This window comes from Acidiferrobacter sp. (assembly GCF_054609335.1).
The window spans coordinates 1-54938 of the sequence record NZ_JBTRWP010000011.1 but is presented as its reverse complement, the minus strand read 5'-3'; the positions used below and the strand labels follow the sequence as shown (position 1 = coordinate 54938).

At 64.2% G+C, this 54938-nt stretch carries 52 protein-coding genes, 2 tRNA genes and 5 pseudogenes (1 of these 59 running past the window's edge); 28 read left to right on the top strand and 31 right to left on the bottom strand.

Annotation, left to right across the window (positions count from 1 at the left end; all coding sequences use genetic code 11):
- The 7 genes from rsmG to ACYCTF_RS04485 all read right to left on the bottom strand — a co-directional run.
- Window positions 1–404: the 5' portion of a 16S rRNA (guanine(527)-N(7))-methyltransferase RsmG gene (gene rsmG / locus ACYCTF_RS04515; RefSeq protein ID WP_461282481.1), read on the bottom strand. Its footprint begins 259 nt before the window's first position; only the first 404 of its 663 coding nucleotides appear in the window; it begins with the start codon at window positions 402–404; its stop codon lies off the left edge, out of view.
- A gap of 1 nt (window position 405) precedes the next feature.
- A complete protein-coding gene (mnmG, locus tag ACYCTF_RS04510; RefSeq protein WP_461282480.1) occupies window positions 406–2265 on the bottom strand; it encodes a tRNA uridine-5-carboxymethylaminomethyl(34) synthesis enzyme MnmG in 1860 nt (619 codons plus the stop codon).
- A gap of 418 nt (window positions 2266–2683) precedes the next feature.
- The gene (locus ACYCTF_RS04505) at window positions 2684–4420 is read right to left on the bottom strand and encodes a hypothetical protein (RefSeq protein ID WP_461282479.1); all 1737 of its coding nucleotides are present in this window, start codon (window positions 4418–4420) and stop codon (window positions 2684–2686) included.
- 17 nt (window positions 4421–4437) lie between these two features.
- A complete protein-coding gene (locus ACYCTF_RS04500) occupies window positions 4438–5148 on the bottom strand; it encodes a PilW family protein (RefSeq protein ID WP_461282478.1) in 711 nt (236 codons plus the stop codon).
- Window positions 5129–5503, bottom strand: coding sequence for a PulJ/GspJ family protein (locus ACYCTF_RS04495; RefSeq protein ID WP_461282477.1), 375 nt, complete (start codon window positions 5501–5503; stop codon window positions 5129–5131). Before ACYCTF_RS04495 ends, ACYCTF_RS04500 begins: the two co-directional genes overlap by 20 nt.
- Complete coding sequence (locus ACYCTF_RS04490; protein ID WP_461282476.1) at window positions 5493–6071, bottom strand: pilus assembly FimT family protein; 579 nt, start codon at window positions 6069–6071, stop codon at window positions 5493–5495. Before ACYCTF_RS04490 ends, ACYCTF_RS04495 begins: the two co-directional genes overlap by 11 nt.
- A 1-nt stretch (window position 6072) precedes the next feature.
- The gene (locus tag ACYCTF_RS04485; protein ID WP_461282475.1) at window positions 6073–6549 is read right to left on the bottom strand and encodes a type IV pilin protein; all 477 of its coding nucleotides are present in this window, start codon (window positions 6547–6549) and stop codon (window positions 6073–6075) included.
- A 197-nt stretch (window positions 6550–6746) separates the two neighbouring features.
- Between ACYCTF_RS04485 and ACYCTF_RS04480 the strand changes: the two genes are divergently transcribed.
- From ACYCTF_RS04480 to ACYCTF_RS04470, 3 genes and pseudogenes are all read left to right on the top strand, one after another.
- Window positions 6747–7664, top strand: a complete 918-nt coding sequence (locus ACYCTF_RS04480) for an AAA family ATPase (protein WP_461282474.1) — start codon at window positions 6747–6749, stop codon at window positions 7662–7664.
- Entirely contained in the window at window positions 7661–8563 is a 903-nt protein-coding gene (locus ACYCTF_RS04475) for a DUF58 domain-containing protein (protein ID WP_461282473.1), read from the top strand. The genes ACYCTF_RS04480 and ACYCTF_RS04475 overlap by 4 nt, the downstream gene beginning before the upstream one ends.
- A pseudogene (locus ACYCTF_RS04470) lies at window positions 8553–10466 on the top strand (transglutaminase TgpA family protein); the annotation flags it as partial. The gene ACYCTF_RS04475 and the pseudogene ACYCTF_RS04470, both read left to right, overlap by 11 nt.
- 10 nt (window positions 10467–10476) lie before the next feature.
- On the opposite strand, the gene nhaA reads toward ACYCTF_RS04470, so the two are convergent.
- From nhaA to rpmH, 6 genes are all read right to left on the bottom strand, one after another.
- On the bottom strand, window positions 10477–11667 hold the full coding sequence (nhaA, locus tag ACYCTF_RS04465; RefSeq protein ID WP_461282472.1) for a Na+/H+ antiporter NhaA: 1191 nt from the start codon (window positions 11665–11667) through the stop codon (window positions 10477–10479).
- Between the two features lie 154 nt (window positions 11668–11821).
- Complete coding sequence (gene mnmE / locus ACYCTF_RS04460) at window positions 11822–13147, bottom strand: tRNA uridine-5-carboxymethylaminomethyl(34) synthesis GTPase MnmE (RefSeq protein WP_461284573.1); 1326 nt, start codon at window positions 13145–13147, stop codon at window positions 11822–11824.
- 6 nt (window positions 13148–13153) lie between these two features.
- The gene (yidC, locus tag ACYCTF_RS04455; protein ID WP_461282470.1) at window positions 13154–14779 is read right to left on the bottom strand and encodes a membrane protein insertase YidC; all 1626 of its coding nucleotides are present in this window, start codon (window positions 14777–14779) and stop codon (window positions 13154–13156) included.
- Between the two features lie 20 nt (window positions 14780–14799).
- Entirely contained in the window at window positions 14800–15012 is a 213-nt protein-coding gene (gene yidD / locus ACYCTF_RS04450; RefSeq protein ID WP_461282469.1) for a membrane protein insertion efficiency factor YidD, read from the bottom strand.
- Window positions 14997–15362, bottom strand: coding sequence for a ribonuclease P protein component (gene rnpA / locus ACYCTF_RS04445; RefSeq protein ID WP_461282468.1), 366 nt, complete (start codon window positions 15360–15362; stop codon window positions 14997–14999). The genes yidD and rnpA overlap by 16 nt, the downstream gene beginning before the upstream one ends.
- A 6-nt stretch (window positions 15363–15368) precedes the next feature.
- On the bottom strand, window positions 15369–15503 hold the full coding sequence (gene rpmH, locus ACYCTF_RS04440) for a 50S ribosomal protein L34 (RefSeq protein WP_298134337.1): 135 nt from the start codon (window positions 15501–15503) through the stop codon (window positions 15369–15371).
- 164 nt (window positions 15504–15667) lie between these two features.
- On the opposite strand from rpmH, the gene dnaA reads away from it, so the two are divergent.
- From dnaA to ACYCTF_RS04415, 5 genes are all read left to right on the top strand, one after another.
- Entirely contained in the window at window positions 15668–16999 is a 1332-nt protein-coding gene (dnaA, locus tag ACYCTF_RS04435; protein ID WP_461282467.1) for a chromosomal replication initiator protein DnaA, read from the top strand.
- A gap of 241 nt (window positions 17000–17240) precedes the next feature.
- A complete protein-coding gene (gene dnaN / locus ACYCTF_RS04430) occupies window positions 17241–18344 on the top strand; it encodes a DNA polymerase III subunit beta (protein WP_461282466.1) in 1104 nt (367 codons plus the stop codon).
- 30 nt (window positions 18345–18374) lie between these two features.
- Complete coding sequence (gene recF, locus ACYCTF_RS04425) at window positions 18375–19424, top strand: DNA replication/repair protein RecF (RefSeq protein ID WP_461282465.1); 1050 nt, start codon at window positions 18375–18377, stop codon at window positions 19422–19424.
- 47 nt (window positions 19425–19471) lie between these two features.
- On the top strand, window positions 19472–21889 hold the full coding sequence (gyrB, locus tag ACYCTF_RS04420; protein ID WP_461282464.1) for a DNA topoisomerase (ATP-hydrolyzing) subunit B: 2418 nt from the start codon (window positions 19472–19474) through the stop codon (window positions 21887–21889).
- Window positions 21890–21898: 9 nt separating this feature from the next.
- Window positions 21899–22144, top strand: coding sequence for a transcriptional antiterminator, Rof (locus tag ACYCTF_RS04415; protein WP_461282463.1), 246 nt, complete (start codon window positions 21899–21901; stop codon window positions 22142–22144).
- Window positions 22145–22162: 18 nt separating this feature from the next.
- On the opposite strand, the gene trmB is transcribed toward ACYCTF_RS04415, so the two are convergent.
- Genes trmB through thiS form a run of 3 tightly spaced genes read right to left on the bottom strand, consistent with a single transcriptional unit; the run spans window position 22163 to window position 23804 of the window.
- Window positions 22163–22816 carry a tRNA (guanosine(46)-N7)-methyltransferase TrmB gene (gene trmB / locus ACYCTF_RS04410; protein WP_461282462.1) on the bottom strand — a complete coding sequence of 218 codons (654 nt, stop codon included), beginning with the start codon at window positions 22814–22816 and terminating at the stop codon, window positions 22163–22165.
- Complete coding sequence (locus ACYCTF_RS04405; protein ID WP_461282461.1) at window positions 22813–23604, bottom strand: thiazole synthase; 792 nt, start codon at window positions 23602–23604, stop codon at window positions 22813–22815. Before ACYCTF_RS04405 ends, trmB begins: the two co-directional genes overlap by 4 nt.
- Complete coding sequence (gene thiS / locus ACYCTF_RS04400) at window positions 23604–23804, bottom strand: sulfur carrier protein ThiS (RefSeq protein ID WP_461282460.1); 201 nt, start codon at window positions 23802–23804, stop codon at window positions 23604–23606. Before thiS ends, ACYCTF_RS04405 begins: the two co-directional genes overlap by 1 nt.
- Window positions 23805–23866: 62 nt before the next feature.
- Between thiS and ACYCTF_RS04395 the strand changes: the two genes are divergently transcribed.
- Together ACYCTF_RS04395 and ACYCTF_RS04390 are read left to right on the top strand one after the other, a co-directional pair.
- Window positions 23867–23940: transfer RNA gene (locus tag ACYCTF_RS04395), tRNA-Gly, on the top strand.
- Window positions 23941–24183: 243 nt separating this feature from the next.
- Window positions 24184–25282 (top strand): annotated as a pseudogene (locus ACYCTF_RS04390) (type II toxin-antitoxin system HipA family toxin); the annotation flags it as partial.
- A gap of 477 nt (window positions 25283–25759) precedes the next feature.
- On the opposite strand, the gene ACYCTF_RS04385 reads toward ACYCTF_RS04390, so the two are convergent.
- Complete coding sequence (locus ACYCTF_RS04385; RefSeq protein ID WP_461282459.1) at window positions 25760–26674, bottom strand: nucleotidyl transferase AbiEii/AbiGii toxin family protein; 915 nt, start codon at window positions 26672–26674, stop codon at window positions 25760–25762.
- Entirely contained in the window at window positions 26667–27425 is a 759-nt protein-coding gene (locus tag ACYCTF_RS04380; protein ID WP_461282458.1) for a type IV toxin-antitoxin system AbiEi family antitoxin domain-containing protein, read from the bottom strand. Before ACYCTF_RS04380 ends, ACYCTF_RS04385 begins: the two co-directional genes overlap by 8 nt.
- Window positions 27426–27567: 142 nt before the next feature.
- On the opposite strand from ACYCTF_RS04380, the pseudogene ACYCTF_RS04375 reads away from it, so the two are divergent.
- The 4 genes and pseudogenes from ACYCTF_RS04375 to ACYCTF_RS04360 all read left to right on the top strand — a co-directional run.
- Window positions 27568–27788 (top strand): annotated as a pseudogene (locus ACYCTF_RS04375) (tyrosine-type recombinase/integrase); the annotation flags it as partial.
- Window positions 27789–27979: 191 nt separating this feature from the next.
- A complete protein-coding gene (locus ACYCTF_RS04370) occupies window positions 27980–29866 on the top strand; it encodes an AsmA family protein (RefSeq protein WP_461284572.1) in 1887 nt (628 codons plus the stop codon).
- Between the two features lie 4 nt (window positions 29867–29870).
- Window positions 29871–30884, top strand: coding sequence for an A/G-specific adenine glycosylase (mutY, locus tag ACYCTF_RS04365; RefSeq protein ID WP_461282456.1), 1014 nt, complete (start codon window positions 29871–29873; stop codon window positions 30882–30884).
- The gene (locus tag ACYCTF_RS04360; RefSeq protein WP_461282455.1) at window positions 30881–31156 is read left to right on the top strand and encodes an oxidative damage protection protein; all 276 of its coding nucleotides are present in this window, start codon (window positions 30881–30883) and stop codon (window positions 31154–31156) included. Before mutY ends, ACYCTF_RS04360 begins: the two co-directional genes overlap by 4 nt.
- Window positions 31157–31166: 10 nt before the next feature.
- Here ACYCTF_RS04360 and ACYCTF_RS04355 read toward each other — a convergent pair whose 3' ends face one another.
- Window positions 31167–31892, bottom strand: a complete 726-nt coding sequence (locus tag ACYCTF_RS04355; protein ID WP_461282454.1) for a dienelactone hydrolase family protein — start codon at window positions 31890–31892, stop codon at window positions 31167–31169.
- 32 nt (window positions 31893–31924) lie between these two features.
- Window positions 31925–33295 (bottom strand): CUAEP/CCAEP-tail radical SAM (seleno)protein, encoded by a 1371-nt coding sequence (locus ACYCTF_RS04350; protein WP_461282453.1) that lies wholly within the window; start codon window positions 33293–33295, stop codon window positions 31925–31927.
- A 171-nt stretch (window positions 33296–33466) separates the two neighbouring features.
- On the opposite strand from ACYCTF_RS04350, the gene ACYCTF_RS04345 reads away from it, so the two are divergent.
- Window positions 33467–33542: transfer RNA gene (locus ACYCTF_RS04345), tRNA-Phe, on the top strand.
- 270 nt (window positions 33543–33812) lie between these two features.
- On the opposite strand, the gene ACYCTF_RS04340 is transcribed toward ACYCTF_RS04345, so the two are convergent.
- On the bottom strand, window positions 33813–34088 hold the full coding sequence (locus ACYCTF_RS04340; RefSeq protein ID WP_461282452.1) for a HigA family addiction module antitoxin: 276 nt from the start codon (window positions 34086–34088) through the stop codon (window positions 33813–33815).
- 11 nt (window positions 34089–34099) lie between these two features.
- A complete protein-coding gene (locus ACYCTF_RS04335) occupies window positions 34100–34378 on the bottom strand; it encodes a type II toxin-antitoxin system RelE/ParE family toxin (RefSeq protein WP_461282451.1) in 279 nt (92 codons plus the stop codon).
- Window positions 34379–34761: 383 nt separating this feature from the next.
- Here ACYCTF_RS04335 and ACYCTF_RS04330 point away from each other — a divergent pair, with 383 nt between their 5' ends.
- Entirely contained in the window at window positions 34762–35178 is a 417-nt protein-coding gene (locus tag ACYCTF_RS04330; protein WP_461282497.1) for a hypothetical protein, read from the top strand.
- 62 nt (window positions 35179–35240) lie between these two features.
- On the opposite strand, the pseudogene ACYCTF_RS04325 reads toward ACYCTF_RS04330, so the two are convergent.
- Together ACYCTF_RS04325 and ACYCTF_RS04320 are read right to left on the bottom strand one after the other, a co-directional pair.
- Window positions 35241–35345 (bottom strand): annotated as a pseudogene (locus ACYCTF_RS04325) (hypothetical protein); the annotation flags it as partial.
- Window positions 35345–35596, bottom strand: a complete 252-nt coding sequence (locus ACYCTF_RS04320) for an AAA family ATPase (protein WP_461282450.1) — start codon at window positions 35594–35596, stop codon at window positions 35345–35347. The pseudogene ACYCTF_RS04325 and the gene ACYCTF_RS04320, both read right to left, overlap by 1 nt.
- Window positions 35597–36130: 534 nt before the next feature.
- Here ACYCTF_RS04320 and ACYCTF_RS04315 point away from each other — a divergent pair.
- Together ACYCTF_RS04315 and ACYCTF_RS04310 are read left to right on the top strand one after the other, a co-directional pair.
- The gene (locus ACYCTF_RS04315; RefSeq protein ID WP_461282449.1) at window positions 36131–36862 is read left to right on the top strand and encodes a glycerophosphodiester phosphodiesterase family protein; all 732 of its coding nucleotides are present in this window, start codon (window positions 36131–36133) and stop codon (window positions 36860–36862) included.
- The gene (locus ACYCTF_RS04310; RefSeq protein ID WP_461282448.1) at window positions 36859–38022 is read left to right on the top strand and encodes a glycerol-3-phosphate dehydrogenase/oxidase; all 1164 of its coding nucleotides are present in this window, start codon (window positions 36859–36861) and stop codon (window positions 38020–38022) included. The genes ACYCTF_RS04315 and ACYCTF_RS04310 overlap by 4 nt, the downstream gene beginning before the upstream one ends.
- On the opposite strand, the gene ACYCTF_RS04305 is transcribed toward ACYCTF_RS04310, so the two are convergent.
- Together ACYCTF_RS04305 and ACYCTF_RS04300 are read right to left on the bottom strand one after the other, a co-directional pair.
- Complete coding sequence (locus ACYCTF_RS04305; protein ID WP_461282447.1) at window positions 38008–39438, bottom strand: FGGY family carbohydrate kinase; 1431 nt, start codon at window positions 39436–39438, stop codon at window positions 38008–38010. The two genes, ACYCTF_RS04310 and ACYCTF_RS04305, sit on opposite strands and share 15 nt — an antisense overlap.
- Before the next feature lie 53 nt (window positions 39439–39491).
- A complete protein-coding gene (locus tag ACYCTF_RS04300) occupies window positions 39492–39905 on the bottom strand; it encodes an HIT family protein (protein ID WP_461282446.1) in 414 nt (137 codons plus the stop codon).
- 83 nt (window positions 39906–39988) lie between these two features.
- Between ACYCTF_RS04300 and yrfG the strand changes: the two genes are divergently transcribed.
- The 7 genes and pseudogenes from yrfG to ACYCTF_RS04265 all read left to right on the top strand — a co-directional run bounded on the left by yrfG (window position 39989) and on the right by ACYCTF_RS04265 (window position 48019).
- Entirely contained in the window at window positions 39989–40645 is a 657-nt protein-coding gene (gene yrfG, locus ACYCTF_RS04295; RefSeq protein WP_461282445.1) for a GMP/IMP nucleotidase, read from the top strand.
- A gap of 16 nt (window positions 40646–40661) precedes the next feature.
- Window positions 40662–41999 carry a TolC family protein gene (locus ACYCTF_RS04290; RefSeq protein ID WP_461282444.1) on the top strand — a complete coding sequence of 446 codons (1338 nt, stop codon included), beginning with the start codon at window positions 40662–40664 and terminating at the stop codon, window positions 41997–41999.
- On the top strand, window positions 41996–42973 hold the full coding sequence (locus tag ACYCTF_RS04285; RefSeq protein WP_461282443.1) for an efflux RND transporter periplasmic adaptor subunit: 978 nt from the start codon (window positions 41996–41998) through the stop codon (window positions 42971–42973). The genes ACYCTF_RS04290 and ACYCTF_RS04285 overlap by 4 nt, the downstream gene beginning before the upstream one ends.
- Window positions 42970–46008 carry an efflux RND transporter permease subunit gene (locus ACYCTF_RS04280; RefSeq protein WP_461284571.1) on the top strand — a complete coding sequence of 1013 codons (3039 nt, stop codon included), beginning with the start codon at window positions 42970–42972 and terminating at the stop codon, window positions 46006–46008. Before ACYCTF_RS04285 ends, ACYCTF_RS04280 begins: the two co-directional genes overlap by 4 nt.
- Window positions 46009–46380: 372 nt before the next feature.
- A complete protein-coding gene (locus ACYCTF_RS04275; protein WP_461282441.1) occupies window positions 46381–46809 on the top strand; it encodes a helix-turn-helix transcriptional regulator in 429 nt (142 codons plus the stop codon).
- 77 nt (window positions 46810–46886) lie between these two features.
- Window positions 46887–47318: pseudogene (locus tag ACYCTF_RS04270) on the top strand (HipA N-terminal domain-containing protein); the annotation flags it as partial.
- Between the two features lie 14 nt (window positions 47319–47332).
- Window positions 47333–48019, top strand: coding sequence for a HipA domain-containing protein (locus ACYCTF_RS04265; protein ID WP_461282440.1), 687 nt, complete (start codon window positions 47333–47335; stop codon window positions 48017–48019).
- A gap of 241 nt (window positions 48020–48260) precedes the next feature.
- Here the strand turns inward: ACYCTF_RS04265 and ACYCTF_RS04260 are convergent, their stop codons facing one another.
- The 3 genes from ACYCTF_RS04260 to thiC all read right to left on the bottom strand — a co-directional run bounded on the left by ACYCTF_RS04260 (window position 48261) and on the right by thiC (window position 51149).
- On the bottom strand, window positions 48261–48716 hold the full coding sequence (locus tag ACYCTF_RS04260; RefSeq protein ID WP_461282439.1) for an SRPBCC family protein: 456 nt from the start codon (window positions 48714–48716) through the stop codon (window positions 48261–48263).
- Between the two features lie 103 nt (window positions 48717–48819).
- A complete protein-coding gene (locus ACYCTF_RS04255) occupies window positions 48820–49215 on the bottom strand; it encodes a YkgJ family cysteine cluster protein (RefSeq protein WP_461282438.1) in 396 nt (131 codons plus the stop codon).
- A gap of 107 nt (window positions 49216–49322) precedes the next feature.
- The gene (thiC, locus tag ACYCTF_RS04250; protein WP_461282437.1) at window positions 49323–51149 is read right to left on the bottom strand and encodes a phosphomethylpyrimidine synthase ThiC; all 1827 of its coding nucleotides are present in this window, start codon (window positions 51147–51149) and stop codon (window positions 49323–49325) included.
- A 181-nt stretch (window positions 51150–51330) separates the two neighbouring features.
- Here thiC and ACYCTF_RS04245 point away from each other — a divergent pair, with 181 nt between their 5' ends.
- Genes ACYCTF_RS04245 through ACYCTF_RS04235 form a run of 3 tightly spaced genes read left to right on the top strand, consistent with a single transcriptional unit; the run spans window position 51331 to window position 52893 of the window.
- Window positions 51331–51996 carry a protein-L-isoaspartate O-methyltransferase family protein gene (locus ACYCTF_RS04245; RefSeq protein ID WP_461282436.1) on the top strand — a complete coding sequence of 222 codons (666 nt, stop codon included), beginning with the start codon at window positions 51331–51333 and terminating at the stop codon, window positions 51994–51996.
- Window positions 51997–52008: 12 nt separating this feature from the next.
- A complete protein-coding gene (locus tag ACYCTF_RS04240; RefSeq protein ID WP_461282435.1) occupies window positions 52009–52326 on the top strand; it encodes a rhodanese-like domain-containing protein in 318 nt (105 codons plus the stop codon).
- A 3-nt stretch (window positions 52327–52329) separates the two neighbouring features.
- Entirely contained in the window at window positions 52330–52893 is a 564-nt protein-coding gene (locus ACYCTF_RS04235; RefSeq protein ID WP_461282434.1) for a hydrolase, read from the top strand.
- On the opposite strand, the gene waaA is transcribed toward ACYCTF_RS04235, so the two are convergent.
- Complete coding sequence (waaA, locus tag ACYCTF_RS04230) at window positions 52868–54139, bottom strand: lipid IV(A) 3-deoxy-D-manno-octulosonic acid transferase (RefSeq protein WP_461282433.1); 1272 nt, start codon at window positions 54137–54139, stop codon at window positions 52868–52870. The genes ACYCTF_RS04235 and waaA overlap by 26 nt on opposite strands.
- Window positions 54136–54938, bottom strand: an 803-nt coding sequence (gene waaC / locus ACYCTF_RS04225) for a lipopolysaccharide heptosyltransferase I (RefSeq protein WP_461284570.1), incomplete at its 5' end; no start/stop codon positions are given. The genes waaC and waaA, both read right to left, overlap by 4 nt.

The window sequence follows — 54938 nt, the reverse complement described above, 5'->3', positions numbered from 1 at the left end:
CCCGCCAGCGTGACATTGGTAAGCGCGAGCCGCGCCACGACCTCGGTCAGGAAGTCGATGCGCTTATGAGACCGATCGAGCAAGGTCACCGCGCGCGTCGGCTGAAGCAAGGCGACGGGAATGCCGGGTAGCCCAGCGCCGCTCCCGACATCCAGCAAGGGGCCTGTCGGCAGATGCGGCAGAATGGCCAGGCTGTCCAGGATATGGCGCGCCACCATCTCCTCGGGGTCGCGCACCGCGGTGAGATTGAAGACCCGGTTCCAGCGCGCCAGAGTTTCGAGATAGGCCATCAGGCGCGCCTCGGTCTCGGCATCCAGGTCGATCCCAAGCGCCTGGACGCCGGATCGGAGGCGCACTCCCGCCTGCCTCCACTCCTCCCCCATCGCCCGCTCGGCGCTACTCATGTCAGGCCCGCAACCGCTTCAAATGGACGAGCAAGAGCGAAACCGCCGCCGGTGTCACGCCCGGCAGACGGGCGGCCTGCCCGAGCGTGGCGGGCCTGTGACGAGCCAGGCGTTGCCGGACCTCGGTCGATAGACCCCGTATCCCTTGATAATCCAGATCCTGCGGCAAGACCATTCCCTCGTGGTGGGCGCGACGCGCGATCTCGTCACCCTGGCGCGCGATATAACCCTCGTACTTGACCGAGACCTCGAGCTGCCGCCGCGCCTCGGGGTCGGCGAGCGCGCCCCCGGGGGGTGCAAGCCCGATGATGTCGTTATAGCCTACCCCAGGTCGCTTGAGGAGATCGAGCAGTGAGGTCTCACGCGCCAGGTCCTGGCCGAGTACCGCGCTCACGCTGGGGTCGCCAGGGCGCACGAAGCTGGCGCGTAGTCGCGCCTGTTCACGCCGCACCGCCTCTTCGCGATCGATGATCCGGCGGTAACGCTCCTCGTCTATGAGCCCAAGGCGGTGTGCGACCCCCGCCAGTCGCTCGTCGGCGTTGTCTTCGCGCAACAAAAGCCTATGCTCCGCCCGCGAGGTGAACATGCGATAGGGTTCGGTCAGGCCCTGGGTAATGAGATCATCGACCAGTACCCCGAGATAGGCCTCATCGCGCCGTGGCCACCAAACCTCTTGCTCGCGACAGACGAGTGCCGCGTTGATGCCCGCGAGCAAGCCCTGCGCAGCGGCCTCCTCATAGCCGGTCGTGCCATTAATCTGGCCGGCAAAGAAAAGCCCGTCCAGGGCCCGCGTCTCGAGCGAAGGCCTCAGATCGCGTGGATCGAAGTAATCGTATTCGATAGCGTAACCCGGGCGCGTGAGCACGGCCTTCTCAAGCCCCGGAATCGAGCGGACCAGCCGCCACTGGGCATCAAACGGCAGGCTCGTGGAGATCCCGTTTGGATAGACCTCCGACGTCTCCAGGCCCTCCGGCTCGAGAAAGATCTGGTGCGAGCCCCGGTCCGCGAAGCGCACAACCTTATCTTCGAGCGAAGGGCAATAGCGAGGGCCCGTGCCCTCGATCACCCCGGTGTAGAGCGGGGACCGGTCCAGGGCCGCGCGCACGATGGCGTGCGTTTCCTCCGTGGTCTGTGTGATATGGCAGGCGACTTGGCGGGGTCGCGGGGGCTGCGCCTGGGAAAAATACGGCGCCGGCTCGTCGCCGGCCTGCGCCTCCAGCGCCGCGAAGTCGATTGTGCGACCGTCGATCCGTGGCGGGGTGCCGGTCTTTAAGCGCCCCACCTGGAAGGGGAGGGCGCGCAGGCGCTCGGCGAGCGCGCGGGCGGGTGGCTCGCCGGCGCGGCCGCCGGCGTATCGGCTCTGGCCTACGTGAATGAGGCCCGCGAGGAAGGTCCCGGTGGTGAGCACCACGGTGCGCGCGCGAATGACGAGCCCCATCTGCGTGACGACGCCCACAACCGCGCGACCCTCAACCACAAGGTCATCGACGGCCTGTTGAAAGATATGGAGGTTCGGCTGGCGCTCCAGAACGTGGCGGATGGCGGCTTTGTAGAGGGCCCGATCCGCCTGCACGCGCGTGGCCCGCACCGCTGGGCCCTTGCGGGCATTCAGCGTGCGGCATTGGATGGCGGCGACGTCCGCGCAATAGCCCATGGCCCCGCCCAAGGCGTCGATCTCGCGCACCAAGTGCCCCTTGCCGATCCCACCGATTGCCGGGTTGCAGGACATCTGCCCCAGGGTCTCGATGTTGTGGGTAAGCAGCAAGGTCCTGCGTCCCATGCGCGCCGAGGCGAGCGCAGCCTCGGTCCCGGCGTGACCGCCGCCCACCACCATGACCTCGTAACGCTCTTCGTGTTCCACGAAAAAAGCCTCCCACGAAAGACGGATCATAGCATGAGCGTGATGCGATCTTCGCCGACGAGGCCCGGGGGCGTGAAACGCCCCCGGGGGCGCCCGCCATTTGGATGCGCGAGGATCTCGCGACACGCGACGCAGCGCCGGTCACAAACCACAACGGGTGGCCGCGCCCCGTCCGTTGGGGGCCGAACACTCGGACGCGGGGGCCGTTGCGCGCGCCACGATTACGCGGTGCGACGCCCACTTTGGACGCCGGGGGCGAAAACCGCTGCGGCCTTCCTGGGTCCCTCGCAAGTAATAGAATACCTGGGGCCTCGATGGCGCGCGCACGACAAAGGGCAGACGCCCGTCCTGAGGCGTGGGCACACGTTCGGGGCCAAACCTTAAGTCCGCCAGCCACTGTACCCGAAAGGCACCGCCATCAGTAAACGTAACGCTCCCACCGTGGCACGAAACCGACCATGGGTGTCTGGCCTCCGCCCCCGAAGTTGGTCGTGTTGGACACCCCCGGCGCATAATTGATGGTGATATGGCCCTGCAAACCGTTCAGGGATCCCGCCAGATTGCTGGTATTGACGGTATCTATCATGCCCGTGATCACACCCGTGCCGCGCATAATGACGGACTGTCCGGCCGCCACCACGCCGGTGAGATCGGTGTTGCCGTGCACGGTCACCAGACCGCCCGTTATGATGCCGGTCGGTGTGCCGCCCGCTGAGCAGGTCGTACCCGAACCCACCGGGCCCGCGCTGCTCGGGCAGAAATAGCCGGTCGCCGTGCCGCTGGGCAGGATCGTCGAGCTCGGCTGGCTCTGCGTCGAGCATCCGAGGAAAGGTGGCGCGAGCGTCGGCGATGGCGTGCACGAGGAGGTGGTGCCACCGTTCGTGCCGTTGAAGGTGCCGCCGGGCCCTGGGGTCGCATTGACGGTGCCGGAATAGGGGTAATTCACGCTCCCGCCGCTCAGGATAACTAGGTTCGCTACCGGACCCGTCCCCTCGCCGGGCGCTGTGTTGTTGACGCCACTTGGGCACTCGTTTGTGGGAAGGGGTCCAGGCGGGTTCGGGTTGCACACATTCGGCATCTGCCCGTAGCTCACGATATCCATATTGCCGCCGATCAGCACATCACCGGTGGCGATGATGCTCGCATAACCAGGCGTCTGGGTCGCGGCGGTCCCGATGGTCCCCCCGCCATCGACGACAACGTCGCCGTAGAAGAACAGGACCCCTGGGTTAGGTGTGCTCGTGAGCTCCCAGCCGTTATTGAAGGGGTATTTGATGCAGCGCGCACCGCCATTTACGCAAAGCGAATCATCTGTATTGGGGAGCGCGCTCAACAAGGTCGTACCCGCGGGGTAAAGCGCGGCGTTGTTCTGGAACGTCACTTGCGGCTGCCCCTGGGCATCGACTGACAGAATGGCGTTGGCCTCACCGGTCAAGTTATAGGCGTTGATGGTCGGCACCGGGATGCCGCTGGTCGCGACATGTGCCGTGCAGACGGAATTCGCGGTCTGGCACGAGTGCGTGCTGCTACCGTTTGTGGGAAAGGTGATGGTCCCCGTCGCACGGGCGGATCCGGTGAGCGTGTTGTGACCGCCTATGGTCAGATTGCCCCGCACCCCGACCGATCCGGAACCGGTGTTGATGGTGGTGCTGTCGGACAACTTCTGATCCCCGTTGACGAGCAGCGCGAATGGCGGCAGGGGGGGCGGCACCGTGTAAATGGTCGCGGCATGCAAATAGCTGCGAATCTCAGTGGAGCCCGTGGCTGTGCGCCCGATCGCGTCCACCTCGATGTCGCCATCAGTAGAAAAGGTGTTGTTCACGACGCGCGCGGTCATGGTATTCGTGCCGCTCGTTTGATTGAGCAACACAAGACCCGCCGGCACCGCGGTCGGACTCAGCGCGCCCGCGTTGCCGTTTAGACAGGCCGCCGACGGCGATCCGCAAAAGAGCTTGTTCAGGTATTCGGCGGATGCCGCCGTGGCATCCTGGGCGAGGGCGCGCGCCTCGGTGCGCGCACTGCCCGTGTCCTGGCTCTTGCCGCTCGCCGTCATGTGGCTGTAGGCGCCATAGAGACTAGCGGCCAGGGCCGCACCTATCGCCAAGATCATGATCAGCGTCGATACGCCACGCAGCTTTCTCGGTGAGTTTCGCATAGAGCTGTCCTCGTGCCTCAGGGCGGCAGGTTGCGCAAACAGACGGTGGTCGGTGCTAGGTCGGTGCCATGCGCGAAGAAGCCACCAGTCAGGGTCGTGGCGACGGGCAGCTGCAGCCGCACAAGCGGGTGCTGGACTGGCGACGAGAACTGGCCGCCACGCACATCGCAGTCCTGGGGCGCGCTGACCGTGACGGGGGCAATATTGCTCACAGCCACGCTCGGCACGATCGTCACCATGTCCCAGTTGGTCTTTGTGTTCATGGCAGCCGGCGTGCAACTGCCGCCGGCTGCCTCCAGAAAATACACCAGACGATCGTTGCCGCTGTTTCCATTCGCCCCCGCGACCACCTGCAGACCCGCGCAGCGAACGGTGCCGGCCGTAACAGGAGATAGCCAGTCCCAGAACATACCATTGCCCTGGGCCGTGCCATTGGTAGGGATAGCGACGGTCGCGTTGCCGCCCGGGCCCGAGCCCGACACCAGCACGACGTCGGTATTCGTTTGCGGTGTCTGGATACCATAGCCTGCGTTGGCCATGTTCATGACGTCAAAATCGTAATTAACCGCCTCGCTCAGGGTCTGCTGTCCGACGACGCCCTGGTCCACAAGGGACCGCGAGACCGGGATGTAGAGCACCATAGCTGCCAGAACGAGCAGCGCCCCGATCGTCATGGCAACCATGAGCTCGACGAGCGTGAAGCCCTTGTTAATCTTGGACAGTGACATGGCGCACGACGCCCAGGGTGGTCCAGGTGGCGGTGGCCGTGACCTGGGTTACGGGCACGGTCGTGGTCGGCTGGGGATAAGGCATGGGCACGTTATCGATGGAGCAGCTTATGGCGATCGTGAAAGCGACACCGGAGGCCGTGGTACCCGGTATAGTGCTCGGGCCCAAGCAAATCTGATTGGGGGCCTGGGCATCGAGGCGCGCCTGAGTCGCCGCCAACACATCCTGACGCTGACTGTCGAAGATGTTGTTGTTGACCGCGTGGTGGAGTCCGAGCCCCACGCCGACTGCGATCAGAAGAAAGATTACAAGCGAGGCCAGAACCTCGATCAAGGTGAAGCCTTTAGAAGACATAGCTGTCGCTCGCCGCGGCGCCTCCTGTGACGTTCGCCCCGAAGGTCCATTGGCCATTCACCGGGGCTGGCCAGTAGCAAGCCCCAGCCGAGGCGCCAGGCGGGTTCGTGGCAGCGAGCAAGGGTTGGCCAAGCGCGCTAAAGGCAAGGCAGGTTAGGGGTGACTGGTTGATGGTCATGTGGACCTGCGCCGCTATCCCGCTCACGCGCACCTGCACTGGGCCCATCGCGGGGTTCGTATTGCCGGCACACCCCCCGTGACTGCCTGTACAAACGTAGAGGTATTGCTTCCCCCCTTGGGTTACCAGCTGCAGCGACCAATTGTGATAGGGGGTCGCGGACGATGGCGGACTCGTCAAAGCGCTGGCCATGGCGACCTGCAAGGCGGTGCGCATACGAGCTTGGGCGACGTTGACGTTGTCCGTTCCAAGCCAGGTCAGGAGCCCGAGAAAACCCGCCCCCACCAGGATCGCGATGATCGCCAGCGTCACTACGAGCTCGACCAGCGTCAGCCCGCGAAAGGCGCGGGTCCCGGCGAGCGCGCGGCTTAGGTCTCTGCGGTTTGCCATATCACCACCCGATGACCAGAGTCCCGTTCGGGAGCTGTTCGCAGCGGTCGTTCAAGCTGTCGAGAAAGAAGGTTTCGCTGGTCGGCAATCCCGAGGCCGGCGTCGGCTTGGCGGTCAACTCGTAGCTCGGGCCCGCGGGCGTCGCGACATTGCACGCGCCCTGGTCCGGGTTCTGGATCGCGTAGGTGAACAGCGGGTTGGGGTTGTTGCCGGGATTCCAGCCCGGTATCGCGTTCGGTATGAGGCTCGGGTTGCTCGCCGGGTAGGCATTGTTGTTCTGGTAATAACGCTCCATGAGGGTGGAAAGCAGCACTAGGTTGCTCTCGGCGCGCCCGATCTTGGCGTCCTTTATGTAGTGCGAATAAATGGGGATCGCGATCGCGGCGATGATAGCGAGAATGGCGATGACGACCATCACCTCGACAAGCGTGAATCCTCGGCCCGTAGTCCGCTTTCCGGTTCTTCGTTTTGCCGCCATATCGTGCCCATACCCATAATAGACCCGCGCCCTGCACATCCCGGTGCCACCGTATGCGCGCTGAGCGATCAGATCAGTATAGGTCAATTTGGCGACAGGTGCGTTACGGACGAGTTCGTTTGCCTTGCCATCGTCGCGGCTAGTCGGCAGCGGCGCGGGAGATAGGCAAGCGCCCGCAGGCGCCCTATACTGGAGGTGTGGACGCCCCGATATCCCACCATGCGCTGATCGCGCCTGTCCTGGCCGCGCTCGAGAGGATCCTAGTCGGCAAGGCCGAGACCGTAAGGCTCGCCCTGTGCTGCGCACTGGCGGGCGGTCATCTGCTGCTAGAGGATGTCCCGGGGGTCGGTAAGACCACGCTTGCCTACGGCCTTACGTCCGTGCTCGGGCTCGAGTTCAAGCGCGTGCAGTTCACCGCCGACCTTTTGCCGGCCGACGTGGTCGGGGTCTCGATATTCGATGCCGAGACGCGCAGCTTCCACTTCCACAGGGGCCCGATCTTCACCCAGTTACTCCTGGCCGACGAGATCAACCGTGCCACCCCCAAGACCCAGAGCGCGCTGCTCGAGGCCTTGGCCGAGGGCCAGGTCACGGTGGACGGCACGCGCCATCACCTACCACAACCCTTCTTCGTGGTGGCCACCCAGAATCCGCACCATCAGATCGGCACCTTTCCGTTACCGGAGTCGCAGCTGGATCGCTTCCTGATGCGTTTGACGATCGGCTATCCCGATCGCGCCGCGGAACGCGAGATCCTGACCGGCGACGATCGCCAGGCGATGGCGCGCGAACAGCCCGCGTTGCTGGCGCCACCGGAGCTGCTGGCCTTGCGCACCAAGGCCCGCGAGACGCGCTGCTCGGGGGCCTTGGTGGATTACGTCCAGGACCTGCTCGCGGCAAGCCGCGCACGCCCGGATTGGGGTGGTGGTTTTTCGCCCAGGGCGGGTCTTGCACTCCGCGACGCCGCGCGCGCCTATGCTTTGCTTCAGGACCGTGACTACGCCCTGCCTGAGGACGTCCAGGCGGTGGCGGTGGCAGTCCTCGCCCACAGGCTCCCGATCGGCGACCCGGAGCGCGAGGTGCAGCGCCTGCTCGAGGTCGTGGCGGTCCCATGAGCCGCCCGGCCCAAACGCTCGGGCGGCGCTCCATCTATCTCCTCCCGACGCGCGAAGGCCTCTGGTTTGGCGCGATCGTCTTCGTCTTGTTACTCGCTGCCGTGAATTACGGCAATGGCCTAGCCTACGCCGTCACCTTTCTGTTGGCGGCCTTTGCCACCCTGTCATCGGCGATAGGCCAGCGCAACCTGCTTGGGCTCGTCATCCATGAGGGCCTGTCGCGCCCGGGATTCGCAGGCGCCTTCGTAGGATTCCGGGTGATCCTGGCGAACCCGACGGACACCGGGCGGTTTGGCGTCACTGTGTCGGCCCTCAAGGGGCCGTCGATCACCGTGGATCTGGCGCCCCGCGAACAACGTACGGTCGAAATCCCGTGGGCCACCGTGCGCCGCGGGTCGGTCCCGGCGCCAGCGATACGCATCAGCAGCCGCTACCCCTTCGGTCTGCTACGGGCCTTTTCCCGCCGCATAGCGCTTACGGATCCGGCGATCGCCTACCCCAACCCCCTCCCCTATGCCGCCTTGCCCCCCGGACGCGCGAACAGCGCATCGGATAATGAAGCCGCCGGGGTGGGGTCCGAGGGCGGTGGGGATTTCGCGGGGCTGGTCGCTTTCCGCGCCGGAGAGAACCCCCGACACATCCACTGGAAGGCGGTGGCGGCGGGCAAGGGTTTGCTGGTGAAGCGCTTCACCGGGCTTGCGGACCGGGAGATCTGGTTGGCGGCGGATCCCGCGGGGAGGATGGAAGAAGAACTCCGGCGGCTCTGCCGGCAAGCGCTCGATGCCGAAAAAAGCGGTTACCGTTATGGGCTGTCCCTGGGCGAGGACAGGGTCCCCGCCGGCGGCGGCGCTACCCACCTTGAGCGCTGCCTGAAGACCTTGGCCTTGCATGGCGAGTAAGGCCGCTGCCATTCCGCGGTTCCTGCCGCCACCCCTGATCGCGGGACTTATGGCAGCGGCCTGCGTCCCGCTCCTCACCCACCTGCCCTGGTGGACGGTAGCGATCAGCGCGATCTTCACAGTGTGGCGCTACGCCGAGGGTCGTTGGGCTGCGCGGCCGCCACGACTGCTGCTCTGGGTGTTGGTGCTGGCGGTGGGTTTGCTCGTCTATGGACGCTTTCACACCCTGGTGGGAGAGCATCCGGGCTTAAGCTTCCTCGTCATGCTGCTCGGCCTGAAGTGCCTGGAAGCGGAAACGCCGCGTGATGCCGTGGTGCTGGTGCTTTTGACTTACGTGGCCTTGCTCGGCGACCTCTTGTTCCGCCCGTCCATGGCCATGGGGGCATTTGCGCTCGCCTTCCTGATCGTCTCTTTCGTGGCGCTCTCCATGATCGCGCAACCCCATGGGCTCTCCTTCCGCCAGCGCCTCCGTCAGAGCACCATCGTCATGCTGCAGGCGATCCCGCTCGCAGCGCTCGCTTATGTCGTATTTCCGCGGATCGCGGGCGGGCTTTGGCGAAGCGCCCCGCGGCCAGTCGGACAAACGGGGCTCACGCCCGACCTGCGGCCCGGCTCCTTGAGCGCGCTGCTCTCGTCACGCGCAGTCGCGATGCGCGTGATTTTTCATGGACCACGACCGCGTCGCGACCTGCGCTATTTTCGCGCCTACGTACTGACCGCCACCAACGGCCGGGTGTGGCGCCCGGGCCCACCAGATGCCCCTGGAACCACCAAGGGGCGCCCCTACGCTCCCTACACGGTGCTTTTGAACCCGACGGAGAATCGGGTCCTGCCCGCCCTGGACTGGCCGATCGCCGCCCCGGCTCGGACACGACTGGAACCAGGCGGCGTGCTGCGCGCGCGCCACACGATCCGGCATTTGGTCCGCTACCGGCTCTCGAGCGCAAGCCGGCGCTATGGGAGGCTTACACCCGACGGGCGCCGCCAAGACCTGGCCCTACCCTCCGACCTGAGCCCCCGTATCCGGGTGCTTGCCGCGCGCCTAGGCCGAGGCGCACAAACGCCGCAGGCGCTGGCGCAGCGGGTGTTGGGGTATTTTGTGCGGCACCACTTCGTGTACACCCTGAATCCCCCGACCATGGGACGACATCCCATATCGCGCTTCCTGTTCCGAGTGCGGGCCGGCTATTGCGAAGATTACGCGGCCGCCTTCGCGACCTTAATGCGGGCCGCAGGGGTGCCGACCCGCGTCGTCGTGGGCTTCTATGGCGGAGAATTCAATCCCGATGGTGGTGACGTCATCGTGCGCAACTACGATGCCCACTCGTGGGATGAGATCTGGAGCGGCCATCGCTGGCTGCGCGTGGATCCAACCGCGGTGGTAGCACCAGGCGCACTGCAAGAGCGGTGGCCCACATTCCGGCGATTCTTGGAGCATGGCGGCACGCGCTTCACCACCGCGCGGCCATGGTGGAGCGCCCTGCGTCACCGGGTCCGCCTCTTACAGGACGCGGCCACCACCGAATGGGACAACTGGGTCGTGGACTACAGCAGCCGCCGACAAGCCGAGCTTTTGAGGCGTCTGGGCTGGCGGGACGCGGGCCCGCTTGCCCTAGGGCTCGTGACCATCGCGCTCGCGTTCGCGGCGCTGTCGCTCGTAAAGACCCTCGGGGGGCGCGTACGGCTAGCGCGGGACGCAGGACGCGTGGCCTACGACCGCTATTGCCGGCGCATGGCACGGATCGGCATAGCGCGCCGATCTGCGGAAGGTCCGGCGGCCTATAGCGCTCGGGCCGCGCGCGCCAGACCCGATTTGGGCGCGGAGATCGCGCGGATTACCCAGTGCTACCTGGAGGTGCGCTACGGCGGCCAGATCGCGGCGCTTCCTGATCTCAGGCGTCAGGTGAACCGTTTCAGGCCGCGGAGGCGGCCTCGCCGGAGGCCGGTGAGGGCTGAGGGGGAGACCACCAGAGCCAGGCGATCCCGAGGGCCGCGGCGAGCGGGGACGCGATCAGAACCGCGAGCTTGCCTGCGGCGCGGTCGGGGCCGGGGGCGAAGGCTAGGGTATTAACGAAGAGCGCCATGGTGAATCCGATGCCGCTCAGCCAAGCGGCGCCCAGCACGTGGCGCAGGGTGACGCCGGTCGGGAGATGGGCCCACCGCAGCCGCACGGCAAGCCACGATACGGCCCCGACACCACCGAACTTACCAAGAAGCAGGCCCAGCAACACACCCAGCAAGACCGGCTGCGCGCGCGTGAAATCGGCGAGACGGAAGGCCAGGCCCGCGTTGGCGAGCGCGAAAAGCGGCAGGATCCCGAAGTTGACCCAGGGCGATAGCCGTCGTTCAAGGCGCTCGCTCGCAACCTGCGGCCGCACCCCGACGGCCGGGTCGGGGTCGCTTGCCGGGAGCGCGGCGGCGAGCACGACGCCGGCCAGCGGCGGATCGATCCCGGCGCGCCACAGGGCCAGCCACAAGGCCGCGCCGAGCAGCGCGTAGGCGCCGAAACCGCGCACCGCGCGGCGGTTTAAGACGATGAGGGCCACCGTCACCAAAAGGGCCCCGAGCAAGGCGGTGGCCCGAAAATGGCTCGTGTAGTAAATCGCGATGACCAGGATCGCGCCCAGATCGTCGACTATGGCCAAGGCGAGCAGAAAGATGAGGAGGTTGCGCGGCACGCGCCGCCCGAGCAGGGTCAAGGCGCCGACCGCAAAGGCGATGTCGGTGCTCATGGGAACACCCCAACCGGCCACGGTCGGTCCATCGGGATTGAAGGCGTGGTAAATGAGGGCGGGCAGGACCATGCCGCCGAAGGCCGCCGCGAGCGGCAGGACCATGGTCCGCGGATGACGCAGGGCGCCGTGCAGGATCTCGCGTTTGAGCGCCAAGCCCACGACCAGAAAAAACACCGTCATAAGGCCCTGGTCGACGATGTCCTGGATCGTGAATCTTACGTCCCCGATGTCATGGGTGGCGTGCCAGAAGGCGCGAAATGAGGGCCCATAAGAGGAGTTTGCGCCTATGAGCGCGACTGCGGCCGCCAGGAAAAGCGCGAGCGGGCCGGCTATGGCGCGGCGACCTTTTGTTTCATGGGTGGGCGCCACGGCGTCTCCGGGGAACGTAGGTCTGGGTCTGGGCGTTCGGGAAGTATACGGGATACGCGGCCGACTTGGGACGCGGTCGAGGGATGTGCGCCGCTTTGCGGCCCCGCAGGGCGCGAGGGGAAAAGAAGCCCGCCTGCTTGGGCGGGTGACCGTGTCACTTGCCGATACAAAAGTCGGAAAAGATGCGGCCGAGTAGCTCGTCGCTGGTCATGCGTCCGGTCACTTCACCGAGGGCCTCGTGCGCGAGACGCAACTCCTCGGCCACGAGTTCGGCGCTGCCCACCCGCTTGTGATCCAAGGCGCGGGCGAGCGCTTGTTCCGCTCTCTCCAGCGCCACCACGTGCCGGCGACGGGCAGTGAACACGCCTTCCCCGCCGACATCGGCCTCGCCACCCAGAAGTCGGGCGCGGAGACCCTGTCGCAGTTCGGCGATGCCCGCGCCGCTTGGCGCGCAAACCGCGAAGCCCTCGGCGCACGCCCCCGACGGCCGTTGGGTCTGGTCGATCTTGGTAAAGACGGTGATGGCCCCCGGCGGCGGGGTTTGCGCTGGCGCGGGGCCGGGGGCCGTGTCGTCGATCAGCCAGAGTACGCAATCCGCCTCAGCGAGCGCCGCTTCGGCGCGGCGTATTCCCTCGCGTTCCACAGGATCGTCCGTGGGGCGCAGGCCGGCGCTATCGATAAGGTCTAGGGCCAGCCCTTCCAGCACGACACGTTCGCGCACGAGATCACGGGTGGTGCCGGGAAAAGGGCTCACGATAGCCGCGTCGTGGCCGACGAGGACGTTCAGGAGGGTGGACTTGCCGGCGTTCGGGGCGCCGGCGATGGCGACGCGCGCGCCCTCCTGGAGGATGCGCCCTTCTCGCCCACGGCGCATGGCCTCGGCTAGGTTCCGGCTTAGGTCTTCGAGGCCGGCGGTGAGGGCGCCGTCATCGGCGATATCGAGGGCCTCGTCGGGAAAATCGAGGGCCGCTTCGACGTGGATGCGCAACCCCACGAGCCGCTCCTCCAGCGCCCGCAGCATCTCAGAGAAGGCCCCGCGCAGGGTATTCATGGCGGCGCGCGCCGCGCCCTCATGCGCGCTTTCTATGAGATCGGCGACCGCCTCGGCCTGCACGAGGTCCATCTTGCCATTCAAGAAGGCGCGTTCGGTGAACTCGCCTGGACGCGCCAGACGCGCACCCAGGGCAACGAGGGTCTTAATGAGGCGATCGAGGACGACGGGGCTGCCGTGTCCCTGGAGTTCCAGGACATCCTCCCCCGTGAACGAGCCCGGGGCGGGGAAGAATAGTGCAATTCCCTGGTCGAGCGCCCGCCCCTGTTCATCCCGAAAGGTCGACAGGGTCGCGACCCGTGGGGCCGGAGCGCAGCGCAATACTGCCTGGGCGAGCCTTGGGACCAGCGGGCCGGAGATTCGCACTACCCCTATACCCCCCATACCGGGGGGTGTGGCGATAGCACAAATCGTCTCGGCCGCGCTCACATCCCCTCAGGCCTTATCCACGCGTGCCATGACCCATTGCTGCTGGAGGATGGAAAGGACGTTGTTTGTGACCCAGTACAGGACGAGGCCCGCCGGAAAGAAGAGGAAGAAGCCCGTGAAGATCACGGGCATCACCATCATGACCTTGCGCTGAGTCGGGTCCATCATGGCTGGGTTCAGCATCTGCTGGGCCAGCATTGATAAGCCCATGAGGATGGGCAGCACGAAATAGGGGTCGGGGGCGGCCAGGTTATGGATCCATAGGAGGAAGGGCGCGTCGCGCAAAGCCACGCTATCGAGCAGCACCCAATACAAGGCTATGAAGACCGGGATCTGGACGATCATCGGGAGACAGCCGCCGAGCGGATTCATTTTCTCGGTCTTGTACATCTCCATCATGGCCTGTTGCAGCGCGGCCTTATCGGCCCCGTGGCGCTCCTTTAAGGCCGCCATGCGCGGTTGCAGTTTGCGCATCTTCGCCATGGATTTGAAGCTCGCCGCCGAAAGCGGGAAGAAAATCACCTTGATCAGGACCGTGAGCAAGATAATGGAGATGCCCCAATTACCGACCACAGCTTCGATGTGCGCAAGCACCCAATAGAGGGGCTGCGAAAGGACCGTAAGCCAGCCGTAGTCGACCGTCAGGTTGAGGCCGGGGGCGACCGCCTTCAGGATCGAAGGGGTCTTGGGTCCCAAAAAGAGCCGGGTCGTGAGCACTCCCGTTTGGCCGGGGGCGATCACCAGGGGCCGGGCCGTCTTGTAACCAACCACATAGCGGGGGCCGGCCAACACGGAGCTGTAAAAGATGGCAGGCGACTTGGCGCCCGGTATCGCCGCGCCAAGAAAATAATGTTGCGAGACCGCCACCCAGCCGCCGGTTGCGGCCACATGGAGGGGGTGTTTCAGCATCTGCGGAAACGGGGCCTTCTGGTATTTGGCCTGCGGCGTGTAATAAGCCGCACCGATATAGATGGGCGCCGAATGGAAGAGATGTGTCTTCGGGGGCGGACTGTGCAGAAATTGGTTGTACAGGTAGACCGTGATCGGTTTGGGTCCGGCATTATGGACCGCGTATTGAACGGGTACCGTATAGCCGTCGGCCGTGAAGGTGTAGGTCTTCACGACACTTATGGCACCGTTATGCCAACGGAAATGAACGGCGAGCGGTTTACCGTGGACCGGGACGCTGTAGTCGCCCCCACGAGTCTGATAAACGCTCGTGTGGTTGGGCAGATTCACCCGCCCGAGCAAGCCGTTCTCGTTCGAGAAGAGGCTATGGCCCGAGGGCTTCAATAAGGCATAGGGTCGTTTGCCGTGGCTCTTGTCCGCGGAATAGCGTCGCAAGAGGAGGTCCGTGATATCGGCCCCCTGGGCGCTTAGGGTCGCGGTGAGGACCGCGGTCTTCACGACCACCGAGGGCGCCACGGCCTGTGTGACAAGCGGCTGCGCGACGGTGGGCGCGGCTGTGGCGGCCGTAGGCGCACTCGGGGCACTGATGCCCGGCGCGGCCGGTAGGGCGCTGGCTGCAGGGGCGGGTCCCGAAACCGGGGGACGCCAATGTTGCCAATCCGTCCAGATGGTAAAGAGAATGACGGCGAGCAGGACGTACAGCACTGGACGATAGTTGTTCATGGTCGGGATTTCAGACTACCTCAGCGAGGAACAGGGTCATGCCCGCCGGCGTGCCAAGGGTGGCAGCGGCTTACGCGTCTTACCGCAAGCCAAACGCCGCGCAGCGCACCGTGGCGCTCGATCGCCTCAAGCGCGTAGGCGGAACAGCTCGGATAATAACGGCAACGGGAACCAAGCCAGGGGCTTAGAAAATAGCGATAGCCACGAATCAGGAGCATCAGGGCTTTGCGCATATTCGGCATATCTTGTGCGAAAGGGTGGCTAGGGCCTCAGTAAACGCCTTCGAGTCGGCACCCGCGGCATCCGGGTAAGCGATCACGACGAAATCCAGGGCACAGAGGCCTTCGCGCTCGCGGCGAAAGTATTCCCGGACTCTCCGCTTGATGCGATTACGAACGACAGCCTTACGGGAGACCTTACGCGATACCGCAAGACCCAGGCGCGCATAATCCAGGCCGCTTGGGTGAGCAATAATCCCGAGAAGCGGGTGCCGCGCCTTCTTGCCGGTCCTAAAAACCTCCTGGTAACGCTTGGGGTCTTTGAGCCTCGCGTGCCGTGGAAAGCTTTCGGCGCCCCGAGTCACCGCTCTTTAGGCGCTGAGGCGAGCACGCCCTTTGGCGCGCCGCGCGTTAATGACCGCCCGGCCGCCAGGCGTACTCATGCGCGCACGAAAACCGTGGGTGCGCTTACGCTTTAAAACGCTAGGCTGAAATGTTCTTTTCATGGCAAGCCCTTAATGTCGGTGAGTCTCAAAAGGGCGGAACACTACGAGGTCCACGCCGGTTTGTCAACGGCGAGTGAAGGTGTGGTCACGGTATTCGGCGCTTGTGGATAACTTGGGGTCGCCCTAGACTATCCGCCCTACCCCTCCCATCGGGTCTTAGCGCCGTGAGTCAGCCGAGCATTTGGAAGAAGTGTCTAGACCGGCTCGAAGAGGAGCTTTCCGCACAACAGTTCAACACCTGGATTCGACCGCTGCAGGCCGAATGGGAGAAGGATTGTTTAAGGCTGCTTGCACCGAATCGTTTCGTGACGGAATGGGTGAAGGACCGCTTCGCGGAACGTATCGCGGAATTGGTTGCCCAGTACCGCGGTGGCACGGGCGCCATCAGCGTCATCGTGCAAGTCGGGAGTACATCCGCCAAGAACCCGACAGTACCCAAAATGACGAGTGCTGCGACCAGGCGCGAGGCGCCCCATAGTTCGCGCTTGAACCCGGATTTCACGTTTGAGACGCACATCGAAGGGAAATCCAACCAACTCGCGCGAGCGGCTGCGAGACAGGTCGGGGAAAATCCCGGCGGCGCTTATAACCCTCTTTTCATATATGGTGGTGTGGGGTTAGGAAAGACTCACTTAATGCAAGCCGCTGGGAATCTCCTGATGACCCATAAGCGCGAGGCCCGGGTGTCGTATGTGCACTCCGAACGCTTCGTCGCTGATATGGTGAAAGCCCTTCAGCATAACGCCATCAATGACTTTAAGAAGTATTACCGATCTTTGGACGCCCTATTGATCGACGATATCCAGTTTTTTGCGGGGAAAGAGCGTTCGCAGGAGGAATTTTTTCACACCTTCAATGCCCTTCTTGAAGGACAAAAACAGGTCATCATCACTGCCGATCGCTTCCCGAAGGAGTTTGTGGGCGTCGAGGAACGTTTGGTTTCGCGATTCGGTTCGGGCTTGACAGTGTCCATAGAACCACCGGAATTAGAGACCCGGGTCGCGATCTTGATCAAGAAGGCACAACAAGAAGGTCTGCCTTTGCGAGACGAGGTAGCTTTCTTTATCGCCAAACGAGTGCGCTCGAACGTGCGTGAGCTTGAGGGAGCGCTCCGAAGAGTTATGGCAAGCGCGAATTTCACCGGGCGCCCTATCGACCTAGCCCTGGCGGCGGAGAGTTTAAAGGATCTGTTGGCCTTCCAGGAACGTCTAGTGACGATCACGAACATCCAGAAGATCGTAGCGGAATACTTTAAGATTCGCGTTTCCGACTTAAGCGCTAAGAGCCGTTCCCGGCAAATCACCCGTCCTCGACAGATCGCCATGGCGCTTGCCAAAGAACTTACGCACCATAGTCTTCCTGAGATTGGGAAGGAATTTGGAGGACGCGATCACTCCACCGTTATCCATGCCTGCCGCAAAGTCAGTGAGCTCGTCGAGGAGGATCCGCGTATAAAGGAAGACTACGCGAATCTGACGAGGATATTAACGACATAGAGTGTGGATAAAAAAGAATAAAACCGACCTTTTGGAGGATCGCGTTTTTTATGCACATCTATCCACAAGCTTACCCACAACAGCCGAGCGTGGTTATACCGGGTTTATCCGAGCTCGGGGAGGCCGGAAACAGAGGGTTTCGAGGGGTTTATTCACAGCTTAGGGCAACGTAATAATAACTACTACTAAGTAAAGATATTTAAAATCTAGTAAAAGCTAAAGGCGGGGATAAAGGGATAATATGCGGCTGACGATCGGGCGAGACGAACTACTGAAGGTTCTGAATGTCGTGGGCAGTGTCGTCGAACGACGTCAGACGAAACCGATATTGACTCACATCCTGATGAAGGCCGGTGATGGAGAACTGACCTTGACGGGGACCGACCTTGAGATTGAGGTAGTGGCAAGGTGTGTAGCCGAGGTGCAGGAGGCGGGGGCCGTGACCGTACCTGGGCGGAAGTTCCTGGACATTGTGCGGACTTTGCCGGGTGGAAGCGTTTTGCGCTGTGAAATGGATGGAACACGGTTTCGCGTCGCCATGGGTAAGAGTCGTTTCCAACTGGCGACCTTACCGGTGGAGGATTATCCAAACCTGATGGATGTGCAGTGGGACGTGCGTTTTGATGTCCCGCGCGTGGATTTGAAGCGCATCATCGAAAAAACGCAGTTTTGTATGGCGCAGCAGGATGTTCGCTACTACTTGAACGGGGTGATGCTGGAGTTTAGTGGGAAGTCTTTACGGGCGGTAGCGGCGGATGGTCATAGGTTGGCCTTGTGTGCGGCGGAACTGACAGCGGAGGTTGGTTCCGAGCGACAGGTCATCATTCCGCGCAAGGCGGTCGGAGAGATGGTGCGTTTCCTCGGGAATGAGAGCGCGGCAGTGGAATTAAGTATATCGACGAACCATCTGCGCGTCGTTCAGGACGGTCTGGTGTTTGTAACGAAACTCGTGGATGGTCGCTTCCCGGATTACCATCGCGTTATTCCGCAGAGCGTGAAGGAGGAGTTGAGCTTACCCCGCGCAAGTGTTCTCGAGATGTTGGGGCGCGTAGGGGTTGTGTCCACAGAAAAGTTTCGGGGAATGAGATTGCGCTTTCAGGGAACGGTGCTCGCGGCGAGCGCTACGAATACCGATCGGGATGAGGCGTGGGAGGAATTAGAGATTGGGACGACCGTACCGGAATGGGAGACGGGCTTTAACGTGACGTATTTGGTCGAAGCCATAGGGGCCTTGGAGGGAGATGAGGTGCTGTTTGGCTGGAATAATAGCGATGGTGGTGTGCGAATTAAAGGGAAGGTAGGGAATGAGGAGCAGGTGTACGTGGTGATGCCGGTGCGTTTGTAAGCTTAGAGGCGTCAGCCGAGGGGTCGCGACATGGACATTACGGCCCTGGATTTCAAAGATGTCCGCTGCTTGCAAAGTATAGAGTGGAGCCCCTCGCCAGGGATGAATCTGATCGTGGGCGCGAATGGGGCGGGCAAGACGAGTTTGCTTGAGGGGATAAGTCTGGCCGGCACGGGCAAGACCTTGCGGTCAGGAAGCGTGAGGGCGGCGATAGCTCATGGTAGAGAGAGACTGAGCGCAAGGCTCAGTTTTGGAGAAGGATTGGCGGCCGGGAAACTGCGTTACGAGCGCGGCACATCAGAGAAGATCTGGGTGCTCGATGACTCGGCGGTGAAATCGGCGGCCGAGGTCTACGAAAGACTGCCCCTGATGATATTCAGCCCTGAATCCCATTACGCGATGTTGCAAGAGGCGAACGCCCGTCGGGAAGTCGTGTATTGGTTGATGTTCCACGTGGAACCTTTTTTCCTCGACACTTGGCGTCGTTACCAACGCCTGCTTCGCCAGCGCAATGCGGCACTTCGGATGCGTGACCGGAACTATCGCGCCTTTGATCCCGGGCTGGTTCAATTGAGTGCAGTCCTGGCAGATATGTGGCAGAGGGCGGCGCAGGCTTTGGAAGCGCCCTTCGCGGAGTTGGTGGAGCGACAGCGCCTCGGGGGAGAAGCCCAGCTTGTTCTGCGTCCCGGTTGGCAAGGCGATAGTCTGGCGGCCGCCCTGGAGGTTAATCGGGAAACGGATGAGCGTCTCGGCTACACGCTAGCCGGGCCGCACCGAGCCGATGTGGGTTTTAAGCTTAATGGCCGGCCTATCCAAGAGGTCGCCTCGCACGGCCAGCAAAAGATTCTCATGAGCGCGTGGCGGCTTGCGGTGGTTATGGTGGTTGTAGCAGCCGGAAAGCATCCGGTGCTTTTACTCGATGACTTGGCGGCAGAACTTGATGCCGAGCGACGGGCATCATTTTTTGGCACCCTGACGGATATCGGTCTGCAAACGTTCGTCACGGCTATCGACCAGGCGTCCTTCCCCTCCCCTGCCACAGTGTTCCACGTGGAACATGGATGTCTGCGCGGGCCTTAAATCCGAGCTTGTGTTAAGATCGACCGATTCAGTAGGAGTCCGTGCGCATGGAAACCCGTCCCTCTTATGACCAGGACAGCATCCAGGTACTCAAAGGTCTGGACGCTGTCCGCAAACGTCCCGGAATGTACATTGGCGATACCGAGGACGGAACGGGCCTTCATCACATGGTCTTCGAAGCCGTCGACAACGCCATCGATGAAGTCCTTGCCGGTTATTGCTCCGAGGTGCGCGTCACCATCCACACCGATGAATCGGTAAGCGTCGAGGATAACGGCCGCGGTATACCCACAGGTGTTATCGCCTCCGAAGGCCGATCGGCCGCGGAAGTCATTATGACCGTCCTGCATGCGGGCGGTAAGTTCGACCAAAACTCCTATAAAGTTTCCGGTGGCCTACACGGCGTAGGCATCTCCGTCGTGAACGCCCTCTCCGAATTCCTGGACCTCACCATCTACCGTGACGGCCTCAAACATACCCAGCGCTACCAGATGGGCGAGCCCACAGCCCCGCTTGCCGTCCTCGGGCCCGCGGAGCGCACTGGCACTATTGTTCGTTTCAAGCCCAATCCGAAAATCTTCTCGGATTGCACTATGCATTACGACCTGCTCGCCAAACGCCTGCGCGAGTTGTCCTTTCTGAATTCCGGGGCGCGCATCATTCTCTTCGACGAACGCACCAATAAAGAGGATGTGTTCGAATACCAAGGTGGTATAGCCGCCTTCGTAGTCGACTTGAACCGTAATAAGGACCCTCTCCATCCTCAGGTTATCGGTTTCCAAGCCGAGCGTGATCGGGTCTATGTGGATCTCGCACTCCAATGGAACGACTCCTACCAAGAAAACGTTTTTTGTTACACGAATAACATCCCCCAAAGGGATGGCGGCACGCATTTAGCGGGCTTTCGCGCGGGACTCACACGGACCTTGAATCACTACATCGAGGAATCCGGTCTTGCCAAGCGCGCCAAGGTTAGTGTTATAGGGGATGATGCGCGCGAAGGGCTCACGGCGGTCCTTTCCGTCAAGGTCGCCGACCCCAAGTTTTCGTCTCAGACCAAGGACAAATTGGTCTCCTCGGAGGTTAAAGCGGCGGTTGAGTCCATCGTCAACGACTCCTTGGGCTGTTACCTACAGGAGAACCCCGCCGTTGCCCGCGCCATAGCCGACAAAGTGGTCGAGGCGGCCCGGGCCCGCGAGGCGGCGCGCAAAGCGCGTGAAATGACGCGTCGCAAGGGTGCGCTCGATATCGCGGGCTTGCCTGGGAAACTTGCCGACTGCCAGGAGCGCGACCCGGCCTTGTGTGAGCTGTACCTCGTGGAGGGAGATTCCGCCGGTGGGTCGGCCAAACAGGCGCGCGACCGCCGTTTCCAGGCCATCCTGCCATTGAAGGGTAAGATCCTGAACGTGGAGCGCGCCCGTTTCGACAAAATGCTCTCCTCCGCGGAGGTCGGCACCCTCATCACCGCCCTGGGGACCGGTATAGGCCGCGAGGATTTCAACGCCGACAAGCTGCGCTACCACCGCATCATCATCATGACCGACGCCGACGTGGATGGGTCCCATATCCGCACGCTCTTACTGACGTTCTTCTATCGTCAAATGCCCGAATTGCTGGCCCGTGGCCATATCTATATTGCGCAACCCCCTCTGTATAAGGTCAAACACGGCAAGGTCGAGCGCTATGTCAAGGATGATGCGGAACTCACCGCCTACCTCGCCGAGAACGCCTTGGATGGCGCGAGCCTCCTTTGTGGCGTGGGAACGCAGGCTCTAGTGGGCGGCGCCTTGGCCGAGATATTCAACGCCTATATCAAAGGCGACCTCCATTTGCGTAGGCTCGCGCGTCGCTATGACAAGGCGGCGCTGAAAGAACTCATGTATATGCCGGCGCTGACCGCCGAGACCCTAAAGGATGCGGGGCAAGCTCTTGCCTTTGCCCGTGCCTTATCGGAGCGTCTAGCCGGTTTGCGCGAAGCCACCATCCGTTATGAGGTGAGTTCCGTCCACAACCCGCAACTCGACAGCCACGAAATCCTGCTCGTAAAGACCGAGCATGGGGGTGTGCGTACCTCGCACTTCGACGGCGCTTTCGTGCAAACCGCCGAATACAGAGGCCTGCGCGTCTTAGGAGAGAAGCTCGCCGGCCTCATTAAGGAAGGTGGACTTGTCGAGCGCCAGGGCCGCTCGCAGCCCGTCACGAGCTTTGAGCAGGCCTATGAGTGGCTGCTTGCCGAGGCCCGGCGCGGCCATGGGATCCAGCGTTACAAGGGTCTCGGGGAAATGAATCCCGACCAGCTCTGGGAGACCACCATGGATCCTACGGTCCGCAGGCTTCTCAAGGTCAATGTCGAAGACGGGGTGGCCGCCGACCTGATCTTCACGACACTCATGGGCGACCAGGTCGAGCCGCGTCGCGATTTCATCGAACGAAATGCCCTACAGGTCTCCAATCTCGATATCTAAGCTCCCTGGGTGGACGACGCCTACCGACCCATAGCCTGCGCCCTCCAGGACCGTTTCGAGCGCGCGGCCATCACCGGAACCGCCCTTACTGTGGCGTGGCGTGATGGTGCCCGGTACATCCAGGACCAGGTGCGCGTCCTGGATCTGGAAACGAGCCGGGGCGCCGAGTATCTTCACTTCCGGGATAGTCGCGGGGCGCACCACAGGATCCGTCTCGATTACGTCACCATTCTGGACGAGATGTCCGGTGGTTAAGGGGCCACCCCCCGCCGTTCACGGGGTCTTACGGAAGCGCAGGTCCCGCACCTCGTGGCCCAGCCTTAAGCCCCGGCGCTCGAAGCGTGTGCACGGCCGGGCACCGCGCTCCTCGTCTTCCGGCGCCAGCGATGGGAATGCGCGCACCGCATCGAGGGCGGCTTCCGCATAGGGCGCCCAGTCCGTTGCCATATGAAACAGGCCGCCGGTGCGCAGGACGCGCACCACCTCCTTCAAAAACCGCTCCTGCACGAGTCTGCGTTTATGATGGCGAGTCTTCGGCCAGGGGTCCGGGAAGAAGACCTGGATAGCCGCGATGCATCTGTCGCCTATCTTGCCCAAGAACTCGTGCACATCGGCCTCGATCAGCCGCACATTCGCAAGCCCCTGCGCCTCGACCCCCCGCATGACCTTGATGATCCCGGTCCGGTAGACCTCAATACCCACATAGTCCCGCCCCGGATCCCCCGCGGCCATGGTGAGTAAAGACTCGCCATCTCCGAAGCCGATATCCAATACCACATCGCGCGGCCCTTCGCCGAGGTGCGCCCACTGCGCCTCCGGAAGCGAAAGCCGTTCCCCCAGGCGCTCATGGGTGGCAAGCGCCGCCTGACCCAGGGGTCGTTCGCGACGCGTGAAGCTGCGAACCTCCCGGCGGCCCGCCAGGTTCATGTCACAAGGCCCGCGAGCGGCGACGAAGGATCGGCCGCTGTCTTTCTCGGCATGCGCCCGGCGCGATAGGCCTCGCGGCCCGCCTCGACGCCTTTGCGCATGGCTTGCGCCATCATTACCGGGTCGCGCGCGGCGGCGATGGCGGTGTTCATGAGTACTCCATCACAGCCAAGCTCCATGGCCACCGCCGCGTCGGACGCGGTGCCTACGCCTGCATCGACCAAGATAGGCACGCGGGCGTTTTCCACGATGAGGCGAATATTGAAAGGGTTGCGTATGCCGAGCCCCGAGCCTATGGGCGCTGCGAGCGGCATGACCGCGACACAACCGAGCGCCTCGAGGCGCTTTGCGGCCACCGGATCATCCGTCGTATAGACCATGACCTCGAACCCCTCGGCCACAAGGATCTCGGCGGCCTTGATCGTCTCGATCATGTCGGGAAACAGGCTGCCCTTGTCGCCTATGACCTCCAGCTTCACGAGCCTGTGATCGTCCAGCAGTTCACGGGCGAGCCTGCACGTACGCACCGCCTCTTCGGCGGTATAGCATCCGGCGGTGTTGGGCAGGATGGTGAACCGATCTGGAGGCAAGACGTCGAGAAGGTTGGGCTCACCAGGGTTCTGTCCGAGGTTGCTCCGGCGCACCGCCACCGTGACGATCTCGGCGCCACTTGCCACCACTGCCCGCTCGGTCTCGGCCAGGTCTTTGTACTTTCCTGTTCCCACCAACAGGCGCGAACGAAACGTCCGTCCCCCGAGCCGCCAGCTATCTTCGCCCGCCTCTCTCATCAACCGCCTCCAATGGCCTGAACGATCTCAATCCGATCCCCGTCGCGTAGTGCTCGGCCCTGATGTTGCGCGCGCGGCACGATCTCCCGGTTGATCTCCACCGCGACACGTTTTCCGGCAAGCCCCATCTCGGTAAGCAATGTTTCGAGGCCCGCGGCCTCGGGGAGCGCGCGCATGTGTCCGTTGACATAAATCTGCATAGGCAATGGTGCAAATCTCCAGATCGCGGTATATTGTATTGCCTTGCCGCACGTTCTGCTATGCGGGTGTAGTTCAATGGTAGAACTTCAGCTTCCCAAGCTGATAGCGAGGGTTCGATTCCCTTCACCCGCTCCACTCCAACTTTCCCGATAACGAAGATGGCATCCGACTCGGATTTCAGGAGTTGGCCACATGCGCGCCGACCCGACGTTCCGGCGGGCTAGGGCCAGCGCAAACCATACACCCCCACCGATTTCGATGGTCTTCCCCTCTTCGCATAGGCCAACGGCGCCAAGGCCTGGCACCTCCATTACACCGGGATGGGCCAACGCGCCCGCGCCCACCCTCCGTAAGCCCCCCGAGCTGTCGCTACGCGACGTGTCGCCACACGATTCCGTGTTTCATGGTGCGATTGCCGATACTGCGTCGGATGCCTGGGGCCGGCGCATCTTTGCCCGTGACCACGCGAGGCGCCGGAGGGACGATCCGCAACTGCCGGCCCTCACCGAACTGGACTACCTGCTGGCGGTCGATGACTTTAGCCGTGTTGGGGGCCCTGCGCCTGCGCGATGCTGATGGATCTTGGCACGGGACGGTTGCGCAAGGCCGGCGTAACACGCCGCCCTTGATCGAGCTGGCAAACGTCTACCAAGCCAGCCGTGCCGTCGAGCGCGGGCAGGAATCCACCGAAGACTTGCGCTACCTGCAAGGCCGGGGCACGTCGCTTGGTGGCATGCGCCCCAAGTGCACGATAGCGGATGAGGACGGCGGGCTCGCCATCGGCAAGTTTCCGAGCATAGGCGACACCCGCGCCGTTACCCGCGGCGAGGTGCTGGCCTTGAAGCTGGCGGCGCAGGCGGGGATCGATGCTGCGTCCGCGCGCATCGTCTTGCTGGGTGACGGGGGCAACGAGGTGCCGGTCGCGGTCATTCGCCGGTTCGACCGCGACCGCGATGGCGGCCGCATGGCCTACCAGTCGGCCGCATCGCTGCTGCAGGCCTCACGCGAAGAGGATCGTAGCTACACAGAGATCGCAGACGCCATCCGCTCCCACGGCCACGCGCCCACCGAGGGTGTGCGCCAGCTCTGGCGCCGCCTGGTGTTCAACCTGCTGATCACCAACGTGGACGATCACCTGCAGAACCACGGATTTCTGCACGTGGGGCGCGGGTTGTGGCGGCTTGCGCCAGCCTTTGACCTCAACCCTTTCCCGGACAAGGACAGGGAGTCCAAGACCTGGCTGAGCGAGCAGGATGGGCCGATCACCGATGTGCCGATGTTGTTGGCCCGCGCATCGTACTTTGCGCTGGACACGGCCCAGGCCTTGGCCGTGCTGGGTGAGGTGCATACCGCAGTATCGAGTTGGCGCCAGATCGCGCAAAGCCCCGAGATCGGTTTGCGCGCGGTCGAACTGGATGACTTCGCGCCCGCCTTCGAGCATGGACAGATGAACGCGGCCGCTGCGTTGATCCGCTAGCCCCCTCGGCGCCCATGTCGCCAGAAAACCCCTTTAAGGCCAAGGAGGTCTTATCTGTTCATCGCCATCAACGGTCGGCGTCGCGTACCCAACGGAACAAATTGAGGTGTGAGACAGGAATCTCCCGTGTACGACTCACAGGGGTCTCTATGCGGAAAAAGCCTTTTCTTGGACGCTCGTCGGCCGCGTTACGGCCGATCGGCAGGCCAGCTGCGGTCGGCGATCCCCCACGATACAATCCCTGCTTAAGACAGCTTGCGCGTCTTGGCGGCATTCTCGACTGCGTGCGTGATCCTCCGCCGGGCCACATCGCCGCTCTGGCGGTGCATGTCCCGGCTGTCGGATATCGCGTTGGACCCCCAGCTTGGTGCGCAAATTTTGGGTAATTGAAAGGTTAACGGAGCGGTTACGCTTCGCGGGAGCCACGATGAATGCGGCACGGGGTAATCTCAGCAAGGGGGTGCGGCAGGATATTCGTCAGCTCTGGCCCAGGCCGGTGTCGAGGGCGGCAGCTTGCGCTGCGAAATCGTTGGGACGGCGCTTGCGGAAGGTCTCGAGATTGCTCAGCTTCCAGCGTAGTGCTGGCAGCTGAGCGGCATGCGGGCATCGCACCAGCGACCAGTCCGGTTCTGCGCGCACCAGCCCACTCAGGAACCGCCTGTGCGCGGTGCTAAGTCGCCGTGGCAGCTCGCACCGCAGCTTGGTGCGAACATCGAGCAGTATCTCCAGAGAGCAGCCTACTTCGGTCATGCCGACAAAGCCCCGCTCGTACTCGCCCGCGATGTCCTTGTCGTTGCCGAACAGCACTTCGTGGGGCGGCCGATTGTGGCCCGCCAGATAGATCACGAAGCACTCGACCATGCCCTCGCTGATATTGCCTGCTTCGTAGAGCTGCCACACATCGAACAGGTCGCGGGGGTGTTGCCTATCCAGTGCTGCCACCAGCTTGCCGGCGTACAGCTCGTCCGGCGCCAGAACCGGCAGTTCGAACTCGATGCCGAATAGATCGCTGGTCTTGGTGCTCAGCGGCCGCCGTTTGACGGGCAGCACGCTGCCTCGGAACACGACGTTGACCTCGATTTTCACCTGGTTGGCGTCATTTTCGACGATCAGCTTAATGTCCCCCAGGTCCTTGGCGCGAACCAGGCGTCCCTTCAGTGGTGCAACGCGCTTGGCAATGGCGGCCAGCTCCTGGTTGATGGTTTGCAGCGCCTCGTCGCGCGGCGTCTGCCATGGGAGGTACACCACGTCGATGTCCACCGACAGGCGCGGCATGTCCCGCACGAAGAGGTTGATGGCCGTGCCGCCCTTCATGGCAAAGATATCGTTGGCGAACACATCGGGCGCGACGTCTAGCAGCAGGCGAACGGTGTCCATGTAGGCTTTATCCATGAGGTTTCAGGCTCAGCAAGGTGCCGTCATCGAGCCGGCTCATCCAGCGCGCGTTGCTGCCGGTGCGAACCTGGTACTGCTCCAGCAGGGCGTCGACCTCCACGAGGCTGGTCTCGCGCGCCCAGGTCAGGAACAGGCGCACGGCCTTCACGCTGACGCAGCAGGACAGCAGTTGCCCAAGCAAGCCCTTGCGGGGGGAACGCAGGCCCTCAAAGATGTTGCGGGCCTCTTCGAGGCTCTGCTTGACGCCGACTTCGTACAACATCTCCAGAACGGCACGCTCGGAGGCAGCCACCCGCAGGTCCCCGGGCAGGCCAGGCGGTATGGTCACGGTCTTGCTAGCCAGCGCCGTATCCGGCCAGTCGAATAGGCGAGCGTGGACGTAGCGGGTTGGGAAGCGCAAAGTGAACCAAGCCGGCAATGCGAAACGACCGTCGCCCCACAGTACCAGCGTCTCCCGGCTGCCCAGGTTGTGCCGCACGCCCTGTAGGGCCAGGGCGCTCTTGCCGCCAATGTGCAGGCCGGGCACGCGCTGCTGCAGGAACTTCAGCGCGCCGTAGACTCCGAACTCGTCGTTCGGGAAGGCATAGACGCCGTGGGCCAGGCGCACGAGCCACCCGCCGCCGACATAGTGGGCGGCGAGCTGGGGCGATACCCCGAACTGGCTCAGGGTGGCAAGGTCGAACGGCGCCCCGCGGGGGAGCCCCGCCTGTAACCGCTTGATTACTTGGTGCCTAAACTTTCCACTCATGCTTTAAAAATATCACCAAATCCAATCCATCGCTAGAGATGTTGCAAGAACCCGCGAGGAAAGTAACAAGACATTTTATTTCTAATGACGAATCTAATATACCTGCGGCCCAAGCCGACCCAGCTCGGGCCGCGGCCTATAGGTGCTGACCGGCGCACGAACCGGAGAGCGGCGACAGGTGCTGCCGGATCAATTCGACCTGGACCGTGGATCATTCCGCCCTACGTCGCGCCGTTGTCGATTCAAGCCATGAAGATCGTCCCGCACCCGCTGGATGAGATCAGGCCGTGTTGGCGATCACCAAGATCCGACCCTTCAGTTCCCAATCGTGTCCATTCCGTCACGCCTGAATCGGAAAATACGTTCGTAATAGACGAGTGAGCGACCGGGGTGTTGCTCCCTTTCCTCATTCCATTCGTTCCTCCGCGAAATCATAGCAACGTGTCCCGCCGGGATCTTGGTCAGCACAGGCCTTGCCACCTCCACGCGGCTCTGGCCCACGGCGGCCTCGCAGCTTAGACTAGGACCTCTCGACTGAAGGAAAGAGCGGTTTTGTGAAGAAGCGCACGCGTCTCATCGCCATCGCGGCGGGTCTCTTAGTCGTTGCGGCCGCAGTCGCCGTGGCCCTCCTCCCCGGCATTCTTGCGCTGAACCAAGTGAAGACCCGTGTCGCCCAGATCTTGAGCCAGACCACGGGCCGCCCGGTCACTATCGGCAAGCTCAGTGTCACGCTCTTCCCATGGTTGGGTGTGCGTGTGAATGGTGCCACCTTGGGCAATGCCCCAGGCTTCGGGGCGCGCCCCCTGGCCCGCGTCGCCCGTGTCGATATCGAGGTCCGTGTGTTGCCCTTGTTCCGCCGCCAGATTGTCCTGCGGCGCGTCATCCTGACCGGCCTGTACCTGAATCTCGATGAGAACCGGGCCGGGGCCACGAACTGGGCCACACTGATTCATAGCCCCGCGGTCAAGCCGCGCTCCCCCGCCGCCGCCCGCGCTGAGCGCCACGAGGCCCCGGCCTTCGTGCTCTTGCACGCCGCCGGGCTCAGCCTGCGCGACGCGCTCATCCGCTACCGCGATGCCCGCACCGGCAGCGCCGACACCTTATCGGGTCTCCATCTGCGCGTGGGCGCGATCACGCCAGGTCAGCCCGTCGCAGTTGGGCTTCACGGTCTCTTAAAGATTGCCGGCCACCCGGCGTTTCCTTTCCGTCTCTCGACCAAGGCCCGCTACCAGGCACCTCGGCTCACGCTTTCGTCCCTGCGTTTTTCGATCGCGACCTTAAAAGTCCTCGGGCGCGTGCACATCCAGGACACGCACGGCGCCCCGCGCGCCCGCGGTCATTTGACGGTCCCGCCCTTCGCCCCGCGCCCGCTGCTCGCCGCGCTCGGATTCCCTTATCAGCCGCGTGCCGCCACCGTGTTGAAACAGGCCTCGGCTGCCGTGAGCTTTCACTGGAGCCCCGCCGCGCTGCGCTTGGCCCCTCTGCGTCTTACGCTCGACCGCACCACGATCACGGGGCGCGTCACGCGCATGGCGCGACCGCTTTCGTATCAGGCCCAGCTCGCTATCGACCGCCTGCGGCCCCTACCCTATCTGCCGGCCCCATCGACCCCTGCGGCCCCGCCGCCGTCGCCAAGCCCCGGCCCGACCGCCCCTGCGCACGGTGCGGCCTTTAACGCCCCGCTCACCGCGACCCTTAGCTGCGGACGTTTGCGGGCACACGGCCTTTTGGCCACGAATCTGCACGCGGTCCTGCAGGCAGCCGGCGGGCAAGTGAGCTTGAAGCCCATGACCATGGACCTTTATCAGGGCCATTTCGCCGGGGCAGTCGAGGCAAACCTCCGCCCATCGCCCGCGACCTGGCGGCTGCAGGCCCAGCTCGTTCATGTGGAGGTAAGCCAGGTGCTGAGCGCCCTGCATGTCTTTCCCGCGTTCTCCGGGGCCTTGGACGCCCGCGCGCATCTGCATGGTTCGGGGGTGACGCTTGCCGCTGCCAAACAGACGCTCTCGGGGCGCCTCACCGCAGCCATCCCGAACGGCATGCTACGCGGCGTCGATCTCGACCTTATCGCCAAGGACCCCAAGGCCCTGGCCGGCGCCCACAAGGCCCACGCCGCCCGAGGCACACGTTTTTCGGGGCTGCATGCGAGTGCCACGGTCGGCCACGGCGTGGTGCATATGAACGCCCTTACACTCCACACCACGCGCGCCGTCATCCACGGTCATGGCGACTTTGTGCTTGCCACGGATAGCGTGAACTCCCTGCTCGAGGTCGCCCTGCCAAGCGGGTTTGTCATCCCGGTACGCGTCGCAGGCCCGCCCGGCCACATTCGCTTCAACATCTCCTTGAACCGCCTCTTCAGCGACTCCTCCCCCAATAACGTGGGCTCGACCCTGAAGACCCTGGGAGGAGCCCTGAAGCACGCCTTCGGTTTGCACTGATCCCATGGATGGATTCAGCGCCAAGGTCCTCGCTTGGTACCGCCACCACGGGCGGCACGACCTGCCCTGGCAGGTGGCCGACCCCTATGCTCGCTGGCTGGCCGAGGTCATGCTGCAGCAGACCACCGTGACGGCCGTGGTGCCCTACTACGAACGCTTTATGCGCCGCTTCCCGTCCGTGCAGGCCCTTGCGCAGGCGTCCTTGGATGATGTCCTGGCCCTCTGGTCCGGGCTTGGCTACTACGCGCGGGCGCGTAACCTCCATGCTGCCGCGCGCCTTTTGATGGACCGTCACTCCGGCGTCTTCCCGCGGACCGCGGATGAATGGGCGGCGCTGCCCGGCATAGGCCCCTCCACCGCGGCGGCTATTGTCGCCTTCGCCTTCAATATCCCGGCGGCCATCCTGGACGCCAATGTCCGTCGCGTCTTATCCCGCTACCACGGTGTCAGAGGCCGCGATGCGCCGACCGAGCGTCTCCTCTGGTCCCACGCGCGCACCCATACACCCACGCGCCGCGTGGCGGACTATACGCAGGCGATCATGGACCTGGGGGCGCTCGTGTGCCGCAAGACACCCGATTGCCCCGCTTGCCCGCTTGCCGATGACTGCGCGTTCGACGGTGAGGAGGTGCCATTCCGGAGGCCCGCTAAACCGGAGCGCACGGTGTACATGGCGGTTATCGCCGCGCCCGATCAGGGTATCCTGCTCGTGCGCCGACCCCCGCGTGGGATTTGGGGTGGCCTCTGGAGCCTGCCGGAGAGCGCGGCACTGGCCGCCTTGCCTGCCGCCATCCGGGACCTGGGCTTCGAGGGCGAGATGGGGGACCCCTATCCTCCCATCTGGCACGTCTTCACGCACTTCAGGCTCTCCATAAACCCCGTGCGTGTGCTAGGCGCTTCGCGCCGGGCAGCCGTGGCCGAAGGGTGCGACGCAATGTGGTATAAAGGGGCCCTACCGGGGCCCGGGATGCCCGCGCCCGTCCGCCGCCTGATCAACCAATTTTTGGAGACGTCATGAGCCGAACTGTTACGTGCGTGAAACTGAAGAAGGAGGCCGAAGGCCTGGCTTACCCGACCTACCCGGGGGAGCTTGGCAAGCGCATATACGAGAGTGTCTCGAAAGAGGCCTGGGCGCTTTGGCTCGGCCACCAGACCATGCTCATCAACGAGTATCGTCTAAGCCCCATGGACCCCAAGGCCCGCAAATTTCTCGAGAAGGAGATGGAGTCCTACTTCTTCGGTGAGGGCTCCACGATCCCTGAGGGCTACAAGCCGCCGGGGAGCAAGTAGGCGCCCCCCGTTAGGACTTCTCTATCAAAGTGCCGGTCAGGAAGTTTCGCGCCATGCGCCAGCCGATCTCGGTGGCGCGCTCCTCGGCGCCGCCGGCCTTGTCCATGAAGGCATGCCCTACGTCGGGGAACACGCTCAGCGTATAGCGTTTGTTGGCGCTGCCCAAAGCCTCGGCGATGCGCGCGTGCTCGTCGGGCCGGATCGACGGGTCCTGAGCTCCGTAGCAGAGCAGTAAGGGGGCCTCGAGGCGCGGTACGCCCCCCAGCACCGAGCTGCGTCCGAGCCTGTCCTGCGGGTTGTCTATTCCGCCACCATAGAAGCAGACCGCTGCGCCGATATCATGGGGGTGGCGCGTGGCGGCCAGGAAGGCAAGCCGGCCCCCATTGCAAAAGCCGATGACCCCGAGCCTGTCTGTCACCACGTCCTTGCGGGTCTTAAAGAAGCCCATCGCGCGCGCCAGGGCGTCCATGATGGCCTCGTCGCCCAGCGATTTGAGTTTCGCGGCCGCCGGCTCAAACCCGGCGCGCGGATCGAATACCACACCGTCGTAGAAATCGAGCGCAAAGGCCGCGAACCCAAAGCCCGCGAGCTTTTCGCACACGAGGCGCATGTGATCGTTCACACCCCAGATTTCCATGAAGACAATCACAAGCGGCGCGGGCCCGCCGCCGGGTTTTGCGAAGTAGCCGCGCACGCCCGACTCATCTATTGGTGTCCCAAAAAGCTTTTCTGTCACATTGCCTCCCCGTCGTTGATGGATGTCATTCTTTAAGCCCCAACCGCGCAACGCGCGAGCTGAGACGTTGTGGGTTCCGCGCAGCAATACCACGGCTCCGACAGGCGTGGGATGTGAGGACCCGCGCAATCCGCGGCAAGCAACGGGGCCTTGCGTCCAGCGGCCTCATGCGCCAGGCGCCAGAGACCCGCAAAAGCCGAAAGCCGATCCAGTCCTTCGCCTTCGGCGCGCTCCACCCAGGATTGCAGACGCGCTTGTAGGACGTCAACCTGTGGGTCGGGGTTTGCCCAGGGGTAACCCAGGATGGCGTCGGTAAAGGGTTGGAGGCGATCCTGGAAACCCGGTATGCGCAGCAGGTAGGAACCCTGTGGGACGAGCAGGCGGATCACCAGTTGAATGGGGCTCACGCTATTGATGAGTCCCAGGTCACGCACGCGCGTCAGGAGATCGATATAGCCCTCGAGCGTGGTCCACGGCGTGAACGGAACGAAGGTCGGTGCGATGGCGATGCCCGCTTGGCGGGCCAGTGCCACGGCCTGATCGATGTCTAGACCCGTATGCCCCTTGTCGAGGAAGCCCAGGATCACGTCATCGAAGGACTCGGCCGCGGTCGTTATGAAAAGACAGCCATACTCCCGCAGACGGGGAAGCAGATCCCTGTGGGTGAGGATGTGGGAGATCTTGATCGTGGCGTCGAAGGTCACGTGCGGCCAGCGCTCGTGGAACGCTTCGAGCACGCGCAGGGCATGGGTGGGCCCATTCAGGAAATCCGGGTCACCGAACGACAGGTGCATGGCGCCCTCCGCTATCTGCTGTTCGGCATCGGCGATCACAAGTTCGCGCGGAATGGCGCGGAAGCGTCCTTCATACACGGGCACGAGCGGGCAATGGCGGCAGAGGTATTTGCAGCCCCTCGAGGCCTCGATGAAGCCCACCGTTTTGCGCCCACCACCTGGTAACTGCAGGTGCGCGTAGCGGGCGAGCCCCGGGAGGCCCTTGCGGTCGGGGACTACAAAGCTCACTTTCAACCCGGGGCCCGATTCCGCACCCCCCGTCAAGGCGATCAGGTCGTTTTCGAATTCCGGCCCCAGCACCACATCGACCCCTAGGCCCTCGAGCAGCCCGCGATTGGGTGGCGCGTAGACCCCGTAACAGATGAGCTTTGCCCGAGGGGCCTTCTCGCGGACCACCGGCAAGAGGCTTACCGCGATCCGGGTAGCGGTGTGCATGCCAAGGGCGACCCCGATCAAATCGAACGTCTCAAGCCCCTCGCGGGGCAGCGAGCCCTGCGCCAGATCGACCAGGACGACCTCATGGCCGCGCGGGCGCAAAAGCCCCGCCGCATGGGCGAGCGAGAAAGGTTGGCGGCCGAGCTCGTAGGGGCTGATCAAGAGAATCTTCATGCCCCCCATGATACGGCAAAGCTACCCCTCTGTCGGCCCATTGCCCCCCGCAAAAGGCCCCTCCTTGCAGCCGGGCGCGTCGCTTGCCGCCGCCCAGAGCACCGGCTTCGCAGCTCGCAGGCCCCGTGTCATCTTGACGTAGGCCCGGCGAGCCGCTTTAATGCGCGCTTCGCCTAGGTAGCTCAGTCGGTAGAGCAGAGGACTGAAAATCCTCGTGTCGGTGGTTCGATTCCGCCCCTGGGCACCAATTAAAACGATGAGTTACGGTAAGTACCCGTAAGTCTCGGTCACAGAGCCTCATTCTGGTATCAACCCTCTTCGATCCCGTGCGGCATCGGACCACGATAGGGTTCCGGGGTCGTCGTCGACCATATCCGGTTCGGCCACGCTCCCTGCCGCCCCTTCGATTGCGATCCGCCTTGGTTGAGCGCAGTAAGCCCCTTTGCGCCTACGTTCGGCAGGTGATCGCGCCAGTCGCGCTCGCCTGGTACACGGTCGGCGACGTGGGCCATCGGGTCTATAAAGCGACGCGCCGTACTTTGGGCGGATTCTTGCCAATCTGCCAAAGGTCGTATTGCGCTTGCTGCACGAGCCAGCTTTCGGCGCTTCCGCCAAACGCTAGGGAGAGGCGCAGGGCCATGGTCGGGGCAATCCCGGTATGCCCGTTCAACAGCTCGGAGAGCGTCTTGCGCGTCACACCCAGAGCCTTGGCCGCGTCCGTAACCGACAGGCCCAAGGGTTCCAGGCAGAACTCTCGTATGGTTTCGCCGGGGTGGGGAGGGTTGTGCATCATGACAAGCTCCTTCAATCATAATCGAGGTAACCCACATCGTGGGCTTCCGCCCCTTCGAACCGAAAGATAAGCTGCCAATTGCCCGACACGTTGACAGCCCAATAACCGCGCCACTTGCCGCTCAATGTGTGTAGACGTGCCCCCGGAAGGTCCATATCCTCGGGCTTGCTCGCAGCGTCCAGGCGGGCGAGAAGCACGCGCAGCCGCTTGGCATGGTCGGCAACTATGCCGGCCTTACTGCCCGTCTCATAGAACAGCTTAAGACCCTTGTGCCGGAAGCACTGGATCATGCCGTTACCTAATGGGTTACAGTATAAGACGTATAGGGAAACGCACTAAGTCCCTTTGCGGGGTTACAAAGCCCGGTCCAGGGCCACGACCTCGGCGCTCTCGCGTACCTTGGCCGCCTTCGAAACGAAGTCCTCGATCTTCTCCATGGGTGCCCGTAACCGCTCGGTGGTGATGACCAGATACTCGCTCGTTACGTCCCCCGCCCTTTTGGTTCAAGGGCCTTGAGGGTGTAGGACGGTACGTCCAAGGATTCCGCGACGGTAGCGAATGTTCTCCGTAGGTCGTGGGCCATAAACTTGACGCCAGATACGGGTACTGTCCCTGATCGCGTAAGGTGGCCCGAGTTGACCAGAATGCCGGAGCTGATCGACGTCACGAGCGCGTGATCGACGCAGTAAATCTTCTTCGGGTTCGTGTTGGTTCGGGCCCGCGAGGCGTCAAAGATGCGCGCCGTGAAGAGAACGTAGGCATCCTCGAACCATTCGAGATAATTGGAGACGGCGGCTTTCGGCGCCTTGTGCCCCAGGGATTTCAGATAGCCGGTCAGATTGTTGATGGAATACAGGGAGCCCGCATGGTCGACCAGCCAATGCGCCAGATCCGTAACCGCCTTGGGGTGAGAAATATCATGGTGCTCTACGAGGTCGCGGAACAGTATGGCGTTGAAATATTCCTGCTGAGGATTTTTATCCTCAGCATCCGGTCAAGGCCCGCAACCTCCGGGAAGCCACTGGTTTCACGGTACTCCTCAAACGTTTTTTTGGTCGAGAGCGGACCGCGGCTCTCTACTCCCTTGTAGTCGAGAAATTCTCGCAGTGAAAACGGAAACATTTCCCCGGAAAGTGCCCGCCCGCGCATCTGGGTAGAGACCTCCTTTGAGAGTATATGAGCCGACGATCCCGTGATGTACACATCGCACTTATCCAAGCATATCAAAAGGTCGACGAATGGCTGCCAGCTAGGCACTATATGGGTTTCGTCGAAAAAGCAATAAACCTTCTCGGCGTTCTTTTTTCGGGATAGAGAGAAAAGTAAGCCTCCAGAATCACGCCCAGATTGTCGTGCTGCAGATCGTGTAGACGGGCATCAAACAAATTCAGATAGAGGATGTTCTGGCGGGCAACACCTGAGCCCTGCAGTTTCTTCATGAGCTGGAACATGAAGGTCGATTTGCCTCTGCGGCGTACACCGATGCAAACTGTCGCCTTGCCCGGCACCTTTGAGGCCGTCGCCCGTCTGGGTAGGTCCGTCGGGAGGTCAGGTTACGGAAAATCTAGGATTATTTCCCCAAGCACGTCAATCATGGCCAAGCCTTGGGCACATAAAGATTCCCGGTCAGCACAACATCCGGCAATAATTATCGCCGGTTACGGCCTTATGCGGAAAGGAAACCTTCCGCTTGTCGGTTGAAATGCCGCCCCAAGGGGGCTTTTCTTGAAGGGGCCCCCAAGACCCAGAAGCAGGCCCGCCCCGCGGGCGCGCTCGTCTCGGGTATCCAGCGGCGCGTGCTGGCCTATGGGTTCGGCCAAGCGCAGCGCCGCTTCTTTGCCCGCGAGATTAATTAAGCTCGTAGCCGGAGGCTCTGGTTCGGCCAGTGCCCGCAGGTGTCCGGGTCGCCCGGCGCCCGGCGCGTCTTTCAGACGAGCGGAATGGCCGGGGCATTGAAGGCCGGCATCCCGCGGTGTAGCGTACAGCACGCCCGCGGGCTTCAGGCCTCAGCGAGACGCGTATCACCGAAGACTTAAGGTCTCATGCTCGAACTGGTCGCCCACCGTGGTTATGCCCGCCGCTTCCCCGAGAACACGCTTGTGGCGCTGGAGGGTGCGGTCGCCGCGGGCGCGCGCTCTATCGAGATCGACGTACAGCTGACGGCCGATGGCGTGCCGGTCTTGTTCCACGATCACGACTGCCGCCGTCTCTGCGGTGTCGCCGGCGCGATCAGCGATTATGATCTTGCGACCGTATCGACCTTCACGGTGGCATGGCCGAAGCTTGCAGACACCACTCGTGCGGCCATCCCGGTGGCGCGCGTCGCCGACCTCGCGGCTTTCCTCGTCCGCCATCCGGCCGTTACCGCCTTCGTTGAGATCAAGCGCCAGGCCGTCCGGCGCCTGGATCCCGAGCGGGTCGTTCGGGCGGTGCATGAGGTCTTGACGCCCGTGCTTGCTCAGACTGTCCTGATCTCGTTTTCGCGACCGGTGTTAGGGGCGGCCCGCGCCTTGTGGCCGGCTATCGGTCTCGTCACCAAACGGTATCGTGAGTTTGAGGAGATCGATCGGGCCCGCTTAGCGCCTGAGTATCACTTCTGTGACGTCGAGGGCCTGCCGCGACGCGGCCCCCTGGGCCACGAAGGCTCCACGCTCGTGGTCTACGAGGTCGACGACGCGCGTCGCGCGCGGGCCCTGGAGGCGCGCGGGGTGCGCCTCATCGAGACCTTCGCCTGCGCCGAGCTCGCACAAGCCTTGAGCGCCCCCTGCCCATGAACGCCTCTTATGACGTTGTGGTCATAGGAGGCGGCATCCAAGGCGCGGGTGTCGCCCAGGCGGCGGCCGCGTGCGGTTATCGCACCTTGCTCCTGGAGCAGCACACCTTGGCCGCCGGGACCTCGAGTCGTTCTTCGAAGCTCGTGCACGGCGGTTTGCGCTACCTCGAATCGGGTCGCATCCGCCTTGTGCGGGAATCGCTACGCGAGCGCGAGATCCTGCTGCGTATTGCCCCGGGGCTTGTGGCGCGTCAGGACTTTTTCATCCCCCTTTACGCCTCCTCGCGGCGTACGGCAGGCCATGTGCGCGCTGGCCTCTGGCTCTATCGCTTGCTCGCCGGTGGGTCCGTCGGGGGCTTCGAGCGCGTTCCGGCCCGCGCCTGGGAGCAGTTGGACGGGATCGAGACCGCTGGTCTCAAGGCTGTCTTTCGCTATGGCGATGCGCAGACCGATGACGTGGCCCTAACCCATGCGGTGGCGCGTTCAGCCACGGAGTTCGGCGCCGAGATCCGTGTCGGTACACGCTTCGTGGGCGCGGAGCGCGCTGGTGCCGGCTACGAGGTGCGCTCGGTGCACGAAGGTGTTGTGGCGACGTGTGAGACGCGCGCGCTCGTCAACGCCACAGGCCCGTGGGTCGCACAGACCCTGAGTCGCGTCCTGCCCGGTCCCCCGCGCCTGCCCCACGACCTTGTTGCGGGCACCCACATCATCACCGAAGGCGCCTTGGGCCAAGGGTGCTACTACGTCGAGGCCCCGTCCGATCACCGGGGCGTCTTTATCCTGCCTTGGCGCGGGCGCGTGCTGACCGGTACCACCGAACGCCTCTACACGGGGGATCCGGGTCTCGTGGCCCCTACACCTGAGGAGATCGCCTATCTGCAGGCGACCTTGGCGGCCTATTTTCCGGGGCTGTCCACGGTTGTTGCGGAGAGTTTCGCGGGTCTACGCGTATTGCCCAAGTCCCAGGGCGATCTTAACGGCCGTTCACGTGAGGTGGTGTTGCTCGCCGATGCCCCGAGGCCGCGGCTCATCAGCATCTTCGGCGGCAAGCTCACAGGCTACAGGCGCACCGCCGAGCAAGTCATGGAGCGACTCGGGCTCGTCCTCCCGGCGCGCGCCCCGCGGGCCGACACGAGCCGGCTGGTGTTACCCATGGGGTGATGGCATGAGCGCGCGCCAGCGCTCGTGACGCTCATGGAGAGCTCCGTCGTCATGGGGCCAGAACACGTGTTCGTCGCCGCCCATGGACCAGGCGCGCGGCATGCCCGCGGCCAGGAAGGCGAGCCCGCGGGCGGTCGCCTCGTGTTCGGACGGTCGGCGCACGATCAGTCTGCTCACGTTCGCGAGCGCCTGACAGAGGCCGCCCGATGCGGCGAGACCACCTGTCACCACCAGGGCCTGGGCGGGCCCCGAGGCCGCGCAGATGGCATCGATGTTCTCCTGAATCAGGAAGACGATGCTTTCGACGATCGCCGCGGCCTTGGCCGCAGGTGTGCCGTCGCCTTCGAAGCGCGCGACGGCCTCCGGGCACCAGTAGGGCGATCCAAGCCCGCCGATGGTGTTTAGAAAGAGTGGGCGCGTCTCATGGCGGGCCAGCAGGCGATCGCACAGTTTCGCGAGGTCCGGGTAGGGTAAGGTCTGCGCGCCCCACGCGAGCGCGGCGCCAGCACCGCTCACCGCCCCCTCGAGTACGCTTATGTCTTCCTGCCCGTGGCGCACGGCGACGCTCCAGAGCAGCCGGCCCCGGTCGACCCCGTGGTGCGGCACAAGCCGTTGCAGAAAGGCGCCGGTCCCCATGTTGATATAGATGGTGTCGGTGCGCGGCCGGCCCTGACAGAAGAGCGCCGCGCCCTGATCGCCTGTGAGAACTGTGAGGGGTACGAGGCTGCCGCCCGCCTTCACTCCGCCAAAGGGGTGGTGGCTCGGCACGCAGAGCGGGAGGGCCTCTCGGGGGATATCGAAGATCTCCAAAAGCTCGGGGTCCCAGTCCTGGCGCTTGCGCCCCCAAAGAAGCGTCCGTCCGGCGTTCGAGGGATCCACAACCAAGGGCTGCGGGGTGACACAGCGAAATGCGAGGAAGCTCGCCAGGGGACCCATGACTAGGTAGCCGCCCTTGCGCGCCGCCTGCACCGCGGGCAGGTTGTTCAGGCACCAGCGCATCTTGGGGGCGCCGTAATGGGGCGACAGGCGCAGGCCGGTGCGCTCCTCGATCAGGAAGGCGCGATCCTGGTAGGCGACCATGAGCGGCGCTGCGCGCCGGTCCTGCCAGCTCAAAACCGGCGACAGGGCCTTGCCTGTCCGGCTGTCCCAGCAGACCATGCTGGATCGCTGCGTGGCGAGCCCCGCCGCCGCGATCTGCATACTGGAGTCCGCCCCGAGGCTTTGCAGCGCTCGCGCGCTCGCCCGCTGCAAAGAGGCGACGAGTTCCTCGGGGTCTTGCTCCACCCTAAGGTCGCCCACGCTCGTTTGAGCGACCGGCACGGCGGCACGCGCCACCGCGATCCCCGATTCATCGAAGACCGTTGCCCGTGTCGACTGCCCTCCTTGGTCCAAGGCCAAGTACAGTGGTTGGCGCAAGTCGCCTCCCTTTTCGCGACCGCAAACTCACGCGAGTATAGACCCGATTTCGATCAGCCTCTGAGGCCGGCTTCGAGGGCGATGCGCAGGACCGCGTCCTCCACGGGGCGGGCGAGCGCCTTACGGCGCGCGGGCGCCCAGATCGCATCGGGAAAGTAGGCATCGTCCCGGTAGCGTGGTATGACGTGCCAGTGGAGGTGGGGGACCAGGTTTCCGAGCGAGGCCACGTTCATTTTCGTGGGTCGCGCGAGAGCTCGCAAAACGGCTTCGACCCCGAACACGACACTCATGAAGGCCCCTTGCGCGGCCGCATCGAGTTCGCTCATCTCCTGGACATGCTCGCGCCATATGACCCGGCAGATGGTGCCGACGCCCATGATCTCAGCCGAAATCACGAAACATTGATCGTTTGCCCACAGCGCCTCTGCCGCATCGAGTGCACAGAGAGGGCAGTCGCCACTTGTCATGCAGCGAGGCTAGCACGGGTGGCTGACGTCAGCTAGCTTAAGTCCGCCCTAGCCCCCTATAATGGCCCCACGGGGGACGAACCATGATCGACTGGAACTCCATAGACACCACGTTTTTGGACATGGACGGCACCTTGCTCGACCTGCATTTCGATAACCACTTTTGGCAGGAGCACGTGCCCTTGCGCTACGCCGAGCGCACGGGCTTGGCCCTCGATGAGGCCAAGAGCCAGCTCTATCAGCGCTTCCGACGCGCGGAGGGGACGCTGAACTGGTATAGCGTGGATTACTGGAGCGACGAGCTCGCTTTGGATATCGCGCAGCTGAAGGAGGAGGTCGCGCACCGCATCGCCATGCGCCCCTTCGTGGAGGAATTCCTGGAGGCTATGCGCAAGGCCGGCAAACGTCTCGTGCTTGTGACCAACGCCCATGGCAAGACCGTCGCCTTGAAATTCCGACACACACGCATCGATCGCTATATGGACGCGATCTTCTGCGCCCACGACCTGGGGCTTGCCAAGGAACACCCGCCCTTCTGGGCGGAGCTTCAGGCGCTCGAGCCCTTCGACGCCTCGCGCACCCTACTCATAGACGACAGCCTGCCGGTCCTGCGTTGTGCCCGCGACTACGGCATCCAGCATCTGCTTGCGATCCGCAAGCCCGATCTGCGTGGGCCGGACAAGGATTGTGGCGAGTTCAACGCGGTCGACTCGTTCCGCCACCTGCTCCCGGTCGCTTAGCGTGCGGATACCGGTGGTGGCACTTGCCCTGGCCATCCTATCGGGCTGTGCCGCCTATCACGCCAAGCCCTTGCGCGCGCCGGCGCTCGCAGCCCTGAAAGGGCCGTCGCACCGCGCCCTTGCCGCCGCCGCGCGTACGCTTCGGGTGCCGGGGCTCGCGGCGCTGCCGCTGGATTTCCGCAAGCCGCTTACCGGCAAAGAGCTTGGGGTGATCGCGGTCATCGCCAACCCGACTCTGCGCGCTTTGCGCTCGCGCGAACGCATCGCCCGCGCGCAGGTCTTCGCTGCGGGCCTGCTGCCCGACCCGGTCGTGCAATTCTCCGCCCTGAAACCTTACGGCGTGGGTGCGGCGGGTCGGTCGCTGAGCCTAGCCGACGGCTTCCTTTGGGACCTTTCGCGGCTCGTCACCCGCTCCACGGATATCCGCATGGCGCGCGAGCGCGCGGCGGCGGTTCGCTATCGCGTCGCCTGGCGCGAATGGGTGGCGGCCAACGAGGCGCGCCTCGCCGCGCGCCAGGTCTATTGGCTCGGGGCCGAGTGGACGATCGCGCGTAACTCCCTGGCCCTCCTTAAGGGTCACGAGCAGGTGCTGGCGCGCGATGCCCATCGGCGTTTGATCGGCAGCCGCCAGCTGCTTTTTTTTCAGGCCGCACAAGACGCCCTGCGGATGAAGGCCGCGGCCTTGCACCGCGCCTTGCAGGCCGCGCGGCTCACGCTGAACGCGCAGCTCGGCCTGCCGCCTGCGGCTCTGCTGCGGATCGCGCGCCCCGCGCCGCTGCATGGGGTCCGGGGTGCGCCCCGCGCCCTCTTTCAGCGCGCCGTATCCCACAGGCTCGACCTCGTGGCGCTGGTCGCGGCCTACCATAGCGCCGACCAGGCGCTGCTGCGTGCCGTGCTCGACCAATATCCGCGCTTGAGCCTAGGGGCCGCGGGTGCCCGCAATAGCTCGGGTATCAGCGAGGCGGGTCTCCAGTTGAGCCTCGTCGTGCCACTTTTCAATGCCAACCGCGGGGCGGTCGCCATCGCCCGCGCGCGTCGCGCCGCGCTCTTCCAGGATTACGTGGCGCGGCTTGCGACTGCCCGCACCCAGATCTATCAGCTGGATGCCGCCCAAGCGAGCCTCGATCGCGAACTCGCGAGCCTCCGGGGCCGTAGGGCGAGGCTCGTCCGCACCGCACGCGCGGCGCAGGCGGCCTGGACGGCGCACGCCCTCGGGCTCGCGTCCTACCTTACTTTGATGCAGGAGTTGACCGCCGTGGAGCTGCAAATGACCGCCTTACATCTCTCTCGCGCGACGACGACGCTTGCGCTCGTGACCGCGACCGCGCGGCCGTGGTCGGGGGCGCGGTCGTGAGGCGCGCGCTCCAGGCCTTGTTGCTCGTTCCGGGTCTCGCCTGGGCCGCAGCCCCCCTCTCGGTTCATGCGACGCACGCGCAACGCGCCTCGTACCGGCCCGCGACCCCGGTATTCGCCCGCGTCCATGGTCCCGAGCACGCGCTGATCCAGGCCCCCTACGACGCCGTCATGGGCCCGCTCGTGGTGGCGCCTGGGACCGCGGTTGCCGCCGGCGCCGTCATAGCGCGGCTATTGCCGATGAGTCTCGCCGGCACCGTCCGCGCCCTGGAGGCCCAGACCGAGGCGGCCCGCGCTACTTATGAGCAGGCCCGCGTGTTGGCGCGCCAGGGTGTCGTCACACCCGCGCATGCCCGCGGCTTGAAGGCCCGCTGGCAGGCCGATGTCGCGAACCTGCAGGCCGACGGCGCGCGCCTTGCCCGTGGCACGGTCCGCGCGCCCTTCGCCGGCACCGTGCGTTATCAAGCGGCCCCCGGGGCATGGCTTGCGCGCGGCGCGAATGTGGTCGCGATCGGCGGCGCAGGAGGTCTCTACGAGGCGTGCTCGCTCACTGTGCGCGAGGCCGACCGTCTTTATGTCGGGGCGCGGGTACGACGCTTGGCGGACCAAGGTCGGGTGCGAGCCCCCGCGGGCCGCGTCTACGCCCTGAGCGCGCGCACCGACGATCTGGGGCTCGTGCGCGCCTATGTACGCGGGGTCGGCGGCGGCTTACGTCCCGGGCAGGTTGTGCGGCTCGATCTCCTGAGCCACCGGCGCACCGCGATCATGGTCCCGCGCGCGGCGCTCCTGATACGCCACGGCCGGGCGCGCGTCTTTGTCGTTGTCGGTGGGCGGGCGCAGCCGGTCGCGGTGAACGTCCTCCGGATCGGGGCGCGCCGGGTGTTCGTCGCGGGCAGCTTGGCGCGGGGCGCTGTGGTGATCGACTCCGGTGTCGCTCGCCTGCGCGCGGGGCTCGCGGTGCGGGTCGTCCGGTGAAGGCCTACCTCGAGGCCCTCTGGGGAAACCGTTACACCACGGCCCTGGTCGCAGTACTTATGCTCGCCGCAGGCGTCGTGGCATTCCAGGCGTTGCCGCGCAGCGTCTTTCCGAATGTGAACTTCCCCCGGGTCTCGGTCCTTGTCAGCGATGGTTACCTGCCCGTCCACGTGATGCTGGTGCGGGTGACCGAACCGCTCGAACAGGCAGCCAAGGGTGTGCAGGACGTGACCCTGGTGCGGTCGACCACGAGCAACGGGCTCACCAAGATCCACGTTTTCTTCAGCGGCGCCATCACGCCCAACAACGCGTATTTGTTGCTCGAGGCGCGCCTGGGCCAGGTCGCCTTGCCTCCCGCCGCGCATATGAGCGTGCGGCTCATGATGCCGAGCATCTACCCCTTCGCCGAATACGCCCTGGTCTCTCAGACCAAGACCAGCAGCGAGATGTTGCCGACCTACGCCTTCACGCTGAAGCCGCGCCTGCTCGACATCCCCGGCGTCTACACGGTCGCCTCCATCGGCCGCGGCTGGCCGCAGGTCCATGTCGACTTGTCGCTCAGGCGTCTCATAAGCCATCACCTCGGACTCGATCGTATCGTCGCCTTACTGCGTGCCCATCAGGGGCCTTATTTCGGCGGCGTCATGGCGGGGTTTCATAGTAGCTTTCTGCTGACTGCCGCCGGCCGCCCCGCAGGTGTGGCCGCGCTCGGCCGCCTGCCTGTTCCCTTGGGGGGCGCCGGTGGTGCCGTAGTGCCTTTGTCTGCGCTTGCGCATATCACCGTGGGGCCACCTCCACGAGTCCGGGGGTCGGCGGTTGCCCATCACGCGCACAGTCTGCTGATCGAGGTGGCAGCACAGGCGAACGCCAACGTCGAGCGGGTGGCACAGGGCGTGAGTCGCGCGATTGCGTCCTTGCGCCAGGGTCTGCCGCACGACATGCGCTTGGTGCGCGACTACGATCTCTCGCGACTGATCGCGGCAAGCCTCCATGATGTCTGGATGGCCCTCATTTTGGGCACCATCATCACCTTTGCGGTGCTGCTGGCCTTCTTGCGCCGCTTCGATACGGCGCTTGCGACCCTGGTCGTCGTTCCGCTGTCCTTGGCCGGCACGTTCGTGATCCTGCACTTCCTTCATCTGGGCCTGAACATCATGACCCTGGGGGGCATCACCGCGGCCATAGGTGCGCTCGTCGATCATGCCATTGTCGTGATCGAACAGGCGACCCACGCCCAGGGCTCCGGGACTGTGCCAGAGCGACGCGCGCGGGCGTTACGCGCTGCCGGCGAGGTCTTGCCCATGATGACCTTTGCGACGCTCACCTCGGCACTCGTGTTCGTACCGCTTATTCTTCTTAGCGGGACCATCGGCATCCTGTTCCGGCAGATGGCCATCGCGCTTGTCACGGCCCTGATCGTGTCGCAGGCGGTGGCGCTGTCGGTGACCCCGCTGTTGGCGACCTACCTGGCCGGTCGCCGCGGGCGTCCCTCGAAGGCCTGGCGGCCGGCTCGACGCGTCCGCGTGGGCTACGCGCGCGTTCTGCGCCGAGCCCTTGGCAAACCCTTCCTCGGCGTCCTCGCAAGTGTCGCGATCCTGGGCGCGGCCTATGCCATCTTTCGTGTGCTGCCGACCGCCTTCCTGCCGGCCTGGGACGAAGGGGTCATAGCCGTGCCGTTTCGCACGACCGTCGGCAGCTCGGCGTCCCAGACCCTGGCCGTGGGGCGGGGCCTCGTGGCCATCGCCATCCATGACCCCGCCGTCGCGACCGCCTCGGTGGTCGTGGGGCAAAGCCTCGGCAACCCACGCGCGACCCCAAACAAGGGCGATCTGGTCCTCACCTTGAAGTCGAGCGCCTCGGCGATCGCCGTCATGCGCACGCTCGGGGCACGTTTCCGTGCCAGCTATCCCAGCCTCTCCATGCTGAAGCTCCACCAGCTGCTCGTCACTCAGCTCGGCAATCTCTCGGGCGCCCACTCCCCGCTCGATGTTGAGGTCTTCGGGCATAGCGCCTCATCGCTTGCGGTCTATGCGGGGCACCTCAAGGCACGTCTCGCCGCGAGCCATCGATTCGCCAATGTGAGCTTCCCGACCTCCTCGGCGGGGCCGGCGATTAGTCTTACCCCGCGCTTGCGCGCCCAACAGCAGGGGCTGACCCCTCCGCTCCTGGGCGAACAGATCAAGGCCGCGTACTGGGGTGTGTCGGCCGGTTACCTTCTGCGGGGGGCGCAGATCCTCCCGATCGCAGTCGGCACCAACCCGCCGGGCAGCATGAGCCGCAGCCTTGGCCCGAGCCTCTTCGTGCATGCCCCGGGCGGCCCCTATGCCCCACTCGCGGCCTTTGCCACCGCCCATACCCGGCGCCAGGTGCCGGTGATCACCCACCAGAATCTCGTGCCTTTCGCCGATATCGAGATCCGCCCGCACCGCGCCATGGGACTGGCCCAGGCCGCGGCGGTGGCGCGCGGACTGATCGCGCAGACCCCGCCGCCTCACGGCATCACCACCGATATCGCGGGTTACTACAAGGAGCAGGCGAAGAGCTTCGCGCAGATGGAACTCACCTTGATCTTCGCGCTGCTCGTGCTGCTCGTGCTGGTCGGCTACCAGCTGCGCGCCCAGCGCGCGGCGCTTGCGGTGCTTGTGGCCACCGCCTTAAGTGCCCTAGGGTCGCTCGCCGCCCTCTGGGTGCGTGGCATCCCCTTGGACAGCACCTCATTCCTGGGCCTTTTGCTGGTGTTTGCGATCGTGGTCAACAACGGCATCCTGATCTTCGGTCAGGCCCGACATTACCGCAGCCCCCCGGGCCGTCTCCAAATCGAGCTCGCCGCCCGTCGCAGGCTACGGCCCATCCTTATGACCATGGCCGCCGACGTGCTGGGCTTTCTGCCTCTGGCCGTGGGCGTGGGTCACGGCACGGACCTGCTGAAGCCGCTCGCGACCGCGGTCATGGGCGGGCTCATACTCGCGCTCGCCGCCTCGCTCTTCATTGGCCCCATGCTTTATATGGCGCTTTCGCGTCGATCCAAGCCTTGAGAAGAGGGACGGTCTTGCGCGCCCCGGCACGTGCGTTGGGGGCGCCCGATCATCCGCAATAACGCCGAAGATGTCTGGGAAAGCCCCTATGGCGCTCGCCGGAATACGCCCCCATGGGCCTAAGCAGGTTCCGCGCCTGTGGGCGAGATCATGAGCCCGTCCGCCGGTATCGGGCCCACGCCGAGGTCGCCGTGAGCGCGTATCCCGCGGATGCCGTCCCCTATAGTGCCGCAGAGGCCGCGATCCCCGCCGAGGCCTGAGAGGGGGCGCCACCGAGGGCGCTTGCTGGACAGCTCTAGGGGGTACATAATGCCACGTATACAGTTCCTTTAAGTGGATTTCCGAAGATAATGACACATAATAGGTTCAGTTATGGACACTGACTGGCCTCATCAAATTCGGCGCCAGCGCATCGCACTGCGTCTGACTCAGCAACAGCTGGCGGACAGGGCGCATGTGACACGCAAAACGATCTCGGTGCTCGAGTCCCCGACTCAGCGAGGGGCGGTGTCGCTGTCCCTGCTTGAGCGGGTGGCGGGTATCCTCGGGCTGGCGATGACGTTGACCCCCGTATCGAAGCCTACGCTTGATGAGTTGCTTCAACAGAACACTTGGGAGGGTGGCCCGCCCAGCGAGCCGCGTCGGCGGGTCCGCCATGGCCGTCGATCCGTCAATCGGTTACCGCCCAACAAAGAGGGCGCGGCATCTTTTGAGGGAAAGGGCGATAAGCCGGCGCCTGGAAAGCCCATTCCCGCGGGACGGGCGAGCGATGACGGCGATGGAGGCGGCCGTGCGTCTTGACGTCTACGTTGGCGGGAAGCTTTCGGGGCTCTTAGAGCAACCCTCGCCCCGGGAATACCGGTCGTGAGACAGGAGTTCCCGTCTCACTGACCATGCCCATGCGATCGGCCCCCTATGTGGCCCCTTATCTGTTCCCCATCTTCCAGGTTAGTCTGCCGGAAGGCCCTCTGCGCACCACCATCGAGCGGGGTCTGCTAAAAAGGGTTCACGCCGCAGGCGACATGGCGGTCTTGTCTGTTGTCGGGGCCCACCTGATCGGAGCCCTTTCCGTTGTGCCGGAGGGCGCCTCTCCGCAGCAAGCGCGCGACGCCGTCGATTTATCGTCGCTGCTGCACCATGGCGCAGATCCGGTCTTCGTGGCCGAGCTATTGCGCCGCTATGCCCACCAGTCCGGCGTGTCGGGGGGATACCCCAAGATCCTGGCCGATGGCAATCTGCCGCAAGGACCTATGGTTCTTGCGGACTGGATCGTCAAGATTCCCGACGCGGAGTATCCGGGCATGGCCTGAACGAGATCTACTCGATGCTGGCGGCGCAAAGGGGTGGCATCGAGACGGCGGACACCCGCCTTTCAGACGACGGTCGGCACCTTTTGGTTCGGCGATTCGACCGGGACGCGGCCGGCAACCGTTTGGCCTTCGAGGACATGGCCTCACTCATGGGGCTCCCGTCATCGGCGAAATTCTCGGGCTCGGTCGAGCGGATCATCAAGACGCTCGCAGCCTTTTGTGAGGAGCCCTTACGCGCGTCGGCGCTCGAGCGGTTCTTTCGGCAGTATGCGTTGGCGATGATGCTGCGCAATGGTGACGCGCACCTGAAGAACTTCGGTGTTCTGTATTCCCCGCAAGGCGGTGGCAACGATGTGCGACTGGCGCCCTGCTACGACATGGTGACCATGGCGGCTTACGCCCCCCTCTCGCCGACCGGCACGACCCATGATATTCCGGCCCTCATGTGGCGCAACACGAAGCGGTGGTTCAAACCTCGGGATTTTGTGCAATTGGGATCGCTCTGCGGGATCGTCCACGTGGATCGAAAGTTGGAGACCATCGCCTCGGGCGTCCATGCGGCGGCAAGAGCCTTGGCGGATGCCATACGGAATCACCCGGACAATCATGAGACGGGAACCAAAATGCTGCGGCTGTGGCGTGATGGTCTTCAACAGGCGGGCTTGTTGCGCGAGCACGCCTTTCCCTCACTGGAACCGTAGGCCCGTGCGCTTCGGGCAAGCGAGCGAGCCATCCGCGTTTGCATCTCGTGGCGCAGGGGGCATCGGAGGGCCCAGGGCGATCTCGTCGTCCGCCTGTCAGGTGGGGCGCACGTCTTGTGCGGAGCCCGCAAATCCAAACCCTTCTTCTGCGCACACTTCAACGCCCGGACTCGGGGTCATCGGTTTCGGCGGGCGTCAGGCACAGACCACGGCCTGCGCGTTCAAGCGCGACTGGCGGGGCCTATGCCTTATGGGGCGCTTTTGCGTAGACCCAGGCCCGGAGGTGGGAGGCGGTCGCGCGCATCTCAGCGCGTAGCTTGCGCCGGACCATCCACGGCCCTATGACCGGCGGGATGTAGAACGAGGGCGTGAGCGAGGCGCTGAAGTGGGCCTCCGTGCCCCCTTCCACCGCGCGCAACTGCCAGCGCGAGACCCCCGACCGGAAGCTCGACAGCTGCGGCACGATGACGCCCTGGACCCAAAGGTGTCCGTCGCTCGTCATGGATTCGGTCTGTGTGATCGGAAAGCAGATGAAGAGCACGCAGCTTTTGATCCGCATGCGCAAAAGCGTAATCCCATCGCGACGGATCACGGCGCTGCTTTTCACGGCGGGATTCAAGCGCTTGATGTCCGCGTAGTCGGTGATGACGTGCCAGACGCGGCTTAGGGGCGCGTGCAGCACGAGGTCGAGGCTCATACGGTAATGATCTCCCCGCACGGACACCGCGATTTTGGGGAGCTTGTGGGCGCCGACCGGCCAGGCTTGGCCTACCGTCAAAAGGGCGAGGAGGAGGCCTGATTCAAGCCGAACGCGGCCAGCTCTTGAAGCGCTTGCGGCAGTAAGCGAGGAGTGCGGCATAGTCGCGGAAATGCACCTGGAAGTGGCGTTCGGCGGGCTCGTCGAGCTCGCAAAAGTCGTTGGAGTAGTCGCGGCAGACCGGCGGGCGTGCCTCGTATATGCCGCAGGCCCCGCTGGCTTCGAGATGGGTGCACGGCGAATGCACAAGAAGGAACCACCCGTCTTCATCCTGATAGACCTCGACGCCTTGGTGGCTTACTTGCCATAGGAGGTGCTCAAAGTCGCTGCGCCCCCGCGGTGTCGGGATCTTCTGTGTGATGTACTGGCAGCAGATCGAGGGGCAGGTCCCGCACTTCCCGCGGTCATCCACTACCTTAACCGGAAAGGCCGCGCTCATGTCAGGCACCCTGCGGTCCCCGAACTCGCCGCGTCTTCGGCCGGGCGCGTCAAAAGCCCTATCCACGCCCCACGCCCCCAAACGGGGCCGCCTGCCTGCGCTGCCACTTAGGCCTTCCGGTACAGTTTGGCGCCGGACGCCTTGAACTCCTGCGCCTTGACCGCCAGTCCTTCCTTCAGGGCCACGTCGGGGCTTGTACCGACCGTCTTCGCGTACTCGCGGACTTCCTGTGTGATCTTCATGGAGCAGAACTTCGGTCCGCACATGGAGCAGAAGTGCGCGACCTTGGCCGATTCCTTCGGCAGGGTCTCGTCGTGCAGCGCCTGGGCACGCTCGGGGTCGAGCGCCAGATGAAACTGGTCCTTCCAGCGGAACTCGAAGCGCGCTTTGCTCAACGCATCGTCGCGCCCCTGTGCCTGCGGGTGCCCCTTGGCAAGATCCGCCGCATGGGCCGCGATTTTGTAGGCGATGAGCCCGTCCTTCACGTCCTGACGATCGGGCAGCCCCAGATGCTCCTTGGGGGTCACGTAACAGAGCAAGGCCGTGCCGTACCAGCCGATCATGGCTGCGCCGATCGCCGAGGTGATGTGGTCGTAGCCCGGGGCGATGTCGGTGGTCAGCGGCCCAAGCGTATAGAAAGGTGCCTCCCCGCAGGATGTGAGCTGGCGATCCATGTTTTCCTTGATGAGGTGCATGGGCACGTGTCCCGGGCCCTCGATCATGGTCTGCACGTCGTACTCCCAGGCGATCTTGGTGAGCTCGCCCAAGGTGTCGAGCTCTGCGAACTGCGCCTCGTCGTTCGCGTCGGCGATCGATCCGGGACGCAATCCGTCGCCGAGCGAGAATGACACGTCATAGGCGCTCATGATCTCGCAGATATCGCGGAAATGGGTGTAGAGAAAGTTCTCTTCGTGGTGCGCAAGACACCATTTCGCGAGGATGGAGCCGCCGCGCGAGACAATGCCGGTGCGGCGCTTCGCGGTCAGCGGGATGAAGGGCAGCCGCACGCCCGCGTGGATCGTGAAGTAGTCCACACCCTGCTCGGCCTGCTCGATGAGGGTGTCGCGGAACATCTCCCAGGTGAGCTCCTCGGCAGCGCCGCCGACTTTTTCCAGCGCCTGGTAGATCGGCACCGTGCCCACAGGCACGGGCGAGTTGCGGATGATCCATTCGCGGGTCTCATGGATATGGCGGCCCGTTGACAGATCCATGATGGTGTCCGCGCCCCAGCGGGTCGCCCACACCATCTTCTCCGCCTCCTCCTCTATGCTCGAGGCCAGGGCCGAATTCCCGATGTTGGCGTTTACTTTCACGAGGAAGCGTCGCCCGATGATCATGGGCTCGAGTTCCGGATGATTGATGTTGGCCGGGATAATGGCCCGTCCGCGTGCGACCTCTTCGCGGACCATTTCGGGGGTGATGGCATTCGGTCCGCGCATCTCCTCGCCGCCGTTTTCCCGCAAAGCCACGTATTCCATCTCGGGCGTGATGATTCCGCGGCGGGCATAGTGCATCTGTGTGACGCGCGCCCCGGCGCGCGCCTTGAACGCCCTGCGCGCGCCCGGAAAGCGGATCGCTGCCGTCTCCGGGTCGTTCAGGCGTTCCTGGGCGAAGATCGACGAGATGGCGCCGGCCTCCACGTCATTGCGTGCGGCCACCCACGCCGCCCGCGACTTGGGCAGCCCCTGGGCCAGGTCAATGACCGCCGCCGGATCTGTGTAGGGCCCGGACGTGTCGTACACGCGCAGGGGGGCGTTTTCCTCAGCGCCTAATGCCGCCGGGGTCGCCTCCAAAGTGATTTCGCGCATGGGGACCGCAAGCGCCACAGGTCCGTTCGATGGCACATAGACCTTGCGCGAGGCCGGAAACGGCGCCGTAGTGGCGGCGTCCAAGGGACGTGTTAGGGGAGATAGCGTTCGTGGGTCGGCGTTCATCGCCAGAGATCCTTTGAAAGAGAGTTCGTAGGCGCGTGCAACGCGCCGATCACGGACCGGAAGGTCCGTCCATAAGGGTCCATCAAACCTAATGGATTTAGTCAGCGATTGCAAGGAGCCGCTTGCGCCCTTGGGGCAAAAGGCTTAACCTCGAAATTCAGGCTTTGGATTCCTTTTACCCATGTCTCAAACACCCCTGGATGTCGCGCGTACCACCATGGTCGCGCAGCAGATCCGCACCTGCGAGGTGCTGGATGAACGGCTGCTGGAGCGCCTGCGCTTGGTGCCGCGCGAGGATTTCGTGCCCGAGAGTCAGCGCGCCGCGGCGTTCGCTGATGCCGCGATCCCCATAGGCCGGGGCCAGATCATGTTCTCGCCGGTGCTCGACGCCCGCCTGGTCAATGCGCTTGCGCTCACGCCGAATGATCGTGTGCTCGAGGTCGGCACCGGGACCGGTTATGTGACGGCGATCATGGCCGGGCTCGCACAGCTCGTCTTTTCCGTCGAGATTCTCCCTGAATTCAAGCGGCTGGCCGCCATGCGGCTCGCCGCGCAAGCGGTGGGCAACGCCTTGCTCGAAGTGGGGGACGCGGCCCATGGCTGGTCCCGCCATGCGCCGTACGACGCCATCCTTGTGAGCGGTGCGCTGCCCCTGGGTCCGGACCCGCGCTTTCGGGAGTCTCTGGCCGTGGGCGGCCGGCTGGTCGTGATCGCAGGCGAGTCCCCGGCCATGGAGGCCCGCCTCATCATTCGCGAGGATGTCGACCGCTTCAGTGAGCGCTCTCTGTTCGAGACCGACGTGCCAGTCTTGATGAATGCGCCCCAGCGGGAACGGTTTTATTTCTAGGGTTCGGACGCCATGCATGAGATTTCCGTTCAAGACCTTGATGCCCGCCTGAAGGCGGGCGAGACACTCGTGCTCCTGGATGTACGCGAACCGTGGGAACGCAACCTCTGCGCCCTCCCGAACTCGCTACACGCGCCGATGCAGCAGGTCCCCATGACGATGAACAACCTCGATCCCGAAACCGAGGTAGTCGTCTACTGCCACACCGGCGTGCGCAGCTTTCATGTCGGCAAGTTCCTCGAACACAACGGCTTCAAGAATGTCGTGAATCTTCGCGGCGGCATCGAGGCCTGGGCGCGCGAGGTCGACAAGACCATGGCGCGTTACTAGTCCATGCTGATCGAGGCGCGCCGCAGCCTCCTGCTCCTGGTCGACCTTCAGACCAAGCTCTATGCGGCCATGGCGCCGCCTTCGGCAAATTTCCTCGCCCGCGTCGCGCTGCTTACGCGCGCTGCCGTGCAGCTCGACATCCCGATTGTTGTGACCCGCCAGTATCCGCAGGGCCTAGGGCCCTTGGTCCCGGAGCTTGCTGCCGCCTTGCCCGACAGCCTGCGCCCGCTCGACAAAATGACCTTCTCCTGCTGCGCCGACGAGGCTATCGCCCACGCCTTGGACACCGAGCGCGATCAGGTCTTGGTGGCCGGCATCGAGACCCATGTGTGCGTGCTCCAGACCGCTTTCGATCTCCGTGCGCGCGACCGTCAGGTCTATGTGCTTGCCGACGCGTGCGCGAGTCGCAGTCGCGCGGACCATGATGAGGCGCTTGTGCGCATGAGTCGCGAAGGCGTGAGGCAGGCGTCAGTGGAGTCGGCGATCTTCGAATGGTTGCGCGCCGCGACGCACCCGCGTTTTCGGGACCTTGCCCGCGACATCAGGGATCTGCCGAGGACGGGCTGAGGAGCGGTTCGAGCAGCGAGAGCGTATGGCGGAGCGCGCCTTGATGGGCGCGTACGAGCGCTTCACCGGCTGCGCTTGCCGTGTCCCGCGTCCCCGCATCGCCCAAATAGGTCCGCACTGCCGCGATCAAGCCATCCTCATCATTCACTTGCCTCCCCGCCCCCGCCGCCAGCGTGAGGTGCGCGATCTCCGTGAAATTGAACATGTGCGGTCCGAAGACGACGGGTACCCCTAAAGCCAAGGCCTCTATGGGGTTATGGCCACCCGTGGCGACCAGTGAGCCACCTATGAAGGCGCAGTCGGCGGCCGCGAAAAACAGCATGAGCTCCCCCATCGTGTCCCCTAGCAGGACTTGCGTGTCGGCCGTGACGGGAATACCGGAGCTTCGCTCCACGACCGTCATCGCGCGCGAACGCACGAGTTTGCCCACGGATTCGAAGCGTTCCGGGTGTCTCGGCACGAGCACGAGCAGGAGATTGGGGAAGCCTTGGCGCAGGACTGCGTAGGCGCTCAGGACGATCTCCTCCTCCCCTTGGTGGGTGCTCGCCGCGACCCACACCGGCCGTGCGCCGAAAGCGAGCCGCAGTGCCTGGGCCGCCTCGCGCAGGCCCGCAGTCGGGGATAATTCGAATTTCATGTTCCCGGTCACATGGACTCGCTTCGGAGGCGCGCCCAAGGCGCGTATGCGCGCGGAATCCGCTGGCGATTGCGTGCCGATCACGGCGGGGATGGCGAGTATCTTGGCGATCGGCCCCGCCACGCGACGGTAGCGACGGTAGGATCGCTCGGAGAGCCTGACATTGGCCAATACGACCGGAATGTCGCGATCCCGCAGGGCCATGAACAGATGCGGCCAGATCTCGGTCTCGAGGATGACCGCGACCCGCGGCCGCGTCGCGTTGAGGAAGCGTGCCACAGCCCCAGGCAGATCGAAAGGCGCGAAGCGGTGGATCACGCTGTCGCCAAAGAGCATGGTCACTTGCGCCGCCCCGGTCAGGGTCGTCGTGGTGACGAGTATTGGTATCTCGGGATGATGCTCGAGCAGCGCGCGGATCAGGGGCGCCGCCGCGCGGGTCTCGCCCACCGATACGGCGTGGACCCATACGGGCACCCCCGTGACTGCGGGTCCATGCCCTAAGCGCTCCGCCCAACGGGGGGCGTAATCCGGGTGGTGTCGCGAGCGCCACCAGAGCCGTAGGAGGGCGAAGGGCAGCAGAAGTCGGACGATGAGCGTGTACCAGCTCATGCGGTCCCCACGACCCCAAGGTCCTTGAGCGCGCCCAAGACCTCGTCCACGCGCGGAGAGGCCTGGAAGCCGCCCAGATTGAAGGCGCGATCGGCGAGAACGCCGGTCTGGGCCGGGTCGCTGTCGCAGAAGATACCGACTGTGGGCCGTCCGAGGGCTGCGGCAAGATGCAAAAGTCCCGTATCCACGCCTATTGCCACGCGCGCCCCGGCAATCAGGTCCGCAAGTGTCCGTATGCCCGTCCGCGCAAGCGCCTGCGCGCCGTCGCCGATTGCGTGTGCGATCTCTTCGGCGGTCGCTTGCTCGCGGGCGTTGCCTGAGGGCAGCAGGATCCGGAAGCCCTCGCGTCGGAGTGCTTGGCCAAGCGCTATCCACCGCTCTTGCGGCCACAACTTGGAGGCGCGGCTCGTGGCATGGAAGGCTAAGCAGACGGGTTCGCCGGCGCCACCCAAGGGCACGCCGGACAGTCCGTAATCGGGTGTTGTTTCGGGCAGGGGGTAGCCCAGGGCGCCGGCCCCCAGCATGCGGTTGCGCCACACCGCGTGTTGGCCGCGGTCCATGGCAAGGCCTTGGGTGTAGAAGGCGGCGGCCATTGGCTCCCGCGCCGACTGACGATTCGGTCCATAGAGCGGCCCGCGCCCCAGGCGGGCGACGAGCGCGCTTTTTACTAGGCCCTGCGTATCGAGGATCAGGTCGTAAGGGGTTTCGCGGAGTCGCGCGCGTAGCGCCCCGACGCCCCGCCACGTCCGGCGGTCGAGGGGTGCCCGCAGCCAGTGTCGCAAATCCGCCGGGATCACGG

What these genes read in the sequence shown, in the direction of transcription:
- yidC (WP_461282470.1), bottom strand. Translation starts at nt 14,779, where the DNA reads ATGAACAACTATCGTCCAGTGCTGTACGTCCTGCTCGCCGTCATTCTC.
- ACYCTF_RS04265 (WP_461282440.1), top strand. Translation starts at nt 47,333, where the DNA reads ATGCTGGCGGCGCAAAGGGGTGGCATCGAGACGGCGGACACCCGCCTT.
- ACYCTF_RS04505 (WP_461282479.1), bottom strand. Translation starts at nt 4,420, where the DNA reads ATGCGAAACTCACCGAGAAAGCTGCGTGGCGTATCGACGCTGATCATG.
- ACYCTF_RS04475 (WP_461282473.1), top strand. Translation starts at nt 7,661, where the DNA reads ATGAGCCGCCCGGCCCAAACGCTCGGGCGGCGCTCCATCTATCTCCTC.
- trmB (WP_461282462.1), bottom strand. Translation starts at nt 22,816, where the DNA reads ATGAACCTGGCGGGCCGCCGGGAGGTTCGCAGCTTCACGCGTCGCGAA.
- ACYCTF_RS04275 (WP_461282441.1), top strand. Translation starts at nt 46,381, where the DNA reads ATGGACACTGACTGGCCTCATCAAATTCGGCGCCAGCGCATCGCACTG.
- mutY (WP_461282456.1), top strand. Translation starts at nt 29,871, where the DNA reads ATGGATGGATTCAGCGCCAAGGTCCTCGCTTGGTACCGCCACCACGGG.
- thiC (WP_461282437.1), bottom strand. Translation starts at nt 51,149, where the DNA reads ATGAACGCCGACCCACGAACGCTATCTCCCCTAACACGTCCCTTGGAC.
- ACYCTF_RS04350 (WP_461282453.1), bottom strand. Translation starts at nt 33,295, where the DNA reads ATGAAGATTCTCTTGATCAGCCCCTACGAGCTCGGCCGCCAACCTTTC.
- ACYCTF_RS04485 (WP_461282475.1), bottom strand. Translation starts at nt 6,549, where the DNA reads ATGGCGGCAAAACGAAGAACCGGAAAGCGGACTACGGGCCGAGGATTC.
- ACYCTF_RS04335 (WP_461282451.1), bottom strand. Translation starts at nt 34,378, where the DNA reads ATGATCCAGTGCTTCCGGCACAAGGGTCTTAAGCTGTTCTATGAGACG.
- ACYCTF_RS04340 (WP_461282452.1), bottom strand. Translation starts at nt 34,088, where the DNA reads ATGATGCACAACCCTCCCCACCCCGGCGAAACCATACGAGAGTTCTGC.
- ACYCTF_RS04405 (WP_461282461.1), bottom strand. Translation starts at nt 23,604, where the DNA reads ATGAGAGAGGCGGGCGAAGATAGCTGGCGGCTCGGGGGACGGACGTTT.
- ACYCTF_RS04385 (WP_461282459.1), bottom strand. Translation starts at nt 26,674, where the DNA reads ATGGATAAAGCCTACATGGACACCGTTCGCCTGCTGCTAGACGTCGCG.
- ACYCTF_RS04495 (WP_461282477.1), bottom strand. Translation starts at nt 5,503, where the DNA reads ATGTCTTCTAAAGGCTTCACCTTGATCGAGGTTCTGGCCTCGCTTGTA.
- yidD (WP_461282469.1), bottom strand. Translation starts at nt 15,012, where the DNA reads ATGCGCAAAGCCCTGATGCTCCTGATTCGTGGCTATCGCTATTTTCTA.
- ACYCTF_RS04260 (WP_461282439.1), bottom strand. Translation starts at nt 48,716, where the DNA reads ATGAGCCTCGACCTCGTGCTGCACGCGCCCCTAAGCCGCGTCTGGCAC.
- ACYCTF_RS04235 (WP_461282434.1), top strand. Translation starts at nt 52,330, where the DNA reads ATGCTGATCGAGGCGCGCCGCAGCCTCCTGCTCCTGGTCGACCTTCAG.
- ACYCTF_RS04490 (WP_461282476.1), bottom strand. Translation starts at nt 6,071, where the DNA reads ATGGCAAACCGCAGAGACCTAAGCCGCGCGCTCGCCGGGACCCGCGCC.
- ACYCTF_RS04315 (WP_461282449.1), top strand. Translation starts at nt 36,131, where the DNA reads ATGCTCGAACTGGTCGCCCACCGTGGTTATGCCCGCCGCTTCCCCGAG.
- ACYCTF_RS04500 (WP_461282478.1), bottom strand. Translation starts at nt 5,148, where the DNA reads ATGTCACTGTCCAAGATTAACAAGGGCTTCACGCTCGTCGAGCTCATG.
- ACYCTF_RS04300 (WP_461282446.1), bottom strand. Translation starts at nt 39,905, where the DNA reads ATGACAAGTGGCGACTGCCCTCTCTGTGCACTCGATGCGGCAGAGGCG.
- dnaN (WP_461282466.1), top strand. Translation starts at nt 17,241, where the DNA reads ATGCGGCTGACGATCGGGCGAGACGAACTACTGAAGGTTCTGAATGTC.
- ACYCTF_RS04255 (WP_461282438.1), bottom strand. Translation starts at nt 49,215, where the DNA reads ATGAGCGCGGCCTTTCCGGTTAAGGTAGTGGATGACCGCGGGAAGTGC.
- rpmH (WP_298134337.1), bottom strand. Translation starts at nt 15,503, where the DNA reads ATGAAAAGAACATTTCAGCCTAGCGTTTTAAAGCGTAAGCGCACCCAC.
- ACYCTF_RS04360 (WP_461282455.1), top strand. Translation starts at nt 30,881, where the DNA reads ATGAGCCGAACTGTTACGTGCGTGAAACTGAAGAAGGAGGCCGAAGGC.
- ACYCTF_RS04310 (WP_461282448.1), top strand. Translation starts at nt 36,859, where the DNA reads ATGAACGCCTCTTATGACGTTGTGGTCATAGGAGGCGGCATCCAAGGC.
- yrfG (WP_461282445.1), top strand. Translation starts at nt 39,989, where the DNA reads ATGATCGACTGGAACTCCATAGACACCACGTTTTTGGACATGGACGGC.
- gyrB (WP_461282464.1), top strand. Translation starts at nt 19,472, where the DNA reads ATGGAAACCCGTCCCTCTTATGACCAGGACAGCATCCAGGTACTCAAA.
- ACYCTF_RS04245 (WP_461282436.1), top strand. Translation starts at nt 51,331, where the DNA reads ATGTCTCAAACACCCCTGGATGTCGCGCGTACCACCATGGTCGCGCAG.
- ACYCTF_RS04240 (WP_461282435.1), top strand. Translation starts at nt 52,009, where the DNA reads ATGCATGAGATTTCCGTTCAAGACCTTGATGCCCGCCTGAAGGCGGGC.
- recF (WP_461282465.1), top strand. Translation starts at nt 18,375, where the DNA reads ATGGACATTACGGCCCTGGATTTCAAAGATGTCCGCTGCTTGCAAAGT.
- thiS (WP_461282460.1), bottom strand. Translation starts at nt 23,804, where the DNA reads ATGCAGATTTATGTCAACGGACACATGCGCGCGCTCCCCGAGGCCGCG.
- waaA (WP_461282433.1), bottom strand. Translation starts at nt 54,139, where the DNA reads ATGAGCTGGTACACGCTCATCGTCCGACTTCTGCTGCCCTTCGCCCTC.
- ACYCTF_RS04380 (WP_461282458.1), bottom strand. Translation starts at nt 27,425, where the DNA reads ATGAGTGGAAAGTTTAGGCACCAAGTAATCAAGCGGTTACAGGCGGGG.